The sequence below is a fragment of the Nonomuraea sp. NPDC049655 genome (assembly GCF_044465465.1).
Classification (GTDB): Bacteria; Actinomycetota; Actinomycetes; order Streptosporangiales; family Streptosporangiaceae; genus Nonomuraea.
Window position 1 is genome coordinate 340653 of sequence record NZ_JBITLS010000008.1, and the last position, 54908, is coordinate 395560.

The window sequence follows — 54908 nt, forward strand, 5'->3', positions numbered from 1 at the left end:
CACGGCGGCGGTGGACGCGGCGGCCCGGCGGCCGTACGCCGAGCTGCGGGCCGAGCACGAGGCCGACCACCGGGCGCTGTTCGGCCGGGTCCGCCTCGACCTCGGCCAGCGCATGCCCGACCTGCCGACCGACCGCGTGCTGGCCGCCTACGAAGGCGCCGGCACCCCGTCCGACAAAGCCCTGGAGACGCTGTACTTCCAGTACGGCCGGTACCTGCTGATCGCCTGCTCCCGCCCCGGCTCGCTGCCGGCCAACCTCCAGGGGGTGTGGAACGCGTCCAACTCGCCGCCGTGGGAGTCCGACTACCACACCAACATCAACCTGCAGATGAACTACTGGCCGGCCGAGCCGGCGAACCTGGCCGAGACGGCGGTGCCGTACCAGGAGTTCGTGGCGGGGCTGCGCGCGCCCGGACGCGAGACCGCGCGGTCGATGTTCGGCTCGGCGGGGTGGGTGGTGCACTCCAACACCAACCCGTTCGGGTTCACGGGGGTGCACGACTGGCCCACGTCGTTCTGGATGCCGGACGCCGCCGGCTGGCTGGTGCGCCAACTCTACGAGCGTTACCTGTTCGACGGCGACGAGCGCCACCTGCGCGGGCACGCCTATCCGGCGATGCGCGAGGCCGCCGAGTTCTGGCTGGCCAACCTGTGTCCCGACGCGCGTGACGGCAGCCTCGTCGTCTCGCCCGCGTACTCGCCCGAGCACGGCGACTTCACCGCGGGCGCGGCCATGCCGCAGCAGATCGTCCGGGACCTGTTCGCCTGCACGGCCGCGGCCGCGCGCACGCTCGGCGTGGACGCCGAGTTCGCCGGACGGCTGCGCGAGGCGGCCGACCGGCTCGATCCCGGGCTACGGGTCGGTTCCTGGGGGCAGCTCCAGGAGTGGAAGGCCGACCTCGACGACCCGTCCGACCGGCACCGGCACGTCTCCCAGCTCTACGCCCTGCACCCCGGGACGCAGCTCACCGCTCCCGAGCACCTGGCCGCGGCGCGCACCACGCTCGAAGCGCGCGGCGACGGCGGCACGGGCTGGAGCATGGCCTGGAAGGTCAACTTCTGGGCCCGGCTCAAGGACGGCGACCGCGCCCTGGCCATGCTGAGCGGGCAACTGCGCGCCAGCACGCTGCCCAACCTGTGGGACACGCATCCGCCGTTCCAGATCGACGGGAACCTCGGCGCGACCGCCGGGGTGGCCGAGATGCTGCTCCAGAGCCACGCCGGCGTCATCGAGCTGCTGCCCGCGCTGCCGGCCGCCTGGCGCGCGGGCTCGTTCGACGGGCTGCGCGCCCGCGGCGGCTTCACCGTCGGGGTGACCTGGGCGGACGGCGTGCCGGTCGAGGTCAGGCTGTCGTCGGCGCGCGGCGGGACCGCCCGGCTGCGCGGCCCCGGGTTCGCGCTCGACCTGGAGACTAGGGCTGGGGAGAGCTGCGCGCTGTCGCCAGCACGCTGAACCACGTGCGGTGGGTGACGTTCGTCTCGTGCCAGGCGACCGCGAACCCGGCCGCGTCCAGCACCGCGAGCAGGTCGCCCGCGTCGCGGTGGACGAACCAGCGCTCGTACTCCGTCCGGTACGGCACCGGCTCCCAGCCCTCGCCGTCGCCCAGGGCGGTGGTCAGCGCGAGCACCCCGCCGGGGCGCAGCGCCGCGTGCCAGGCGCGCAACGTCGCCTCGGTCTGCTCGGACGGCACGTGCACGAGGGCCGCGGCCGACCAGAGGCCGTCCAGGGAGGCCGGCGACAGCGGCGGGCGTCGCAGATCGCCCAGGACGGTGGGCACGCCGTGCCCGGCGGCGAGCCTGGCCATCTCGATCGACAGGTCCACACCCACGGTGGTCAGGCCGCGTCCGGCGAACCAGGCCGACTCGCGCCCCGGGCCGCATCCCAGGTCGGCGACCGTGGCTCCGGCGGGCAGGGCCGAGGCGAACCGGTCGCGGAAGGCCGCGAACGAGGGTGGCGGTTCGGTGAACTGCTCGTCGAACTGGCGCGCGATGCGGTCGTAGGTGGCGGTCGTGTGCGCAATGGGATCAGACATCCCCTTGATCCTGCCACGCGCGGGGTTATGATCGCGATGACCAACGCGGGAGCCCGGTGCGGACCGGGCTGAGAGGACGGCTGTCAGCCGCCGACCGCCAGAACCTGCTCCGGATAATGCCGGCGAAGGGAGTTTGCGCGATGAGCGACGCGCGCTTTTCCAAGATCTACATCGGTGACCTTCAGGTGCCGATGCGCGAGGTCAGGCTGTCGAACGGCACGTCGGTGCGGCTCTACGACACCTCGGGGCCGTCGCGTGCCGACCGCTCGGCGTGGGGCTCGCCGGTCACCCAGCTCGGCGCGGCGCGGCGCGGCGTGGTGACCAAGGAGATGGAGTTCGTGGCCGTCCGGGAGGGGATGACGCCCGAGTTCGTCCGGCAGGAGGTCGCGGCCGGGCGGGCGGTCATCCCCGCCAACGTCAACCATCCGGAGTCCGAGCCGATGGCGATCGGCCGGAACTTCCTGGTCAAGATCAACGCCAACATCGGCAACTCCGCCGTCACCTCCTCGATCGAGGAGGAGGTCGAGAAGATGACCTGGGCCACCCGGTGGGGCGCCGACACCGTCATGGACCTGTCCACCGGGCCGAACATCCACGAGACCCGCGAGCAGGTCATCCGCAGCTCGCCCGTCCCGGTCGGGACCGTGCCCATCTACCAGGCGCTGGAGAAGGTGGGCGGGCGGCCCGAGGCGCTGTCGTGGGAGGTCTACCGCGACACCCTGATCGAGCAGTGCGAGCAGGGCGTCGACTACGTGACGGTGCACGCGGGCGTGCGGCTGGCGCACGTCCCGCTGACCGCCCGCCGCAAGACCGGGATCGTCTCGCGCGGGGGCTCGATCATGGCCGCCTGGTGCCTGGCCCACCACCGCGAGAGCTTCCTGTACGAGCACTTCGACGAGATGTGCGCCCTGCTGGCCCGCTACGACGTGACGTTCTCGCTGGGCGACGGGCTGCGCCCCGGCTCGATCGCGGACGCCAACGACGAGGCCCAGTTCGCCGAGCTGCGCACCCTGGGCGAGCTGACCAAGATCGCGCACGCGCACGACGTGCAGGTGATGATCGAGGGCCCCGGCCACGTGCCCATGCACAAGATCAAGGAGAACGTCGACCTGCAGCGCGAGCTCTGCGACGACGTGCCCTTCTACACCCTCGGCCCGCTCGTCACCGACATCGCCCCCGGCTACGACCACATCACCTCGGGCATCGGCGCCGCCATGATCGCCTGGTACGGCACCGCCATGCTCTGCTACGTCACCCCCAAGGAGCACCTCGGCCTGCCCAACCGCGACGACGTCAAGACCGGCGTGATCACCTACAAGATCGCGGCGCACGCGGCTGACCTGGCCAAGGGGCACCCGCAGGCCCAGGCGTGGGACGACGCCCTGTCGGACGCCCGGTTCGAGTTCCGCTGGGAGGACCAGTTCGACCTGTCGCTCGACCCGGACACCGCCCGCGCCTTCCACGACGAGACCCTGCCGGCCGCGCCCGCCAAGACCGCGCACTTCTGCTCGATGTGCGGCCCGAAGTTCTGCTCGATGAAGCTCAGCCACGAGGTGCGGGCGGGCATGGCCGACAAGGCGGCCGAGTTCCTCGGGAAGGGCGGCTCGATCTACCTCTGACCCGCGCGGTCAGCCCGGGAGCGTCTCGCCGCCGATCGGGGCCAGCACCTCGCCCGTGTAGTACGAGGACAGCCGGTCGGCGGCGAAGAACACGTACGAAGGGGCGATCTCGTCGGGGTCGGCGGCCCGCTTCATCGGCACCTGCGCGCCGAACTTCGCCACCTTCTCCTCCGGCATCGTGGCCGGGATCAGCGGCGTCCAGACCGGGCCGGGGGCGACGGCGTTGATCCTGATGCCGCGCTCGACCAGGTTCTGGGCCATCGAGTAGGTGAAGGCGTTGATCGCGCCCTTCGTCGCGGCGTAGTCGATGAGGGTCTTGTTGCCGCGCAGGCCGTTGATCGAGGAGGTGTTCACGATCGCGCTGCCCTCCCGCAGGTGCGGCAGCGCGGCCTTGGTGACGCGGTAGTAGCTGTGGATGTTGACCGCGAACGTGTGCTCCCACTGCTCGTCCGTCAGCTCCTCCAGGGAGTCGACCGGCGCCTGGTAGGCCACGTTGTTGACCAGGACGTCCAGGCCGCCCAGCTCGGAGACCGCCTGCTCCACGACCGTCGCGCAGTGGTCGCGGTCGCCCAGGTCGCCGGGCAGCAGCACGCACCGCCGTCCCTCCTGCTCGACCAGGCCGCGGGTGTGGTTGGCGTCGTCGTGCTCGTCGAGGTAGGCGATGGCGACGTCCGCGCCCTCCTTGGCGAACGCCACCGCCACCGCCCGGCCGATGCCCGAGTCGCCACCGGTGATCAGCGCCTTCTTGCCCGTCAGCAGGTCCCTGCCCTCGTAGCCGCGCATCTCGTCGCGCGGCTCGGGGGACATCTCGTCCGTACGGCCCGGGTACTGCTGGGTCTGGGGTGGTGGTGTCTCCGACATGTCCGGCGATCTTCCCGTGACGGGGTATCGGTAACGTCATGCTTCGCCCAGATCCGTGGTCTCCTCGTCCAGCCTCCAGGTGACGGCCGTCGGGGAGGAAGCCGGTCGCAGGTGATCAGCTCAGTTTGAGGAGGCCGGCGTCCACCACTCGGCGGCCGAAGGGGCGGGCCAGGGCGGCGAGGCGTTCGCAGTCGGGTTCGCCCAGGGCGCCGTAGGCGGGCATGGCCAGGGTGTCGGTGCGGGTTTCGAGGTGGTGGCGCAGGGACTTGCCTTCGGGGGTCAGGTCGTTGTCGGCGGTCAGGAGGCCGCGGGTGCGGAGGGTGGTCTCGGCGTGGGCCCACTGGTCGGGGGGCCAGGCGCGGCTCATGGTGAGGAACGGCTTGGCGACCTCGCCGCTGGCCGCGTGCAGGACGAGGGCTTCGAGGCCGGTGATGCCCTCGGCCAGCAGTGTCGCCACGTGGCCGTCCCCGCGGAACTCGCGCAGGAGGGTCTGGGCGTGCCAGAGCTGGAGGAGGGGGTCGTCGGGCCAGGGGAGGGCGGCGTGGGCGGCGAACAGGGGGCGGCCCTGGGGGTGGTCGCAGGCGGCCTCGGCGGCGCGCCTGGCCAGGGTGAGTACGGGGACGAGGTCGGGAAGCTCGTGCACGGCGGCCCGGCGGAGCGCTTCGGCGGCGGCTTCGAGGCGGGCTTGCAGGACCTGGGCGGGGGTGACCTTGTCCCAGGGGAGGGAGCGGCGTACGAGGTCGGGGTTGAAGTTGTAGAACGTGGCGATGACGAGGTCGGCGGGGGCGGGGCCCAAGGGGGCGGAGCGTGAGGTGAAATATCCGGACATGCCGGTGAGGCCGAGGGCGGCGTAGCGGGTGGTGGCCTCGGGGACGAAGTAGATCATCCCGTGGACGGGTTCCAGGCGGCGCCAGGCTTGGCGGGCGGTCCGGGTGAGCTGCTGGTCCATGGTCAGGTCGGGCCTTTCGCGAAGGGCGACGGCGAGGGGGAGCCCCTTGTGGGGTGTGGAGGAGGCGGCTCGTGGTCAGTCGGTCGGGGGGGATTGGAGGGTGGTGATGAAGGTGGACATTCCGGCTAGCCATCTGTCCGGGGCTTCGGCCTTGCGGCGGTAGAAGTCGGCCACCTCGGGGTGGGGCAGGATGTGGAACCGTTCGGCGGCCAGGCCGTCGATCACGGCGGTCGCCACGTCGGCGGGATCGAGGATCGCGCCCGCCGCCCCCACCGCGCGCGCCGTCAGGTGGTCCTCCTCGACGCCGCGTTCCAGCATCCCGGTACGCACGCCCTGCGGGCACAGCACGCTGACCTTGATGCCCTGCGCGGCGTAGTGGATGGCCACCCACTCGGCGAAGGCGATGGCCGCGGCCTTGGTGACGGCGTACGGCGCGTCGCCGGGGCAGCTCACCAGCCCGGCCGCCGAGCAGGTGTTCAGCAGGTATCCGCCGCCGCGGGCGACCATGCCGGGGATGACGGCGCGGGCGGCGTGCACGTGGGCCAGGACGTTGACCGCGTACAGGGAGGTCCATTCCTGGACAGGGGCGTCGAGGCCGGAGCCGCCGATGATGCCGGCGTTGGAGCAGAACACGTCCACGGGGCCGAAGGGGGTGGGCTCGGCCAGCGCGGCCACGTCGGACTCGACGGAGACGTCCGCGCGGACGGCCACCGCCCGGTCGCCGATCTCGTCGGCCACGGCCCTCGCGCCGGGCTCGTCCAGGTCGGCCAGCACGATCCCGGCGGCTCCTTCGGCGGCGAAGCGCAGGGCCATCGCCCGTCCGATGCCACCGGCCGCGCCGGTCACGACGATCACCTTGTCCCGCACCCTCATGAAGACCTCCTGACCGACCAGCCGGTATCAGAACATGATTCTAATGATGACGGGCTGGATGGGAAGGGATGAGAGGTTCCTCATCCTGGCCTCAGGATGGTCTCCTCCGCGCGGCAGACGCTCTACCTCATGAAACGCGTGATGCTCATTCTCGTGGCGCTGACGGCGGCGGGGTTCCTCTCGGCCGGGTGGGTACGGGCGGCCGGCGACGGGCCCGATCTGGGGGAGTCCGTCACGGTCTCGACCTCGCCGGGGACGTCGGCCGGCGACGTACGGCCGTTCACGTCGCCGGGAACCGAGGCGGAACCCGTCAAGCCGCCCGCGCCGAAGCCCGGAGGCGGCGATGATGATGGCGACGACGACCACCATCGCGCCTGGAGCGGCGGAGACGACGACGATGACGACCGCGACGACGACGAAGAAGACGACGTCGATGACGACGACGAAGACGACGATGACGATGGCGACGACTGAGCGGGGAGCCGGATGCGGGTGAGTGCCCGCGCCCGGATCGTGGGCTGGATGCTCGCCGTCGTCGGCCTGGCCCTGGCGGTCTCGATCTTCGCGACCTGGACCGTCCTGCTCGCCCGCCTCGACGACCGGATGAACCTGGAGTTCACCAACGAGGCCGAGAAACTGCGCAGGTACGCCGCCACCGCCCACGACCCCCGTACCGGCCGGCCGGTCTCCGACGTGCGGGAACTGCTCACCGGCTACCTGGCGATCAACGCGCCCGACCGCTGGGAGACCTTCTTCACCATGGTGGGCGGCAGGGCCGACCGGATCACCGCCGTCACGCCCCCGGCCCGGCTCGACACCGACGAGAAGCTGGTCAAAGTGCTGGCCGCGGCCACCAGGCCCGCCTACGGCGACACCGAAAGCGTCGAGGGCACGGTCAGGTACGCCGTCATCCCGGTCAGGGTGGCGGCCGACCCCCGTCCCGGCCATTTCGTCGCCGCCGTCTTCTACGACCGCCATCGGGGCGAGATCGTGGACGCGGTCGGCGTGCTCGGGCTGTCGGCGCTGGCCGCGCTGGCTCTGGCGGGGGCGGCGGGCTGGTTCGTGGCGGGGCGGGTGCTGGCTCCGGTGCGGCTGGTGAGCCAGACGGCCGAGCAGATCAGCGACTCGGCGGACCTCACCCGCAGGCTCAAGGTGACCGGTGACGACGACGTGGCCGCGCTGGCCGCCACGTTCAACCACATGCTCGACCGTTTGGAACGTTCCTTCGCCGTCCAGCGCACGTTCGTGGACGACGCGGGGCACGAGCTGCGTACCCCCATCACGGTCATCCGCGGGCATCTGGAGCTGATGGGGGACGACCCGGCCGAACGGGCCGAGACCCTCGCCCTGGTCACCGACGAGCTGGACCGCATGAACCGGATCGTGGACGACCTGCTCACCCTCGCCAAGGCCGAGCAGCCCGGCTTCCTCGCGGTCGAGGAGGTCGAGCTGGCCGACCTGACGGTGAGCGTGGTGGCCAAGGCCCGGCCGCTGGGCGACCGGCGTTGGCGGGTCGACCAGGTGGCCGAGGCGCGGATCCCGGCCGACCGGCAACGGCTCACGCAGGCGCTCATGCAACTGGTGGTGAACGCCGTCCGCCATACCATGGACGACGATCTCATCGCGGTCGGATCGGCCGTGCGGGACGGGCGGGCCGAGCTGTGGGTGCGCGACAGCGGGCCGGGCGTCGCGCCCGCCGACCGGGAGCGCATCTTCCGCCGGTTCGTCAGGGGCGCGGGACGTACGGGCGGGCACGACGGGGCAGGACTGGGGCTGGCGATCGTCAGGTCGATCGCCGAGGCGCACGGAGGCGGTGTGAGAGTGGCGGACGTCCCGGCGGGGGGCGCTTGTTTCGTGATGACGTTGCCGCTGGCCAGGGCATGAACCGGATCCTGATCGCCGAGGACGAGAGCAGGATCGCGGCCTTCCTGGAGAAGGGCCTGCGCGGCAACGGCTTCGTGACGGCCGTGGTCACGGACGGCGTCGCGGCCTACGACCTGGCCGGTTCGGGCGGGTTCGACCTGTTACTGCTCGACATCGGGCTGCCGCTCAGCGACGGGTTCACCGTGCTGCGGCGGCTGCGGGAGGCGAAGGTGGCCATCCCGGTGATCATCCTGACCGCCCGGGGCGGCGTGACCGACACGGTCGCCGGGCTCGAAGGCGGCGCCGACGACTACATCGCCAAGCCCTTCGCCTTCGAGGAGCTGCTGGCCCGGGTCAGGCTGCGGCTGCGGGCCGACCGCACGCCCGAGCCGACCGTGCTGCGCGTCGGCGACCTGGCCCTCGACCTGCGGACCCGGCGGGCGCACGTCGGCGACCGCGTGGTGGACCTGTCCACCAGGGAGTTCGCGCTGGCGGAGATCTTCTGCCGGCATCCCGACCAGGTGCTGACCCGCGAGCAGCTGCTCAGCCACGTCTGGGGCTTCGACTTCGACCCGGGCTCGAACGTCGTGGACGTCTACGTCCGCTACCTGCGCAGGAAGATCGGGCCCGACCGCATCGAAACCGTGCGCGGCACCGGTTACCGGATGAGAGCCGCCTAATGGGCGCCTCACGGCTCCCTCACCGGCGAGCCGCAGGCTGGTGGACATGAGAACGAGGGGCAAGACACCGTGACGGCCGGACTGGCGATGGACCTGGCGGCGATCACCGTCCTCGCCTACGGCCTGTACTACCGGCGACACCACCGGCGCGACCTGCTGTTCGCCTACGTGGCGCTGAACGTGGGCATCTTCGCGGTGGTCTCCCTGCTGCTGGTCCAGCGGGTGGACCTGGCGGTCGGGTTCGGGCTGTTCGGGGTGCTGTCGATCATCCGGCTGCGGTCCAGCGAGATCACCCAGCAAGAGATCGCCTACTACTTCGTGGCGATCGTCCTCGGGCTGGTGAACGGCATCGCCTCCCAGCTCCCGCTGACCGCGCTGCTCCTGGACGGCGTGCTGCTGGCCGTCGTGCACGTCGCCGACCACCCCCGCCTGCTGGGCCGCACCAGGCAGCAGGTCGTGACGCTGGACGTCGTGCACGCCGACCCCGAGCTGCTCAGGGCCGACCTGGAGAGCCGGTTGCGGGGCCGCGTCCTGCACTGCGTCGTCACCCAGGTGGACTATGTGCGCGACGTGACCGTGGTGGACGTGCGCTTCCAGGTCGCCGAGGTGGCCCGATGAGGGACGCGGGCGCGCTGATGGCGGGCGTCGCGGCCGGGTTGCCGCCGGTCGGGCTGGACGACGTGCCGGAGCTGATGAGCCGGGTGGACCGCAAGTACGTGGTCAGCGTCCCGGCCATGGCCGAGCTGGTGGCCGAGCTGGGCGACAGGCTCTCGGTGCTGCGGATCGGGGCGTTGCGCCAGTTCCGCTACACCTCGACCTATTTCGACACGCCCGATCTGCTGACCTTCCGCCAGCACCGGCAGGACCGGCGGCGCCGCTTCAAGCTGCGCACCCGCACGTACCTGGACGGGGGCGGGCGATGGCTGGAGCTGAAACTGAACGGCACCCGCGGCAACACCGACAAACACCGCATCCCGTACGACGCCGCGGCGGCCGGTGAGCTGACCAGCGAGGCCATGGAGTTCGTCGGCGATACGCTGAGCAGCGAGCTGAGCGTCGTCGTGCCCGACGCGCTCGGGCCCGTGCTGTCCACCGACTACCGGCGGGTCACGCTCGTCGACCGAACCGGGCAGGCCCGGCTGACCTGCGACACCGGCCTGCTCTGCCACGACGGCGGCCGCCGGGTGCCCGCCCGCCGCGACCGGGTGCTGCTGGAGTCGAAGTCGGCCGACGGGCGGGCGCTGGTGGACCGGGTGCTGCGCGGGCTGGGGGTGCGGCCGGTCAGCGTCAGCAAGTACTGCCTGGCGGTGGCCGCGCTCCGGGGCGTCCCGGCCAACCGCTGGCAGCCCGTCATGCGGGGCTATCTTGCGCTATAGCGGCAGGCCGCCGGTCGCCGCGCTCGTCGAACCGGTCGCCTGGTAGGCCGCGATCGTGCGCTCGGCGATGCGCATCTGGTGGATCTCGTCGGCGCCGTCGGCGAAGCGGGCCCAGCGGGCGTGCTGGAACATGCTCGCCAGCGGCGTGTCGGTGGAGTAGCCAAGTGCGCCGTGCACCTGGATCGCCCGGTCGACGATGCGGTTGAGGCTGTTCGCCACGAAATGCTTGGCCATCGACACCTCCGTACGGAAGTCCTCGCCCCGGTCGATCTTCGAAGCGGCGTGCAGCACCATGAGCTTGCACTGGTAGAGCTCCATGGCCGAGTCGGCGATCAGCCACTGCACGCCCTGCTTCTCGGCCAGCAGCGAGCCGTGGCTGTAGCGGTTGAGCGCCCGGTCCACCATCATGTCCAGCGCCGTCTCGGCCTGCGAGATCCACCGCATGCAGTGGGCGAGCCGCGCCGGGCCCAGCCGGTACTGGCCCAGCCGGTGGCCGTTGCCCCGGCCGCCGAGGATCGCGCTGTCGGGCACCCGCAGGTCCTCGATCACGATCTCGCTGTGGCCGGTCGAGCCGTGCATCGTCTCGACCTCGCGCACGTCCTTCCAGCCGGGGTTGGGCAGGTCCACCAGGAAGGCCGTGTTCGCGCCGCGCGAGCCCTCGGGCACGTCCTGCTCGGTGCGCGCGATGAGGATGGCGAAGCTCGCCCGGCGGGCGTTGGAGATGAACCACTTGTGGCCGTTGATCACCCACTCGTCGCCGTCCTTGACCGCCTCGGTGCGGATCAGGGTCGGGTCGGACCCGGCGACCTCGGGCTCGGTCATCGCGAAGCACGACATCTGGACGCCGTCCAGCAGCGGCCGCAGGTACTTCTCCTTCTGCTCGTCGTCCGCCCAGTGGAGCAGCGTGTGCATGTTGCCCTCGTCGGGGGCCTGGCAGTTGAGCACCCACGGGCCGATGCGGGTCTTGGCCGCCTCCGACTGCACCATGGCCAGCTCGACGTGGCCGAGGCCCATGCCGCCCCACTCCTTCGGCATGTGCGGCAGCCACAGGCCCTCGGCCCTGGCCCGGCGGCGGAGCTCGAAGATCGTGCGGAGGTAGGCATCCCGGTCGCCCTCCTCCACGCCGGACATCGCGGGGATCACGGTCTCCTGGACGAAGGACCTGACCCGCTTGCGGATCTCCTCGTGCTCGGGGGCGAGAGTGAAATCGATGGCCATGACTCTCCTTCGGCAATTTCACCGATAGTACTATCGGTGAAATCAGACACAAGTCCCGTGAGGCGATCGTGACCAGCACACCGCTCAGCAGGAGCGAGGCGAAGGACCTGACCCGGCGCAGGCTGATCGGGGCAGCCCTGACCATCCTCGACGAGGAGGGCGAGACCGGCCTGACGACCGGCAAGGTCGCCAAGGCCGCCGGCATCGCGCAGTCCAGCTTCTACGTGCACTTCAAGGACATGCAGGAGCTGCTGCTGGTGCTCGCGGAGGAAGGCGGCGACCGGCTGCGCGGCGCGATGCGGGAGGCCCGGCGCAGGGCCCGCGAGGCGCCCGGCGACCTCGAACGCCATCGCGACACCTTCCGCATCCCGCTGGAGGCGATCTGCCGCCACCCCGAGCTGCTGCGCATCCAGCTGCGCGCGCGGCACGACCCGTCCTCCTCGCTGCGCGACTTCGCCGCCCGTACGGCCGCGGCCTACCGCGAGCACCACGCGGCCGACCTGGCCGCGCTCGGCTACACGGCCGGCGACGAACGGGACCGGCGCCGCCTGGAGATGATCGCCGAGGGCGTCAACGCGGCCACGAACGCTCTGGCCATGGGCCACCTGGAAGGCCGCTACCCCGACCTGGACGAGTGCGCCGACATCCTGGTCGCGCTGTCCAGGGGCGCGCTGCGGCTGCTCAGGCACGAGTCAGGCGGGGCGGCGGAGCGGGGTGAAGGCCCAGGTCATGCGGGGCTCGACGGCCCAGCGGAACAGCCCGCGCACCCAGGGCGTGCACAGCAGGGTGGCGGTCAGGAAGCCCAGCAGGAGTGACAGCGGCAGCCCCAGCCCGAGCCGCTCGGCGCCCTTCACCACGAACCCGTGCAGCAGGTACGCGTACATGGTGGCCGAGCCCAGCCCGCTGAACCAGGTGCGCCGGGCCGGGGTGACCGCCAGGAACGCGGCCACCAGCACCGCCCCCGCGGCCAGCAGCCCGAGCCTGATCGCGGTGCCGGTGAGGTCGTCCACGCCGATGGCCGCGTTGGAGTGCCGCCACCTGATCCACTCGGTCGGCACCCGCTCGTGCACCAGCAGCGCGACCGCGAGCCCCAGCCCCAGCACGCAGAACCCGGCCAGCCGCATGGAGGGCCGCCGCAGCAGGGCGAAGTGCTCGGGCCGCACCATCAGGCCCAGCACGTAGAAGGGCAGCAGCGCGAACGTGCGGTTCATGGCCAGCTCGCCGGGCAACCGGTCGAGCCCGGTCAGCAGGGACAGCGCGACCGCCACCGCGAGCGGCCACTTGAGCTGCTGCCACACCGGCGTGGACAGCCGCCACAGGAACAGCGAGAGCAGGAACCAGGTGAGGTAGTACGGGTCGAGCAGGCTCAGCTCGAACTCGCCGTACAGGATCGGGCGGGGGAGCGAGTAGGCCAGCTCGAAGATCAGGTAAGGGACGGCGAGGGTGGAGAGGAGTTTGCGCGCCTTGCCCCCCGAAAACGTGAAATTTCGGGACAAGTAGCCGCTAAGCACGATGAACAGCGGCATGTGGAAGACGTACACGTAGAAGTACAGGGCGTGGGCGAGCGGCGCGTCGCGCTGGTCCTCGATCAGGTGCCCGCACACGACCAGCACGATGGCCAGGTACTTCGCGTTGTCGAAGAACGGGTCCCTGGCGGTGGCGGGCCGGGCGATGACGGGTGCGTTCACAGACTCCGCACCCTAGCCGCGGCCCGCCGAACCGCCGGGAAACCGGGAATGAGGGCTTACCGAAGAGCGGGTGTCACGCGCGCTCCCCGATCGCCGTGCCCCCGATCGCGGTGTCCCCGATCGTCGTCTCCACGGTGGCGGCCAACGCCGAGACCGACGGCCCGTCGAGCCGCCCGTCGGCCACGACCGTCACGACCCGCCTGCTCAGCGTGTCCTCGACGACGAGCGGACGGTCCCACGCGAGCGCCTGCCCGACCCCGGGATACTCCGCCACCCGCACGAACCAGGGGTCGTCGCCGGCCTGCACGAACACCAGCGTCCAGGCCCGCCCGTCCGGGCCGGTCCCGGCCATGGCCACCCAGCGGCCCCGGCTGCCGTGCACGGCCTCCTCGTCCCCGGGAAAGGCCACCCGGCCGGTCGAGGCGCCGGGGGCGCGCCAGAAGAACCCGCCGTAGCCCGCGCCGGGCCGGCCCTTGGTGGCCGAGCTGTTGACCTCCAGCGGCGAGCCGGTGAGGTTGGTCAGCGTGAACGCGAGATCGAGCGCCCACGCGTCGCCGACCGGACGGGCGGTGACCGTGCGCCGCTCGCGGGCGATCAGCCGGTCGTCGGGGCCGATCCACTCCAGCTCCTCGGTGAAGCCGTCGTCGGCCAGCCGGGTGAACGCGACGTGCCGTTGCCTGCCGTGGTCGTCCAGCCAGGCCGGTCCCCGGCCCCTGACGTAGGTGCGGCCGCCCCAGAAGTTCGCGCCGCCCAGGTCGGCGATCGCCACGCCGGCGCCGAGGTGGTGCACGTGGTCGTCGGGCCGCACCTCGGTGACGGTGACGCCGCCCAGCGTGCGCACCGGATGCAGGTACGGCCGCGGCGAGTCGGCGGCGGGCAGGTCGGGCCGCCACTCGTAGGCCGCGACCGGCGCGCCCGCCACCCGCAGCTCGACCTCCGTCCAGGGCGCGCCGAGCTCGGAGTAGAGCGCCAGCTCCGCGGCGCTGCGCGCGGTCAGCTCGGCGATGCCGGGCAGGTACCGGTGGGTGACCGCGCCGCCGCCGTCGCGCTCCACGACCTGGTGCCGTTCGGCGATGGGCAGCGGCTCGGGGGCGAGTCGCACCGCGTCCAGGACCTGGGTGAACGTCTCGGTGCGGGAGAGCGGGACGAGCAGCTCGGCCCCCGTGCGGATGTGCGCGACGAGGTTCTCCAGCAGCCCGTCGCGCTCGTGCACGGTGGTCTCCACCGAGCCGTCGGCCCGCTCGACCCGCAGCTCGTCCAGCGTGTACGTGAGCGTCGCCCGCCCCGCCTCCCCGTGCACCACCAGGTACGGCTCGCTGCGGCCGGTCGCGCACAGCGACACCGCGATCGTGATCACCGGCCCGCCGGCGATCCGGACGCGCAGGCAGGAGGTGTCGTCGGCCTCGATCGGATGGGCGTGGTACAGCTCGGTCTCGACCGCCTCGACCGGGCCGTCCACCAGGGCCAGCGCGGTCGCGACGGCGTGCGCGAAGGGGTTGGTGAGCGCGCCGTCCACCACGTCCGCGCCGTGCAGCCTGCGCCGTCCGGCCCAGGACGAGCGGGTGAAGTACGACGAGGGCCGCTCCCACGCGCCCGCGCCGCCGATGCCGCGGATACGGCCGAGCGCGCCGCTCGCCATCAAGTCGCGCAGCGCGGGGACCGCCCGCGAGCCGAGGCTCTGGAAGCCGACCTGGCAGGCCAGCCCGGTCTCGGCCACCGCCGCCGCGATCCGCGCGTGCGCCTCGGGACTGGCCGCGGGCGGCTTCTCCAGCAGCACGTGCGACCCGGCGCGCAACGCCGTGACCGCGAGGTCGGCGTGCGTGTGGATCGGCGTGCAAATGATCGTGATCTCCGCGCCGGTGGCGGCGACGAGCTCGCCCAGGTCCGGCGACTGCGGCAGGGGGCCGCCGCCGAGCTCCACGTCGAGCTCCACGTCGAGCTCCACCGGCCGCACGTCGCAGATCCCGGCCGGCTCGACCAGCCCGGCGGCCGCGAGCCTGCGCAGGTTGTCCAGGTGATGCCGCCCGTGCCCGGTCGCCCCGGCCAGGACGACCTTCACGGGGTCCGTCCTCACGCCCATCGCAACCCCAGTCCCGCGTGGCCGCCGACGCGCAGCACGCCGTCCTCGATCCGCACCGGGTACGGCTCGGCCAGCAGCCCCAGGCGGGCGAACGAGGCGTCCTCGACGTCCTCGGCCAGCGGCGGCAGCGGCAGCGCCAGGGCGAGCTGCCCGGACACCTCGCCCAGCAGGTGCGGATGGACCGGCACGTCGAACGCCCTGGCCAGCTCGGCGATCCGCAGGAACGGCGTGACGCCGCCGACGCGCACCACGTTCGGCTGGACGACGTCGCAGGCCCCCGCGGTGAGCAGGTCGCGGAAGCCGTAGACGGTGTAGACGTTCTCGCCCACCGCGACCGGCACGTCGGACGAGCGGCGCAGCTCGACGTGCGCGGCCACGTCGTCGGCGGGCAGCGGCTCCTCGATCCAGTGGAGGTCGAACTCGCGCAGCGCGGACAGGGCGCGCCGGGCCCGGTGGAGGTCCCACCGCTGGTTCGCGTCGATCATCAGCAGCCGGTCGGGCCCGATCACCTCGCGTACGGCCGCCACCCGGGCCACGTCGTCGGCCAGGTCGGGACGGCCGACCTTGATCTTGACGCCGCGGTACCCGGCGGCCACCCAGCGCCGTGCCTGATCGGTCAGCTCCTCCAGGGAGTAGTGCAGGTTGACGCCGCTGCCGTAGGCCGGGACCTGCTCCCGGCGCCGGCCCAGCACGTCGGCCAGGCCGGTCGCGCCGCAGCGCAGGTCCCACAGCGCCAGGTCGATCCCGGCCAGCGCGACCGTGGTGATCCCGCCGGGGCCGGCCTCGCGCAGGTGCCGCCACAACCGGTCCCACACCAGCTCGGGATGGGCGGGCAGGCCGATCAGCGCCTCGCGCAGGTCGTGCTCCAGCAGGGCGTGGACGGCGTGCGCGCCGATCTGCGGCGTCCAGGAGAACCCGGTGCCGGTGCGGCCGTCCGCCAGCGTCACGTGGCAGACGATCACGTGGTTGGCGGGCACGTCCAGGCCCCACGGGCGGGGCAGGGGGACCGTCCGCAGCTCGGTGCGCAGGCCGGTGATCACGAGGCCGCCAGGGCGAGCCCGGACCTGATCAGCGCGTCGAGCTCGGCCAGGTGGTCCTCGGCCACGTCGACCAGCGGCGGGCGCACCGGGCCGACGTCGAGGCCGCGCAGCCGTACGCCGGCCTTGACCAGGGCCACCGGGTAGCCGGGCGCCTTGTCGCGCAGGCGGACCAGCGGCGCGTAGAACTCGGTCAGCAGCCGCTCGTCGCCGTTCAGGTACGCCACGGCGATCTCGGGGGCGAAGGCGAAGACCGCGCTGGAGTACAGGTCGACGCCGATGCCGCGGTAGGCGGGCATGGTCAGTTCGGCGGTCGGCAGGCCGTTGAAGAACAGGAAGTCCGGGTGCTTCTCGCGGACCGCGAGGACGGTCCGCTGCATCCGGTCGATGTCGCCGAGCCCGTCCTTGAGCCCGATCACGCCGGGCACGCCGGCCAGCTCGACCACGGCGTCCGGGTCGAGCACGACCGGGCCGCGCTGGTAGACGATCACCGGCAGCTCGGCGGCGACGGCGGCCACGTACGCGGCGAAGCCGCTCGCCGGCCCCTGCGTCAGGTAGGGAGGCATGAGCAGCAGGCCGTCGGCGCCCGCCGCGCGGGCCGCCCGCGCCTGGTTCAGCGCCGCGCCGATCGGGCCGCCCGCCCCGGCGAACACCGGCGCCCGCCCGTCCACCACCTCGGCCGCCACCCGGACGGCCCGCGCGTGCTCCGCCTCCGACAGCGCGGAGAACTCGCCGGTGCCGCAGGCCACGAACACGCCGCCGGGGCCGTGCGCCATGCCGCGCCGGATGTGCTCGGCCAGCACCTGCTCGGCGAGCGCGCCGCCGGCGTCGAAGGGGGTGACGGGGAAGAACAGCACACCGCTGAGATTCATTCGGATTCCTTGAGTTCGGTTCGCCAGCTTCGCTTGGGCTCCCAGCCGAGCAGGCGGCGGGCCTTGTCCGTGGAGAAGGCGGGAGCGGTGCCGGTGAGGGCCGCCGCCAGCTCCTCGGTGCCCGGCACGGCCTGCGGGAGCAGGTCGGCCAGCGGCTCCCTGGCCAGGGCGTCGGCCGCGCCGGCGAAGAAGACCTCGCCGCCCGGCAGCTCGGGCAGCGCCGCGACCAGCACGGCGAACAGCTCGCCCGCGTCGCGCGCGTCGAGGTAGTTGAACAGCGAGACGCCGCCGATCTCCGGCTGGTCGAGCCGCTCCCTGACGGTGTGCCCCGACTGCGTGGGCGCGCCCGCCCACTCCTCGGGCGGGATGACGAAGCACGGCCGGACGGCCGCCATCCTCGTCCGGCCCGCCCGCGCGAACGTCCGCATGGTCTGCTCGGCCACCAGTTTGGACAGGTTGTAGGCGTTCCAGGGCAGCGCCGGGTGCTCCTCGTCGATCGGCAGGTACGACGGCCGCCAGCCCCCGGGCGCGCCGTACCCGATCACCGTGGGGCTGCTGGCCACCACCACGCCGGACACGCCCAGCTCCACCGAGGCCGCGCAGACGTTGAACGCGAGCCGGGTGTTCACCTGGAAGATCACTGACTCCGGCCGGCTGAACGGCGTCGCGATGGCCGCCAGATGGATCACCGACTCCGGCCGGAACCGGGCGACGACCTCGTACGCCTGGCCGGTGTCGGTGAGGTCGGCCGGTGACGTCGCGGCGGCCTCGACGGGCGTGCCGGGGGCCTGGTCCACGCCGATCACCTCGTGCCCGGCGGCGGCGAGCGTGGTGACGACGCTGCGGCCGAGGCGTCCGGCGCTGCCGGTGACGAGCACTCTGCTCACCGTGGGGGACTCCTTCAGGACTGCAAACAGTTGCACCAAACCTATGGGCCAGGCAGGGCGAGGCGTCAAGAGCTGATTTTCGACCATGGCGTCTAGCTGGGAAAATATGTGAGCGGACAGTGGCCGGTCGGGCGGCAAGCGCTTTCACCGTGGCCATGATGCCTGCAAGCGGTTGCGTTAGGGTGGGTGGCTGTGACAGTGACGATTCGTGATGTGGCCCGCGCTTCCGGTGTGCACGTATCGACCGTGTCGCGGACGTTCTCCGCGCCGCACATGGTGAACGCCGCGACCCGGACCAGAGTGCTGACGGTGGCCGAGGAGCTGGGGTACCGGCCCAACAGGGCGGCCAGGGCGCTCACGACCGGGCGCACCCACAACCTGGGCCTGATCGTGGCCGACATCGCCAACCCGTTCTTCCCGCCGTTGATCAAGGCCGCGCACGCCGCGGCCCGGCAGCGCGACTACCACCTGTTCGTGGCCGACACCGACGAGGAGCCGGCCGCCGAGGAGGAGCTGATCCAGGCGTTCTCCAAGCAGGTGGACGGCGTGGTCCTGTGCAGCCCGCGCTCGTCGAACAAGGTGCTGGAGCGGCTGGCCGAGCGGGTGCCGCTCGTGGTGGTCAACCGGCGGCTGCGCGGCGCGGCCACGGTGCTGATGGACGTCGGGCACGGCGCGCGGCTGGCGGTCGAGCACCTGGCCGGGCTCGGGCACCGCCGCGTGGCGCTGCTGTCCGGCCCGCCGGGCTCCTGGACGAGCGGCGAGATCCGGACGGCCGCCGAGCGGGTGCCGGGCGTCGAGCTGGTCGTCCTCGGGCCGAACGCGCCCACCGAGCAGGGCGGCCTGGCCGCCGCGTCCGCGGTGCGCGAGGCCGGGGTGACCGGGGTGCTCGCCTACAACGACCTCATGGCGATCGGCCTGGTCGAGGGGCTGGGCGAGCTCGGGCTGAGCGTGCCGGAGGACGTCAGCGTGGTGGGCATCGACGACATCGTGCCGGGGCGGCTCAACCGTCCCAAGCTCACCACGGTCGCCATGCCCACCGCGGCGGCCGGGCGGCTGGCGGTCGACCTGCTGATCCAGGAGGTGAGCGCCACGACCTCGCTGGAGACCCGGCTGGTGGTGCGGGAGTCGACGGCGCCGCCCAGATGACCTGCAAACGGTTGTACTAAATCGCAGCAATATTCGTCCTACCTCTCTGTGGTAAGCGCTTGTCACCAGGGAAAATGCGGTGTCGATATATCGATAACAGCGATGTAACGCCTGCAAAGGGTTGACGGAACTTTCCCGGCAGCTATAGGAAAGCGCTATCCATTCACATCTCGCCGGAAGGTCCGTGATGACGAATGAGTTCCGTCATGGCTGACTCGGTGGCGGTGAGACTCCCGGACGCCGCGACCCCGCCCGAGCGGGGGGACCGTCGCGCGTCCAGACGTTCCCGCCGCGAGGCGCGGGCCGCCTACCTGTTCCTGGCGCCCTGGTTCGCCGGTCTGCTCGTCATCACGGTCGGTCCCATCGTCGCCTCGCTCTACCTGTCGTTCACCGACTACAACCTCCTGGAGGAGGCCAAGTGGGTCGGGTTCGACAACTACGTCAAGATGTTCACCGAGGATGCCCGTTACCTGAACTCGCTGAAGGTGACGACGATCTACGTGGTCGTCTCGGTGCCGCTGCAACTGGCCTTCGCGCTCGCCCTGGCCCTGGTGCTCGACCGCGGGCTGCGCGGCCTGTCGCTCTACCGGTCGATCTTCTACCTGCCCTCGCTGCTGGGCGGCAGCGTGGCGATCGCGATCCTGTGGCGCAAGGTCTTCGGGGCCGAGGGCCTGGTCAACGCCGTGCTGGCGGTCTTCGGGATCCAGGGGCCCGGCTGGGTCAGCGACCCCGACACCGCCCTCGGCACGCTGATCATCCTGCACGTCTGGACGTTCGGCGCCCCGATGATCATCTTCCTGGCCGGGCTGCGGCAGATCCCGGCCAGCTACTACGAGGCCGCCGCGGTGGACGGCGCCGGCGTGTTCCGCCAGTTCCGGTCGATCACGCTGCCGCTGCTGACGCCGATCATCTTCTTCAACCTGGTGCTGGAGATCATCAAGTCGTTCCAGTCGTTCACGCAGTCGTTCATCGTGAGCGGCGGCTCGGGCGGGCCGGCCGACTCCACGATGTTCAACACGCTCTACCTCTACCTCAAGGGCTTCAAGAGCTTCGACATGGGCTACGCGGCCGCCATGGCGTGGGTCCTGCTGCTCATCATCGCCGGCCTCACCGGGGTGAACTTCCTCGCGTCCAAGTATTGGGTCTTCTATGGCGACACCAAGTAGGCCGCTGCCCGTCCTGTTCCGCCCGTTCAGGGGCGGCCGGGTGGTCAAGCACGTGCTGCTGATCGGGTTCGGCCTGGTCATGCTCTATCCACTGCTGTGGATGATCTCCAGCTCGCTCAAGCCCGAGGAGCTGATCTTCCGGCAGCCCGGCCTGTGGCCGAGCGAGGTCACGCTGGAGAACTACACCGAGGGCTGGACCGCGCTGAAGCACCCCTTCGGCTACTACCTGTGGAACTCCGCGGTGATCACCGTGCTGTCGGTGGTGGCGAACCTGGTGGCCTGCTCGCTGGCCGCCTACGCCTTCGCCCGGCTGAACTTCCCGCTCAAGAAGCTGTGGTTCACCCTCATGCTGGGCACGATCATGCTGCCGCACCACGTGCTGATCGTGCCGCAGTACGTCATGTTCTCCAAGCTCGGACTGATCAACACGATCTGGCCGCTGGTCATGCCGAAGGTGCTGGCCACGGACGCGTTCTTCGTGTTCCTGATGGTGCAGTTCATCCGCTCGCTCCCCAGGGAGCTGGACGAGGCCGCCGAGATCGACGGCGCCGGCTACTGGCGCACGTTCATCAGGGTGATCATCCCGCTCTGCACCCCGGCGCTGGCCACGACGGCGATCTTCACCTTCATCTGGACGTGGAACGACTTCCTCAGCCAGCTCCTCTACCTCAACAACCCGGACAACTTCACCGCTCCGGTGGCGCTGCGCACCTTCCTCGACGCCAGCAGCGACTCGTCGTGGGGCCCGATGTTCGCCATGTCGATCGTCGCGCTCGGGCCCATCTTCGGCTTCTTCCTGGCCGGCCAGAAGTACCTGATCCGTGGTGTGGCCACCACGGGACTGAAGTAGTTCCCCCACCCCCCGACACAGACGAATCCCACAGGAGGTAGAGCCGTGAGCTCTGGCAAGAAGACGTGGTCGGCGGCCCTGCTCGCCACCGCCGTGCTGGCGGTCACCGCGGCCTGCGGCAGCGGCGGCGACGACGGCGGGAAGGTCAAGCTGCGCTTCTCCTACTGGGGCAGCGACGCGCGGCAGAAGATGACCGAGGAGGCCATCAAGAAGTTCGAGGCCAAGAACCCGGGCATCGACGTCGAGGGCGAGTTCTCCGACTTCGCCAACTACTACGAGACGCTGTCCACGAAGGTCGCCGCGAGCGACGCCCCGGACGTCATCACCCTGGAGATCCGCGGCCTTCGCGAGTACGCCGACCGCGGCACGCTGGCCGACCTTACCGGCAAGGTCCAGACCGCCGACATCGACCCCAAGCTGCTCGGCACCGGCGGCATCGACGGCAAGCAGTTCGCCGTCCCCACCGGCGCGAACGTCTTCTCGGTGGTGCTCAACCCGGCCCTGGTGGAGTCGGCCGGGCAGAAGGTGCCCGACGACACGAAGTGGACGTGGAAGGACTACGTCGACCTCAGCTCGAAGATCACCGCCAAGGGCGGCGGCACGGTCTACGGCACCCAGCTCAACTGGAACCCCGCCTTCCTGCAGATCTTCGCCGCACAGCGCGGCGAGCCCTTCTACCAGGGCAACAAGATCGCCGTCACGCCGGAGACGATCGTGGCCTGGTGGCAGGTCATGCTGGACACGATCAAGGCCAAGGGCAGCCCCGACGCCGCCAAGACCGCCGAGGTCGGCGCGACCAGCGTGGACCAGTCGCTGCTGGCCACCAACACCGGCGCGTCCGGCATGTGGTGGAGCAACCAGCTCGGCGCGGTCGCCAAGGCGTCGGGCAAGGAGATGAGCCTGCTGCGCCTGCCCAAGGCGGAGGGCGCCACCACCGGCGGCATGTTCCTCCAGCCGGCGATGTTCTACACCGCCTCCGCCAAGAGCGAGCACGCCGCCGAGGCCGCCAAGTTCATCGACTTCATGATCAACGACGCCGAGGTCGGCGGGATCATCCTCAGCGACCGCGGCCTGCCCGCCAGCTCGAAGGTCCTGGCCGCGGTCAAGGACAAGCTGCCGCCCGCGGACCAGAAGACGCTGCAGTTCGTCGACTCCATCAAGGGCGAGCTGGCCGACCCGCCCGCCGCGCCGCCGAAGGGCGCCAGCGCCCTGGAGGACATGCTCAAGCGGTACACCGAGGAGGTCATCTTCGGCCGGATGGCCCCCGACGCCGCCGCCCAGAAGTTCCTGACCGAGGCCAACGCCGCCCTCGGCGGCTGAGAGGACGACCATGAGGTACGCGTTCGTCGGGCTCGGGCACCGCGCGCAGCTGTACGTCGACGCGCTGCTCGGCGAGTGGCGCGACACCGGCACCGTCGTCGCCCTGTGCGACACCAACCGGACCCGCATGGACTACCACGCCGAGCGGATCGGCCACGAGGTGCCGTGCTTCGCCCCCGCCGAGTTCGGCAAGGTGCTCGAACTCGCCGACGCGGTCGTGGTCGCGACCGTGGACGCCGCGCACGCCCGCTACGTGTGCGCGGCCCTGGACGCGGGCCGCGACGTCATCGTGGAGAAACCGCTCACCGTGGACGCCGGGAGCTGCGCGGCCATCGCCGAGTCGGCCCGGCGCAGCACCGGCAGCCTGATCGTCACCTTCAACTACCGGTACTCGCCGCGCAACTCGGCCGTGCGCCGCCTGCTCATGGACGGCGCGATCGGCGAGGTGACGTCCGCGCACTTCGAGTGGACGCTCGACACCATCCACGGCGCGGACTACTTCCGCCGCTGGCACCGCGACCGGGCCAGCTCCGGCGGCCTGCTCGTGCACAAGTCCACCCACCACTTCGACCTGGTCAACTGGTGGCTCGGGGCGGCGCCGGAGACTGTCTTCGCGCAGACGTCGCTGCGGTTCTACGGCTCGGCCAACGCGCGGTCGCGGGGGCTGGCCGACCGTCCCGAACGCGGCCGGGGCGCGCCCGGCCTCGGCAGCGACCCGTTCATCCTGGACATCGCCGCCGATCCCCGGCTCAAGCGCCTCTACCTGGACGCCGAGCACGAGGACGGCTACGTCCGGGACCAGGACGTCTTCGGCGACGGCGTGACCATCGACGACAACATGGCGGTGCTGGTCCGGTACGACAGCGGGGCGCTGCTGACGTACTCGCTGAACGCCCACGCGCCCTTCGAGGGCTACCGGGTGGCCTTCAACGGGACGGCGGGACGGCTGGAGCTGGAGGTGGTCGAGCGGGCCTGGACGCCGCCGCACGCGGCGATCGACCCGAGCGCCGCGTCCAAGGAGCACGCCGCCGGGGCATGGGAGCGGCTCATCCTGCGCCCCCACTGGGCCGAGCCGCGCGAGGTGCCGATCGAGGCGGGCGCGGGCGGCCACGGCGGCGGCGACCGGCTGCTGCTGGACGACGTGTTCCGCGGCCCGACCGGCGACCCGCTGGCCCGGCAGGCGGGCTACCTGGACGGCATCCGCAGCGTCCTGACCGGCGTCGCGGCCAACCTGTCGGCCGCCTCGGGCGCCCCCGTGCGGCTGGCGGACACCGGCACCCGCCTTGCCTGACGGATCCGCCCCGGCGGTGTTCGGGGAGCTGGCCGAGGTCGTCGGCGGGCAGTGGGAGCTGTTCCCGTCCCTGCCGGGGCCGCAGTTGCGGGCGGCGGCCCGGCAGGCGATCGGGGTGCCCGCCCTGACCGCCGCGGACGTGCGGGTCGAGCGCACGTGGACCGACGGCGACCTGCACGGCGAGGAGCTGTCGTGGACGGTCGGGTTCGGGCCGCGGACCCGGGCGTACCTGCTGAGACCGCGCGACCACGGCGGTCGCCCACGACGTGCTGACCTGGGGCAGCCGCCGCTTCGCGCTCGACGTCCCGGAGGGGGAGGGCGGCCTCCCTGACCGGTACGATCGCGCGGCGGCCCGGCACGAGCACGTCGTGGCCAAGCACTGCGCCCTGCTCGGCACCTCGTTCGCCGGGGTGGTGGCGGGCGGCCACGTCGAGCGGCACACCTGGATGTTCTACCCGCCGGGCCTGTCGCGGCTGGGCGACTGGCCCGACCTGGTGGCCGCCCGCGCCCCCGCCCCCCTCATGGTCCAGTACGCCCTGCGCGACGACCTGTTCCCGCAGGCCGGGATGCGCCGCGCGCACGCCCGCATCGGCGAGCGCCACCGCGACGCCCCCGGCCGCTACGAGGCCGTGTTCGCGCCGTCCCCGCACTGCTTCGACGTGCCCATGCAGGAGCGCGCCTTCGACTGGCTGGCGCGGGAGCTGGTCAGCCGCCCGCCTTCCACCGGGCGATGAGCTTGTCGTAGTCGAGCGTGGCCGGCTCGCCGCGCTCGTCGGCCAGCTTCGGCGCGGGCGCGCCCGGCTGGTCGAACCAGTACTGGGCCGGACGCTCGGGGTTCAGCTTGGGCGCGCACTGGCCGCCGTAGCCCTGGCGTTCGCGCGACAGGCGTTCCAGCCGGGCCAGGATCTCGTCCTGCTGCCTGGCCAGGTTGTCCATCGACTGCTGCGGGGTGGTCTCGCCGGTGACGGCGGTGGCCACGTTCTGCCACCAGAGCTGGGCCAGCTTGGGGTAGTCGGGCACGTTCGTGCCGGTCGGGGTCCACTGCTTGCGGGCGGGGGAGTTGTAGAACTCGATCAGGCCGCCGTACTTGGCGGCGTTGTCCTTGAAGTAGTCGCTCTTGATGTCGGAGTCGCGGATGAAGGTCAGCCCGGTGATCGACTTCTTCAGCGACACCGTCTTGGACGTGACGAACTGGGCGTAGAGCCAGGCCGCGGCCCTGCGGTCCTTCGGGGTGTTGTTGAGCAGCGTCCACGAGCCGGCGTCCTGGTAGCCGAGCTTGTTGCCGTCCTTCCAGTAGACGCCGTGCGGGCTGGGCGCGATGCGCCACTTGGGGGTGCCGTCGTCGTTGACGACCGGCAGGCCCTTCTTGGTCATGTCGGCCGTGAACGTGGTGTACCAGAAGATCTGCTGGGCGATGTTCCCCTGCGCCGGGACCGGGCCCGCCTCGCTGAAGTTCATGCCGGCGGCCTCGCGGGGCGCGTACTTCTTCAGCCAGTCCACGTACTTGGTGAGCGCGTACACCGAGGCCGGGCCGTTGGTGTCGCCGCCGCGGGTGACCGACGAGCCCACCGGACGGCAGTTCTCCACCCGGATGCCCCAGTCGTCCACCGGCAGGCCGTTGGGGATGCCGGGGTCGCCGTTGCCGGCCATGGACAGCCAGGCGTCGGTGAAGCGCCAGCCCAGCGAGGGGTCCTTGCGGCCGTAGTCCATGTGGCCGTAGACCTTCCGGCCGTCGACGGTCCCGTTGCCGTTGACCTTGTTGCTGAAGAAGTCGGCGATGTCCTCGTAGGCCGCCCAGTTGACCGGCACGCCCAGGTCGTAGCCGTAGGCGTCCTTGAACTGCTTCTTGATCGCCGGGTCGGTGAACCAGTCGTAGCGGAACCAGTAGAGGTTCGCGAACTGCTGGTCGGGGAGCTGGTAGATCTTCTTGTCGGGGCCGGTGGTGAAGCTGATGCCGATGAAGTCGTTCAGGTCGAGGGTGGGGGAGGTGACGTTCCTGCCCTCTCCGGCCATGTAGTCCGACAGCGGGAACACGTACGTGCCGCGCGAGTGGGTGCCGATGAGGTCGGAGTCGTTGACGTAGGCGTCGTAGATGTTCTGGTCGCCCTGGATCTGCGTCTGGAGCTTCTCGATGACGTCGCCCTCCTGGATCAGGTCGTGCTTGACCCTGATCCCGGTGATCTCGGTGAACGCCCTGGCCAGCTTCTGCGACTCGTACTCGTGCGTGGTGATCGTCTCGGACACCACGTTGATCTGCATGCCCCGGTACGGCGCCGCCGCCTTGATGAACCAGTCCATCTCCGCCAGTTGCCGGTCCTTGGACAGAGTGCTCGGCGTGAACTCCGCCGACACCCACCGCTGCGCCGCGGCCCTGCCGTCGGCCTCCTTGAAGTCGCTCTTCGGCTTCTCCTCGCCGCCGCCCGTGCAACCGGCCGCCACCAGGGCCAGCGCCGCCACGACCGCCGCCGCGACACCCACCGCATGCCTCATCGCCTGGCTCCCCTTCCTCTCAGCCCCATATCCCGATCACGACCATGACCAGCAGCGCGACGCCGAGCGCCACCCACATGGACAGGTCGGTGACTGCAATCCACAAGGCCAGCACGACGGCCGCGCTGATCAGGCCGATGTACAGCCGGTCGCCCCGGTCGGTCTCGATCCGCAGGAACCCGCGCCTGGCCACGGGCGGCGAGATCCGCGCCCAGACGGCCATCACGCACAGGAGCAGCGCCAGCCCGGCGAACACCAGGGCCGTGGGGGCGGTCCACACCATCCACTGCACGGTCAGACCCTCCCCAGGGCGAACCCCTTGGCTATGTAGTTGCGCACGAACCAGATGACGACGGCCCCGGGGACGATGGTCAGCACGCCGGCCGCGGCCAGCAGCCCCCAGTCCACGCCCGCCGCGCTCACCGTCCGCGTCATGGTGGCCGCGATGGGCTTGGCGTCCACCGACGTGATCGTCCTGGCGATCAGCAGCTCCACCCAGCTGAACATGAAGCAGAAGAACGCGGTGACGCCGAGCGCGGACCGGATCATCGGCAGGAAGATGCGGACGAAGAAGCGCGGCAGCGAGTATCCGTCGATCGCCGCGGTCTCGTCGATCTCCCGGGGGATCCCCGACATGAAGCCTTCCAGGATCCAGACCGCCAGCGGCACGTTGAACAGCATGTGCGCGATCGCCACGCCCAGATGCGTGTCGAACAGCCCGACCGCCTGGTAGATCTGGAAGAACGGCAGCAGGAACACCGCCGGCGGCGCCATCCGGTTCGTCAGCAGCCAGAAGAACAGGTGCTTGTCCCCGGCGAAGCGGAACCGCGAGAACGCGTACGCCGCCGGCAGCGCCACGACGAGCGACATGACCGCGTTCATCGAGGTGTAGACGATGGAGTTGAGGTAGCTCGAATACCACGACGGGTCGGTGAAGAACGTGACGTAGTTGTCGAAGGTCACCCGCTGCGGGATCAGCGAGAAGCTGCCCAGGATGTCCTCGTTCGGGCGGATGGACATGCCGAACATCCACAGCAGCGGCAACATCAGTGTGGCGGCGTACAGCCAGAAGACCGTGCGCGCCCACGGCAGCCGGTGGCGCGTGGGACTCACCTCCCCGACCTGGTCAGCACGGTGAAGAAGACGTAACAGGCGATCTGTACGAGCAGGAAGTACAGCAGCGAGAACGCGCCCGCCGGGCCCAGGTCGAACTGGCCGACGGCGATCTTCGACAGCAGGATGCTCAGGAACGAGGTCGCGTTCCCCGGCCCGCCGCCGGTCACCACGAACGGCTCGGTGTAGATCATGAAGCTGTCCATGAACCGCAGCAGGATCGCGATCGTCAGCACCCCGCGCAGCCTCGGCAGCTGGATGTGCCGGAACGTCGCCCACGCCGACGCGCCGTCGATCTGCGCCGCCTGGAAGTACGGCTCGGGGATCGACCGCAGCCCCGCGTAGGCCAGCAGCGCCACCAGCGGCGTCCAGTGCCACACGTCCATGACCAGGACGGTGATCCAGGCGTCGGCCGAGTCGAGCGTGTAGTTGAAGTTGACGCGCAGCAGGTTGTTGACCGCCCAGCCGCCGAGCCCGATGTCGCCGCGGGCGAAGATCTGCCAGATCGTGCCCACGACGTTCCACGGGATGAGCAGCGGCAGCGCCACCAGCACCAGCGCCACCGACACCCAGAACCCGCGGCGCGGCATGCAGACCGCGATGGCCACCCCGAGCGGGACCTCCACCAGCAGCACCTGCGCGGAGAACAGCAGCGTGCGCACGAGCGCCGCGCGCACCTCGGGGTCGCGGGCGATCTGCCGGAACCAGTCCAGGCCGACGAACACCCGGTCCACCGGGCTGAAGACGTCCTGGACGGAGAAGTTCACGACGGTCATCAGCGGGATCACCGCGGTGAAGGCCACCGACACCACGACCGGCAGCACCAGCAGCCAGGCCCGGTTGTTCCGCGGGCGGGGATCGGCGCGCGGCCCGGCGGCCCCGGCGGCCTCCGCGGCGGCGGGATCGGCGGCGGCCGGTACGACCTCGCCACCCGCCTGGCTGCCCGCGACGGCGGTCCGGTCGCTCACGCCTGCCCCCTTCCGTCCAGGGGTGCGAGCGAGCCGCACCTGACCTCGTCGCGGAACAGGAACGTCCGGTCCGCGGGGAAATGCAGGAACTCGACCGCGCCCGGCGTCCAGGACGAGCCCGCCTCGGTCCTGGCGATCACCGGATGGCCGCCGACCTCGGCGCGCACCAGGTCGTGCGAGCCCATGCGGTCGATCCGGGTCACCCTGGCCGCCACGCCGGGCCCGGCGGGCGGCCCGCCGACCCGGACGAACTCGGGCCGCACGCCGATCCGCACCGGCCCCGGCGGCAGCGCGCCGGCCACCGTGCCGACCACCGCGCCGGCCACCGCGCCTACCTTCGAGTCCCCGATCCTGACCACGTCGCCGTCGATCTCGGCGGGCAGCACGTTCATGCCGGGGGAGCCGATGAAGTGCCCGACGAACTCGTGCGCGGGCGACAGGAACAGCTCGGCCGGCTCCCCGGCCTGCACGATCTCGCCGTCGTTGAGCACGACCACCTCGTCGGCGAAGGTCAGCGCCTCGGTCTGGTCGTGGGTGACGTAGACCAGGGTGTGGCCGGTGTCGCGGTGGATCTCCTTGAGCTTGCTGCGCAACGTCCACTTCAGCGCCGGGTCCACCACGGTCAGCGGCTCGTCGAGCAGCACGGCCGCCACCTGCTCGCGCACCAGGCCGCGGCCCAGGCTGACGATCTGCTTGCGGCCCGGGTCGAGCCGGCGCGCCCGGCGGCGCAGCACGTCGTCCAGGCCCAGCATGGCGGAGACGCGCAGCACGCGCCGGCGGACCTCCTCGGCCGGGACCTTCCTGTTGCGCAGCGGGAAGGCCAGGTTGTCGTAGACGGACATCTCCTCGTACAGGACGGGGAACTGGAAGACCTGCGCGATGTCGCGGCCGGCCGTGGGGACCCCGGTGACCTCGCGGTCGTCGAACCAGATCCGGCCTGCCGTGGGCGTGAGCAGCCCCGAGACGATGTTCAGCAGCGTCGTCTTGCCGCAGCCGCTCGGGCCGAGCAGGGCGTAGGCCCGGCCGCCGCGCCAGGTCCAGGTCGTCGGCCTGAGCGCCCACGTGCGGCCGCCGTCGTAGCTGTGGCCCACGTCCTCCAGGCGGATGTCAGCCATGCCGTCCCGCCCTCGCCGCCGGGGCGACCGGTAATCGGCCGCCGGCCTCGTCGAACACGAAGACGTGCCGCGGGTCCACGTACGCGGTGGCCGCCTGGCCCGGCGTGAACGGGCGGGTGCCCGGCAGGTGGGCCACCAGGTGCCGGCGTCCCGCCAGCAGCAGGTGCAGGAACGTCGCGCCGCCGGTCACCTCGGCCAGCCTGATCTCGGCGGGCAGCTCCAGCAGGCCGGGGCCGGTCCTGGTGATCGTCACCTGGTGGGGGCGGATGCCCAGCACGACCCCCTGACCGGAGGCGGCGGCGCCCGGCGCGGGGAAGGAGGTGCCCATGACCTCGATCCGGCCGTCCCTGACCGTGCCGGGCAGCAGGTTCAGCGGCGGATCGCTGAGCGTGGCCGCGACGGCGAGCGTGGGCGGCTCGGCGTACATGGTGGCCGGGTCGCCGACGTGCCGCACCCGGCCCTCGCCGAGCACCACGGCGGGCGCGGCGAAGGTCAGCGCCTCGTTCGGGTCGGCGGTGGAGTAGAGGACGACGCCCGGCGAGCCGGTGAACATGCGCCTGAGGTCCTCGCGCAACTGCTCGCGGAGCTTGAAGTCGAGGTTGGCCAGGGGCTCGTCGAGCAGCAGCACGTCCACGGGCCGGGCCAGCGCGCGGGCGATCGCCGTGCGCTGCTGCTGGCCGCCCGACAGCTCCGCGGGCCTGCGGCCCAGCAGGTCGCCGAGGCCCATGACCGCGGCCACCTCCCGCACCCGCCGGTCGATGCCGTCCTTCCGGTACGACCGGTCCAGCCGCAACGGCGAGGCGATGTTCTCGTAAACGGTGAGGGACGGGTAATTGATGAATTGCTGATAGACGAAGGCGATCGAGCGCTTTCGCACGGAAATCGAGGTGACGTCATTTCCGTTGACCAGCACCCGCCCCGAATCGGGCGGCTGCAACCCGGCGGCGACCCGCATGAGCGTGGTCTTTCCCGAGTTCATCGGGCCGACGAGGGTGGTCAGTCCGTGAGGTAGTTCCAGGTGGATGTCGTCGAGCCAGGTCTCCCCGCGCTGCCGTACGCGGACGCCATCGAGGATCAGCGTCACAATGCCCGGTCCTCTCTCCCGGAGCTTGCCCTCCATCTAACATGATCTGATTCTTTGTGCAAAGAGGGCAGTTGTTGTGACAGTTGTTCGTCAGTTGACGTGAGTTATGGCATTTGTCAGGGTGAGAAGAGTTTCATCACCAGGCTGTGGAGGTCGCGGCGCTCGGCGTCGGTCAGCGGGGCGAGCGTCTCGCGTTCGACGTCCGCGACCACCGCGCGGGCCCGTTCCAGGACGTCCCGGCCGGCGGCGGTCGGCGAGATCCGGTAGCGGCGGCGGTCGGCGGGGTCGCGCTCCCGGGCGGCCAGCCCTTCGGCCATGAGGCCGTCCATCAGGCGGACCATGTCGCTCGGGTCGAGGCCCAGCCGGTCGCCAACCTCCCGCTGGGCGGCCGGGCCGAAGTCGTCGAGCGTGGCCAGCGCCGCGAACTCCCACAGGCTCAGCCCCGTGTCGGCGGTGAGCCGCGCGGCCAGGGCGCGCCGGTTGGCGACGCCGACCTTGTGCAGCACGAAGGTGGTCGTCCCGAGCAGGGTGGGTGGCAGTTCCATCTCGTCGAGAAGTGTAGGTTGTTCCCAATAGTTGGTGACTACCCACTAATTTCGGAGGATCAGGATGGACGCTCTCTACCCTCGGCTGCTGGTGCGCGACTTCCCGGCGAGCGTCGCCTTCTACCGGGCCGTCCTCGGGCTGGAGCCGGTGAAGGTGCTGACGGAGGCTATGTACGCCAACTGGGACATCGACGGCCAGGCCGGTCTCGTGCTCTTCGGCCGCGACCGCGTCGCCGAGGTCGTCGGCACGTCCGGGCTGCCGGCGGCGGGCGCCCAGGACACGGTGATGCTGGTGATGCGGGTCGACGACGTCGACGGCGAGGCCGACCGGCTCGTCGGGCTGGGCGCCGCCGTCGCCGCGCCGCCGCAGGACCGGCCCGCCTGGGGGCCCGGCCTGCGTACCGCCCACCTGCGCGACCCGGAGGGCAACCTGATCGAGCTCCAGTCGTACTGAGTACGGGCGGGCGGTCAGGGCAGGATGGCGTCCACGTAGCCGCCGTCCACGCGCAGGGCGCCGCCGGTGGTCGCCGAGGCGAGCGGCGAGCTGAGGTAGACGACCATGTTGGCGATCTCCTCGGGCTCGATCAGCCGCTGGAGCAGCGACTGCGGACGGTGCTCGCGCATGAACGCCCGCTGCGCCTCCTCCCACGGCAGCTCCCGGTCCACGAGCTGGTAGACGAACTCCTCCACGCCGCCGGTGTGCGTGGGCCCGGCGATCACCGAGTTGACCGTCACCCCGCTGCCGGCGGCCTCCTTGGCGAACCCGCGCGAGACGGCCAGCAGCGCCGTCTTGCTCATGCCGTAGTGGATCATCTCGGTGGGCGTGACGATGGCCGAGTCGCTGGCGATGTACTGGATCCGGCCCCAGCCGCGCTCGATCATGCCGGGCAGGTAGGCGCGCGTGAGGCGCACCGCCGACAGGACGTTGACCTCGAAGAAGCGCCGCCACTCCGCGTCGTCGATCTCCAGCGCCGGCCTGGCCTCGAAGATGCCCAGGTTGTTGACGAGGATGTCTGCCTGCGGCAGCGAGCCGAGCACCCGCTGGAGCCCTTCGTCGGTGGTGACGTCGCCGGGCGCGGCGACCAGGCCGCGGTGGTCCATGCGCTCGATGGCCGCGGCCACCGAGCGTTCGCTGCGGCCGTTGACGCCGACGCGCGCGCCCGCCCGTGCCAGACCGGTCGCGATGGCCGCCCCGATGCCCTGGGTCGAGCCCGTGACCAGCGCGGTCCTGCCGCTGAGGTCGATGCTCACCATGACTCCATTGTCCGTGCCGCCCCGCGGCCGGCCGGCACCGGGGCACTACCGGCCGCGGATCGGGTAGATGCCTACTCTGGTCGGTACGTCGAGGGGAGCATGGGTGCGGCGGTTACGGTGGCTGGTCGTGATGGCGGTCCTCGCCGTCCTCGTCGTGGTCCCGGCCGGGCCCGGCGCCGGCGACGACGGGTGCCCGCCCAGGGACACGCGGGTGACCTCGCCGTACGCGATCACCGGCTACTGGGTCATGCCGCGGGCCGACGTGTGCGTCACGCGGCGGACGGTGGAGGCGATCCACTCGCTCGGCGGCGACACGCTCGTCACGTTCGGGCCGCGGTTCGACGCCGGGCCGATGGAGCCGGAGTTCGCCGCCTGCCGGGTGGACGGACGGCCCTGCGCGCGGGTGCCCGGCAAACGGATCCGGCACGTCTACACGTACGTGACCAGCGAGGAGTTCGGGCGTTCCGCGCTGCGCTGCCCGGGGCTCGACCGGCGGATCGACAGCGGCGGGCGGGTCTTCTACCGCGTGTCGCTGGCCGCGTCGTGCGCCGCGCGCGTCCAGGACCTGGTGCTGGTCTCCACCGACGGCGACGGGCTGGGCAACCTGGTCGAGGAGGCGGCGGCGTACGGGATGCGGGTGTTCCCCGGGCTGCCCGCCGCGCCGCAACGGCGGGGCAAGCCGTGGGAGCCCGACCTCGCGCACCTCGCCGCGCTGAACGCCTTCACCGCGCGGGTGCTGGCCGGCTACCGCGAGCGGTTCGGCGGGTCGGCCGCCTTCGGCGGGGTCTACCAGTCGTTCGAGCTGGCCATGCGCGAACGGGGGCCGCGCGACCCCGTCCTCGCCCTGTACGCGGCCCAGCACGCGGCGGTCGCAGCCGCGCTGCCCGGCCGGAAGATCCTGGTCAGCCCCTACATCGACGCCCGCAGGGGCCGCGGTTTCCCACCCGGCCAGGTGCCCGGCGGGCTGGCCGACATCGCCGCCACCCGCGCCGGCGCGCCCATGGCCGTCGCCGTGCAGGACGGGCGGGGGACGGGCAAGGTCCCCGTGCACGGGATCGAGGAGGGCGGGTCCATGGTCGCCCCCCGGCTCGTCCCGGTGGTCGGCCGGGTGCGCAACGCCGACGGCTACTACGGGCCCACCAGGGACTACATCGAGGCGGCGGCCGGCAGCGTGCCCGCCGGGGTCGAGCTGTGGGTGAACGTCGAGGGCTTCGAGCCCGCGCCCGCGGACGGCGAGTGCGGGCGGGTCGAGCCGCTGCCGTTGCGGGGACGTACCAGCAAGGCCCGGCTCGACCAGCAGATCATGGCGACGGGCGGGCGCGCCGCGAAGATCATCTCCTATGGCTGGGAGCCCTTCTTCACCTGCCAGGCGAGCCCGGCCACCCCCTCGCTGGCCGACGACATCGCGAACGGCGGCCGGGAGCCGATCATCGTGAACGCCTACCGCGAGGAACGGGACGGCCGGCCCGGGATCACCGTCGAGGGCTACAACCTGCGCGGCGGCACCCTGCGCTTCACCTCGCCCGGCGGCCGTGAGGTCGGCGTGGCCCAGCGGTGGCACGGGCCGGGCCGCCCCGAGTCGGCGTGGGCCCCCTACGTCCCGCCCGGCCCGTGGACCTCGGTCACCGCCACGAACGCCGCCGGCCGCACCAGCACGAGCGGGTACGTCTTCCGCTAGCGCTCGCCGCGCCCGTCAGGGTTCGCCGTTTTCGCAGGGTTCGCCGAAGCCGCGCAGCATGGCTTCGAGCGCGAAGACGAAACGGCGGTCGGTTCCCGAGGACGGCTGGGCGCGCCGCGCCCGGGTGGCCTCGGCCAGCAGCGGGGTCTCCACCAGATCCGGCTCGGGGATGTCGCGCATCGCGGAGCCCGACGCGGCCCGCTCGGCCCCACCGGCGGCACCCCCGGCGGCCAGGACGGCGACGTGGCCGACGACGAAACCGGTCACGGCGTAGAGCATGTCCAGCGCGCGGTCCGGCGGCAGCCCCGCCGCGCGCAGCACGCGCAGCCCCTCCTCCATCAGGCGCAGGTTCCCGGGCGTGATCGCGGGACGGCTGACCACCAGGGGGACGACGTTCGGATGCGCGAGCAGCGCCCGCAGCAGCGCGTGGGCGTACTCGCGCAGGGCCTCCTGCCATGAGGCGGCCTCGGTCAGCAGCGGCGCGGCCTGCGTGACGACCTGCTCGACCAGGCCGTCCAGCAGCGCGTCCTTGCTGTCGACGTGCTGGTAGAGGGACATGGCCTCGACCCCGAGCTCCTGGCCGATGCGGCGCATGGACAGCGCCTTCAGCCCTTCGCGGTCGGCCAGCGCCAGAGCCGCCCGCAGGATGGCCTGCCGGGTCAGGCCGGCGTTCTGGCCGCGGGTGCGTTTCGGGGACATGGTGCCCTTTCTCGATTCTTACGTGGTAAGTATAGTCAAAACATACTTTGTAAGAATGTTGTCCAGAAGGGACTCATGTCATGACAGGGAAGCCGCGCGGAGCCTCCGCCCTGCTGTACGGCGGCGCCGCGCTCACGGTGCTCGTCACCCTCTTCGCCTTCGCCTACCGGTCCGGGCTGGCCGAGTACCTCAGGGCGGGCTATCCGGAGCTGGGGTCGGGGAAGATCGACGAGGGGGTCACCACGTACACGGTGATCCTCTCGGTCGTGGGGGCGCTCGGGCTGGCCGGCTGGCTCGTCACCGTCCGGGCGGCCGGGGCGGGCAGGGGGTGGGCCCGGTGGCTGGGGGCCGGGCTGTTCGTGGTGGCGTCGTGCTTCGCGCTCGCGGGCCTGACCGTCCGGGACACCAACGGCGAGGTCGGCCTGGCGCCGCTGCTCGGCTGGCTGCAGGTCCTTCCGCTGGTCCCGGGGCTGGTGGCGGTCGTGCTGCTGTGGAGGAGGACGCGGTGATCCACGTCGCCCGGTGGCCGGGGGCGCTCAAGCGCCTGATGTACCGGGGCGGGCGGCCCAACGCGCTCATGCGGGCGATGAACCGGCTCGACGCGCTGACCTACGCCTCCCGGTGGCTGCCGCTGCCTCAGGGGGCGGTGCTCCAGGTGGTGGGACGCCGCAGCGGCGCGCTCACGTCGGTGCCCGTCGCGGTCGCCAGGCACGACGGCGGTGAGTACCTGGTCTCCATGCTCGGGCCGCAGGCGAACTGGGTGCGCAACGTCCGGGCCGCCGGCGGCCGGGCCGTGCTGCGGCGTCGCGGGCGGACGGCTCCGCCCCGGACGGCCACGGGTCAGGTCAGGGCTGAGACGAGGATGTCGGTCAGGGCGGCCGCCTGGCTGCCGTCCTCGTCGAGGTCGGGGTCGAAGATGGCGAACTGGATCCCGGCCGCCCCGGGCAGCGCGAGCAGCCCGCGGAGCAGGCCGGCGAGCTGGTCGCCGGTCAGGCCGCCGGGGGTGGGTGAGTCGACGGCCGACAGCACGGACGGGTCGAGCACGTCGGCGTCCACGTGGATCCAGAAGCCGTCCAGGTCGTCGCGCACGAGCACGCGCTCGGCGGCCTCCAGGGGGATGTCGTCCCCGGCGACGAAGGCGATGCCCTCGGCGGCGAGCTCCTGGACGTCGTCGTCGTCCCGGACGCCGAGCACGATGACGTCCTCGTCCCGGACGTACGGGCGCAGGCCGTCGATGTCGGTCAGGTAGTCGTCGCCGCGGCCGGTCACCAGGGCCAGGTCCTCGCCGGCCGCCGCGCCGACGTGGGGCGAGTTGCCGAGGTGGCGGAAGTCGGTGTGGGCGTCGAGGTAGGCCACCCCGTAGCGGCCCGTCCTGCGCAGGGCGAGCGCGGGGCCGAGCAGGATCGAGCAGTCGCCGCCGAGCAGGACGGGGAAGCCGCCGCCTGCCCTGATCCCGGCCACGCGGTCGGCCAGCCGCCGGGTGTAGGCGGCGATGGCCGCGCCGTTGCGCACGCCGTCGCCGGGCTTCCACGTGGCCACGTAGCGGGGCGGGACCAGCGCGCCCGCGTCGGCCGCGCCGATCCGGGCGACCAGCCCGTTGTCCCGCAACGCCCAGGGGGCCTTGTAGCAGCCGGGGATGACATCCTCGGCGAGTGGACGCAGGCCGAGGTTGGACGGCGCGTCGAGGACGGTCAGTTTTCTGTCAGGGGTTATAGTGCTCATAGTCGTGACGGTAGCAGGAGGGTGAGGGATGCGCCAGTTCACCGAGACGGGTCTCGTGGCCGTCGATCTGGCCAACACGTGGGACGAGTACCTGGACGATCCCGAGCGGCTGCCCGACGTGGCGGAGCTGCGCCGCTTCTATCGCGAACTGGGCGAACCGCTTGAGAACGACCATGGGCTCGGCGAGGAGGACCTGCGGGAGGTCAGGGAGGTGCGCGAGCGGCTGCGGGCGGTGCTGGCCGCCGAGCTCGACGGCCGGGCGGGGGCGCTGGCGGAGTGGGTGGCCCGGCTGCCGGCGCGGGCGGCGGTGGAGCCCGCGGGCGGCGTGCCCCGGCTGCGGCTGGTCGCGCCGGACGGGGCGACGGTGGCGGGCCGGCTCGCCGTGCGGGCCGTCACCGAGTTGCTGGAGCTGGCCGCGGCCGGCGACTGGGAACGGCTGCGCCAGTGCGCGGCCACGCCGTGCACCGACGCCTTCGTCGACCGCAGCCGGCCGGGCAAGCGGCAGTTCTGCTCGACCCGCTGCGCCAACCGCGCCCACGCCCAGGCCTCGCGCGCCCGCCACCGCTGACGGCGGGCGCTGAGCAGGGTCAGGCGAACAGGGTGCGGCCCCAGTAGTCGCCCGCGTCCTGGACGCCGGGCGGGCAGGCGAACAGGCCGCTGGAGACGTGCTTGATGTACTCGTTGAGCGCGTCGTGCCGGGCCAGGTTCATCTGCACGGGCACGAACTGCTTGCGCGGGTCGCGCTGGTAGGCGATGAAGAACAGCCCGGCGTCCAGGCGGCCGAGGCCGTCGGAGCCGTCGACGAAGTTGTAGCCGCGGCGCAGCAGGTGGGCGTTGCCGTTGTTGCTCGGGTGCGCCAGCTTGACGTGCGAGTCGTCCTTGATCAGCGGCTGCCCGTCGGGGCCCTTGGCGGCGAAGTCCACGGGGTCGAACTCGGCCTTCCTGCCCAGCGGCGCGCCCTCGCCCTTGTCCCGGCCGAAGATCTGCTCCTGCTCGGCGAGCGAGGCGCGGTCCCAGGTCTCGATCGTCATGCGGATCTTCCTGGTGACCATGTACGTGCCGCCCGCCATCCAGGCGGGGCCGTCCGAGCCGCTCGCCCACAGGTGGTCGCGCAGCAGGTCGGCGTCCTCCAGCTTCATGTTGTTGGTGCCGTCCTTGAAGCCCAGGAGGTTGCGCGGCGTGGCCTGGGCCCGCGACGTGGACGACGTACGGCCGAAACCGAGCTGCGACCAGCGCACCGAGACCTTGCCGAAGCCGATCCTGGCCAGGTTGCGGATGGCGTGCACGGCCACCTGGGGGTCGTGCGCGCACGCCTGGACGCAGATGTCCCCGCCCGAGATCTCCGGGATGAGCTGTTCGCCGGGGAACTTCGGCAGGTCGGCCAGCGCGGCCGGTCGTTTGCCCGCCAGTCCGAACCGGTCGTCGAACAGCGACGGGCCGAACCCGATCGTCAGCGTCAGCCCCGAGGCGGGCAGCCCCAGCGCCTCGCCGGTGTCGTCGGGCGCCGCCTCGGCCGCCCCGCCCACCGCGCCGAACGCCCCGGCCTCCTTGCCCTGCGTCAGCCGGGCCGCCGCGGCCGTCCACTCCTGGAGCAGGTCGACCAGCTCGGCCTTCTTGTCGGTGATGACGTCGAAGGCGACGAAGTGCAGCCGGTCCTGGGCGGGCGTGACGACGCCCGCCTGGTGCTGCCCGTAGAACGGGAACGGATCGGACGTCGATGCGGCGTGCGCGACCGGCGGCTCCTCCAGCAGCGACCTGGTCGTCACCGCCCCCGCCCCGAGCACGGCCGCGCCCGCGGCGCCCAGCCCGAACAGCTTGCGGCGGCTCATCCGCCCGCCGGCCTGCGACAACGCCCCCACCTCCCGTTACTTGGCGATGACCGGTGCGATCTTACTGATCGGCTCGGCCAGCGCGTTGATCGCGTCGGACAGCGCCTTCAGCTCGGCCTTGGACAGCTCGTCGTGCAGCTTCCAGCCGTCGCCCTTCTGGTGCGCGCCCAGCGCGGCCTCCGCGGCGGTGAACTTCTCGTCCAGCGTCTTGACCAGGTCGGGGGAGCGCTGCTCCAGCACCGGGCGCAGCGACTGCACGGCGGCCTTGGAGCCCTGGAGGTTGGCGTCGAAGTCCCACAGGTCGGTGTGCGACCAGATGTCCTCCTCGCCGGTGATCTTCCCGGAGGCCACCTCGTCGAGCAGCTCCTTGGCGCCGTTGGCCAGGTTGAGCGGGGTCAGCTCGGCGGCGTTGGACTTCTGGACGATGGTCTTGACGTCGGCGATCAGCTTGTCGGCGACCGGGCCGTCCTTGCTGATGTCCTTCTTGATCCACAGATCCTTCTCGATCCGGTGGAATCCGGTCCACTCCTCGCCGTCGGCCAGGTCGGCCTCGCGGGCGTCGATGGCCGGGTCGAGGTCGCCGAAGATCTCCGCGACCGGCTCGATGCGCTCCCAGTACGTCCGCGAGACCGGGTACAGCTCCTTGGCCTTGTCGATCTCGCCGGCCTTGACGGCGTCCACGAACTCCTGCGTCTTGACCAGCAGCGTGTCGCTCTGCGACTTGATGTAGCGCTTGTAGCTGGCGACGGCGTCGGCGAGCTGGGCGTCGGAGGTGAGCGCCTTGTGCTCGCCGGTCACCTTCAGCGCGTTGCGGATGCCCTTGCCCACCATGCCGGGCTTGCAGACGGTCTCGTACGCGCCGGCCGGCAGCTCGGCGACCAGCTCCCTGGTCAGGCCGGGCACGATGTTCTCGACCTCGGCCATCACCCGGTCGCCGGGGGCGTACACGTAGAACTCGGTCACCTTGGAGCCGCCGTTGGTGATCGTGAACGTGCTCGTGCCCGCCGCGATCTCGGCGGCCGCGACCTTGCACTCGGTGTCCGACGCGGCCACGGTGATCTTGCCGGGCGCGGCGGCCGGCCCCTTGGCGGCCTGCGTGGCGGTGGTGCCCGAGCCGCACGCGGTCAGGCCCGCGAGGGCGAGCGCGCCGAAGGACAGGCTGATGGCGGTACGCATGATGCTCCTGTTCAGGCCGCGGGTGCGGTGGAGGCGGGAGTGGTCTTCACCCGCTGTGGCAGCAGGAAGAGGAAGAGAGTGGGCGCGAGGTAGACGATCCAGGCCACGGCCTCGGCGATGCTCGGCTGCGGCGTGATGTTGAGCATGCCGGAAAGCAGCGCGCCGTACCAGGAATCGGCGGGCAGGACGGCGCTGATGTCGAAGGCGTAGGAGCTCAGGCCGGGCAGGATGTTGGCTTCCTGGAGGTCGTGCACGCCGTACTTGAAGATGCCGGCGGCGACCAGGATGAGCAGCAGGCCCGTCCAGGTGAAGAACTTGGTGAGGTTGATCTTCAGCGCGCTCCTGTACAGACCCCAGCCGATGACCACCGACGTGAGCAGGCCGAGCGCGATGCCGAGCAGGGGGTCCATGGTGGCGGTCGCGCCCTGGACGGCGGCGAAGAACAGCAACGCCGTCTCAAGCCCCTCGCGGGCCACGGCCAGGAAGGCCATCACGACCACCGCGAGCGAGCCCATCTGCAGCGCGTCGGAGAGCTTGCCTCGCAGCTCGCCGGAGAGCGCGCGGGCGGTGCGCCGCATCCAGAAGATCATCCAGGTGACGAACGCGACGGCCAGCAGCGAGGTGATCGCGTCGAACAGCTCCTGCCCCATGTGCCCGAGGTTGGCGGCGGTGAAGGTCAGCAGCGCGCCGAAGCCGACGGACAGCGCGACCGCCGCGGCGACACCCGTCCAGACCTGGGGAAGCTTGTCCTTCCTGTCGCTCTTGACGAGGAAGGCGATGAGGACGGAGACGACGAGCGTCGCCTCCAGTCCCTCGCGCAGTCCGATGAGGTAGCTGGCGAACACCGTCACTCCTGCTGGCTGAGGAAAGGCTTACCTAAATTAGGGCAGCCGAAGCATACCTAGCGCAAGCAGTGATGGCGATAGTTTGCCCGGTGGTGTGACGCACCCGACTGTATGGGCGGTTTGTCAGCCGGTGAGATTGGCGGCCAGCAGGTCGAGCAGCGGCTCCCGCCGTACGCACCGCTCCAGCGTGAACGAGTCGGCCAGGGCCAGCAGCTCGTCGTCGCCGAGCCCCCTGAACAGCCCGGCGTACTCGGGCAGCAGGGCCTGGGCGATGAGGATGTGCCTGATCAGGTCGTCGGTCTGGTAGCGGGCGCCCCACGGGTAGGGCGCCCAGTCCGGGAACTCGGTCTCGACCAGCCGGTGCAGCGGGGCGAGCACGTCGGCGCACTCCTCCATGGTCGAGCCCCACCGGTCCGCGCCGAGCCGCCGCTTCTTGCCGATGAACGCGCCGAACCTGTCCAGGTACGCCCCCGACGCGTGCACCAGGCCCTGGAGGCCCACGTCCTTGTACGTCCAGAGCGACCAGCCCGCGTCGTGGGCGTCGTAGATGTCGAGCTGGTCGCGCAGGACCTGGTAGCGCTGCGCGTCCCGGTCCGGGTCGCCGGTGTAGACCGGGCCGAACTCGCCCACCCACAACGGCGTGCCGGTCTCGCGCTGGAACCGGGACCGCCGGGCGAAGGTCTCCTCCAACTGGCCGCGGTCGCACCACTCGCCCCTGGTGAGCCCCGGGTACGGGCCGCCGTGGGCGAACCCGGCCAGGGCGTAGTCGTGCATGACGAACACCGTGTTCTCGTACATCTCCCGGAACATCGAGAAGTCGGTGGCGTAGGTGTTGCCGTCCAGGAACAGGACGTGGTCCGGGTCGGCGGCCCGTACGGCCTTGACCAGCCGGTCGTAGAACGGGCCGACCACCTTGCCCGAGACGTCGCCCGGCTCGTTCACCACGTTGTACCCGGCCACCCACGGATGCCCGCGGTAGTGGTCGGCCAGCGCCTCCCACAGGTGCACGGCCCGGTCCTGGAAGTGCCGGTGCTGCCAGAACGCCGCCACGTGCGTCGGGTTGTCGCTGTGCCAGTGCTGGTTCTGGGAGCCGGGCAGGGCGTGCAGGTCGATCACGCTGTAGAGGCCGCGCTCGCCCAGCAGGCCGATCACCCGGTCGAGGTGCCGGAAGCCCCTCGGGTCGATCTCCATGGGCCGGTCGTCGGACTCCCAGTGGTGGTAGTTGACCGGGATGCGCACGCAGTTCATGCCGAGCCCGGCCAGCAGCCCGGCGTCGGTCCCGGTGAAGAACGAGGTGAGCAGCCGGTCGAAGAAGAGCTCGGCCCGCTCCTCGCCCAGCACGCCGGTCACCGCCGCGCGCATCGAGGTCTCGTTGGCGGGATAGCCGGTGATGAAGTTCTCCATGTTCATCCAGCCCCCGAGGCCCACCCCCCTGAGCCGGACGGGCGTGCCGTCGGGGGTGAGGAGCCGGCTTCCTGAGACGTGGAGCATGTTCACCCTTTCGTCGCACCCGCGGTGAGCCCACCGACCAGGTGACGTTCAGCGATGGCGTAGAACCCGAGCGCCGGCACCATGGCCAGGATCAGGTAGGCGAGGACGCGGGCGGTGTCGGTGGCGTACTGGCCCTGGAACTGCTGGATACCGAGCGGCAGCGTCCAGCTCGACTCGTCGCTGAAGACCACCAGCGGCAGCATGAAGTTGTTCCAGCTGCCCACGACGGCCAGCACGGAGACCGTCGCCATGGCCGGGCGGGCCATCGGCAGCAGGATCCGCCAGAAGAACCCGAACGGCGAGCAGCCGTCGATGATCGCGGCCTCCTCGATCTCGCCCGGGATGCTCCGGAAGAACCCCCGCAGGATGATGATCGTCAACGGCAGCCCGAAGGCGGCCTGCGTCAGGATGACGCCGAGCGGGTCGTCCAGCAGCCCGAACGCGCGCAGCAGCACGAAGATCGGCAGGATGGCCACCGCGAACGGGAACATCAGCCCCGCGGTGAACAGCGTGAACAGCGCCTCCCTGCCGCGGAAGGCGAACCTGGCGAAGACGAACGCGGCCAGCGCCGCCAGCGCGACCATCACCACGGTCGTGGCGACCGCGATGAACGTGCTGTTCCACACCTGCCGCCAGAACGACCCCGAGCCGAGCACGTCGGTGTAGTTCGCGGTGACCCACGGATCGGGCAGGCCGAAGGGGTTGCCGGAGAGCTGGCTGTTGCTCTTGAACCCGCCGAGCAGCGCGTACACGATCGGCGCCAGGATGAACGCGCCGACGATCCAGGCGATCGCGTGCAGGGGCAGGGTGGGACGGCGCCGCCGCGCGGGCGGCCTTCCGTGGTTCATCGGCGGCCTCCCATGGACGTCGTCGCGCCCGCCAGGTCCCGGCGCATCACCACCCGCTGGTAGACGAGGGCGAAGACGAGGCTGAGCGCGAACATCACGACGCTGATCGCGTTGGCGTAACCCACCTGGGAGCGCTTGAAGCCGAACTCCATCATGGTGACGGCCATCGTCTCCGAGGAGTGCGACGGGCCGCCGCCGGTGAGGATCCAGACCAGGTCGAACAGCTGGATGGTGTAGATGACCGACAGGAACACGCTGATCCTGATCGTCGGCCCGAGCAGCGGCAGCGTGATGTGCCGGAACGTCTTCCAGGCCGTCGCGCCGTCGATCTGCGCGGCCTCGATCAGCTCGTTCGGGATGCCCTGCCGTCCGGCCAGGTAGATCATCATGTGGAAGCCGAAGTACTTCCACGTCATGACCAGGAAGAGCGCGGGCATCACGGTGTCCGGATCGGCCAGGAACTCCGACTCCAGCCCGAACACCGACAGCAGCTGGTTCGCCATGCCGCCGTCCGGCGCGAGGATCAGCGAGAACAGCACGCCGGTGATCACCTCGGACAGCACGTACGGGGCGAAGAACACCAGCCGGTAGACCGCCCGCCCCCGGATGCGCTGGTTCAGCAGCATCGCCACGGCCAGCGAGAACGGCAGCTGGACCAGCACCGACAGCAGCACCAGGACCGCCAGGTGCCACAGGTCGGTGGCGAAGATGCCGGACGACAGCAGCCTGGTGAAGTTGGCCGGCCCGACGAACTCGGTGGGCAGCCCGCCGAACCCGTTCCACTTGAACGCGCTGGCGTAGACCGCCACCAGGATCGGCGCCACCACCAGCAGCAGGAAGAGCACCAGCGCGGGCAGCAGGAACAGCGCGATCGTCACCGCGCGCCCGCGCCGCCGGCCCGGCGGGGCGGGGGCCGGCGGCGCGACCGCCGCCGGTCCTCGGGTCAGCGTCGTCATTCGCTCTCGGCCACTTCGCTGATGTCCTGGCCGATCTGCTCCGGCGTCTTGGTCCCGGCGATCAGCTCGGCCACGCTGTCGTTGACCTGCTGGCCGACGGCCGGCGGGTAGGCCTGGTCCAGGTAGAGCTGGTAGCCGGAGGCCCCGGCCAGCAGGGTCGCGACCTGCTTGAGGTTGGCGTCCTTGACCGCGCTCTCCTCGCCCTTGAGCACCGGCAGCACGCCGCCCGCCGCCACGGCCTTGGTGTGCTGGTCCATCCGCGTCATGAACTTGACGAACTCCACGGCCTGCGGGGGCGCGTCCGCGCCCACCGACAGGCCGTTGCCGCCGCCGAAGGCGTCGCCGATCGAGCCCTTGCCGCCCTCGACCGCGGGGAAGGGGAAGAAGCCCAGGTCGTCGCCGAGGCCCTTGCCGGAGTCCTTCTGCACGGCGGGCGCCCACTGGCCCATCAGCTCCATGGCGGCCTTGCCGTTGGAGACCGTGGCCGCCTGCCCGTCGGGGGTGCCGTACCCGGCGCCGAGGAAGCCCTTCTGGAACGGCTGGAGCTCGGCCAGCGCCTTGACCTGCTGTCCGGCGGCCACGAAGTCGGGCTTGGTGAAGTCGTGGTCCACGCCCGCCTGCGTGAGCGCGGGCAGGCCGGCGATGCGCATCGCCAGATAGGCCCAGTAGTAGTGGCCCGGCCACTTCTCCTTGCCGGCCAGCGCGATCGGGGTGGTGCCGGACGCCTTCAGCTTCTTGACGTCGTCGAGGAACTCCGCCCAGGTGGCGGGCGGGGCCGTGATGCCGGCCTTGGCGAAGAGTTTCTTGTTGTACCAGAAGCCGACCAGCCCGATGTCCGTCGGCAGCCCGTACGTCTTGCCGTCGAACTGGTACGCGCTCAGCGCCGCGGGGGTGAACGTGCCCAGCACGGGGGCGACGTCGGCGGAGACGTCCTTGACCAGGCCGGCGTCGATCTGCTGCTTGAGCACGCCGCCGCCCCACGTGACGAAGACGTCGGGGGCCTTGCCCGACTGGGTGATCGTGGTCAGCTTGGCCTTGTAGGCGTCGTTCTCCAGCACCGTCGCCTTGATGGTGACGTCGGGGTGCGCGGCCTCGAAGTCCTTGGCCCGCTGCGCCCACAGGGACTTCAGCGGTTCGGCGGTGGACAGGTGCCACCATTCCAGCGTCACCTTGGCGGGCTTCTGGCCGGGCTGCGAGCCGCCGGGCTGCCCGCCGCTCTCGCCACTCCCGCCGCTGCCGCATCCGGCGACGAGCACGGCGGTGGCCATGAGGATCAGACCGCGTTTCATCCAGGGGTCCCTTCATCGGGCACAGCGGTATGAAAGTTTCGTATAGCCCCCGATAATTTCGTTGATCGGAGCATAGGTATGTGCTGCGGAGGGCGTCAATAGCTGTCTTGGGAGCGATCCCAGCCCGAAACTTTCGGATACACTCCCGAACGTGTCAGCTAAGAGGCGCGTGACGATCGCGCTGATCGCAGAAGAGGCCGGGGTCTCCATCCCCACGGTCTCCAAAGTCATCAACGGCCGGCCCGAGGTGGCGCCGGCGACCCGGCACAAGGTCGAACGGCTGCTCCAGGAACACGGCTACCAGCGGCGCGTCAGCCAGGACGACACCCCCGCCGGCCTGGTCGACCTGGTGTTCGCCGAGATCGAGTCGCCGTGGGCCATGGAGATCGTGCGCGGCGCGGAGAGCGCGGCCCACGAGGCCGGGGCCAGCGTCGTCATCTCGGTGCTGCACACCCACGCCGGCCCCGGCCGCGACTGGCTCGAACGGCTGGCCGCCCGCCGCACCGACGGCGTGGTGATCGTCGCCTCGCGCCTGTCCACCGGCGTGCAGGCCCAGCTCAGCGCGCGGTCGCTGCCGTTCGTGGTGGTCGACCCCGAGGGCGAGCCGGCCCCCGGCATCGTCTCGGTCGGCGCCACCAACTGGAACGGCGGCCTGGCCGCCACCCGCCACCTGCTCGAACTCGGCCACCGCCGGATCGGCATGATCAGCGGGCCGGCCGACATGCTGTGCAGCCAGGCCCGCGTCGACGGCTACCGGGCCGCACTGGAGACGGCCGGCGTGCCGCTCGCCCCCGAACTCGTCCGGCGCGGCACCTTCCTCGTCGACTCCGGCCACGACCAGGGCCACGAACTCCTGTCACTGGACGAGCCGCCCACGGCCATCTTCGCCGGGTGCGACCTGATGGCGTTCGGCGTGTTCGAAGCCGCCCGGCAGCGGGGGCTGCGCGTTCCGGAGGACCTGAGCGTCGTGGGGTTCGACGACCTGCCGCTGTCGAAGTCGGCCTGGCCGCCGCTGACGACCGTGCGCCAGCCGTTGCAGGAGATGGCGGCGCTGGCCACCCGTACGGTGCTGGGGATGGGGAAGGGCGAGGTGCCGGACACGAAACGGGTGGAACTGGCTACGGAACTGATAGTCCGGGAAAGCACGGCCGCCGTGGAGTGAGGTGCGCTCCAAAGGCCTTCGCCCTCCGGCCTCAGGCGCCTTCCCGGGGCGCCTCCGGCGCACCCCCAGTTCGTTGCTCGGTCGCCGAGCCAGTTCCCACCGGCCGCCTCAGAGGAATGGCGGGATGCCGAGGCTTTCCAGAAGGCGCCACATGCCGCTGGACGGGTCCTGGTCCAGGAGGCCGCAACGCGGTTCGGAGCCTCGCGGATGGGAGCACCTGCCGGAGGCGCAGCGCCTGTCCAAGCTCCGCGCGTTGTCGAACGCGGTCTTGAGACGAGGCATGAGGTGGTCGGCGCGGGCTTTGGTGATCCTCTTGTCCCTCGCCCCGAAGCCCGCGAAGCCAGGCCGCTGCGACAACAGCTGGTGGACCTGGTGGTTACGGCCGTCCTGCGGTTGGTCGTAGAGGCCGTAGTGCAGGTAGAGCCAGAAATCGAAGGACGGATGGGACAGGGCCACCCTGATCTTGGAGTGCTCCTTGAGTGCGCTCAGGGCGTCGTCCAGGTCACCGTGCTGGTCGCGGTCGAAAAGTGCCCAGATTTCCGCGTACTGCTCGTTGTCCGGTCGAAGAGCGTCTTCCTCGGCCACGGTCAGGGCGCGCTGGGCGACTTTCCACGGTTTCATGTCGTCGGACCGGTATTTCGGCATGTCGATGCGGTACGAGCACTGCCGGGAGAACGCGTTCTGCAGCATCGTGAGGTAGTCGTACTCGGTCACCGCGCCCTCGGCGACGGCGTAGAAGATGCGATTGGCGGCGCGAGGCGGCGGCTAGGCCGTCAGGCTGGAGCCGCGTTGGCGCTTCTTTCTGACCTTGTCGGGGCTCATGTGAGGGCCTCTCCCGCCTCGCGTGCCAGCTCGCCGGGGACGACCCGTGGCACGCCGCCGAAGCGGCCGAGCAGCCAGCCGCGTTCGAGGTTCTCGTGCGGACGGGGCGGTGGACGCAGGCTCGACAGCGGATACAGCTCCGTCGAGCCCCTGGGGTCCTTCTCCGCCATCCAGACCACGTCACGGTCCAGGATCCGCTCCCCGCCCGCGAGCGGACGCAGCAACGACGCGTCGTGCGTCGTGAACACCATCTGCGCCCCTCGGGCGTTGACCGCGGGGTTCTCGAACATCCTGATCACCTCGGCCGCGAGCGCGGGGTGCAAGCTGGCGTCCAGTTCGTCCACGAGCACCGTGGTGCCGTGCTGGAACGCCTCCAGCAGGGGCCCCAGCATCGCGAACCAGGCGCGTGTGCCCATGGACTCGTGCGCGAAGTCCAGAGAGGCCGTGTGATCGCCGGCGCGGTGGAGCAGCCGGACGTCGCCGCGCGCCAGGGCGTCCTGGTCGAAACCGACGATGCCGAGGTCGGCCCGGGTCAGGAGGCGGCCGACCTGATCCCTGAACCGTTCGTCCGCAAGGGCCCTGGCCTTGGTGAACTCCTGGCGCTGGGGCAGGTCGTGTTCGGGGCTGATCAGCCACAGATTGTCGCGGAACCACTCGAACACGGGCAGCAGTTGCTCGTTGTTCCACTCGGCGGCCACCGTGAGAAAGAGGGAGTCCGGGCGGGTCTTCCGCGCCAGGTCCTGCTTCTCGCCGCGCAGCCCTTCCCCGGCGAAGCGGATGTCGTCGCCGTCGCGGTCGAACCAGACCTGACGCCGGCCCTTGGGGTAGGCGTGCAGCCATTCGGCGCGGACGCGTTCGTCGTCCAGCTCGAATCCGTAGGTGTAGCGGACACCCGCCAGTTCGAGGTCGATCTCGACGAAGGAGGCTTCGTCCGCGCAGCCCGGGTCGAGCGCGAAGGGGATCCGGCGAGTCGGCTTCTCCTCGCTGATCCACGCCACCGAGTGCAGCACGGCCTGCCGCATCAGCCGCAGGCCGGCGAGCGTGTTGCTCTTTCCCGAGGCGTTGGCTCCGTAGATCCCCAGGACCGGGAGCACGGACAGGGGCCGCCCTCCCCCCCGGACCGGGATGGGGCGGGCGGTGCCGTCGTTCAGCTCCGTCGCGATCAGTGAGAGACGCTGATCGTCACGGAACGACAGGACGTTGGCCAACCTGAAGTTGAGAAGCACGGTGTCTCCCTTGTCGGGATCACCATACCCATTTGGAGCCGTCTGGCGCGCCTTTTGTTCGCCAGGCGCGGTGAAACGGGTATCACGGGCCTGGCGGTGCCCGTCAGAGGAACAGGTTGTGGGGGTCGTGGGTGGTTTTGAGGGAGGTGAGTCTGGTCCAGGTGGACGGGGTGTACGCCTCGGCGGCCAGGGCCGGGGCCTGCGGGCCGGCCAGGAAGTTGCGGAAGCGGAGGCCCGTGCTGGACGGGTCGGCGGGGTCCAGGGGCGGTTTCGGGTTCGTGCCCGCGAAGGCGATCGTGGTCAGGCTGTAGGCGGCCGTGCGGTGGTCGATCGCGTTCGGGACGTCCGGGGCGGCGGCCAACGCGCCGCCGAGGCGGCGGATCTCGACCATCGCGAAGTCCGGGTCGGCGCGGTCGAACAGATCGGCGTCGAGGGTGTGCAGCATCAGGGAGAGCTCACGGTAGGCGGCGGGTTCCGTGGGGTCCTCGTGGACGGCGGCGATCTCGGTGTAGGGGCGGTCCCTGACGGTGTCCTCGGCCGGGTTCAGGGCGCGGAGAGGGGCGATCAGCTCCTGGGGCGTGAGGTCCGAGGGGGTGGGGGCGGGTGAAGGGGAGGAGTTGGCGTGGGCGAGGCGGACGGCGGTGAGGTGGGCGTTCGGGAGGCGGAGGAGGGCGATGGAGGTGTTCATCGTGTCCGGCAGGTCGCGGCTCCAGCGCAGCCAGGCGGCCAGCAGCTCGGACGCCCGTTCGGCCGGGAAGCTCAGCATGCCACCGTGGAAGCGCGGGGCGGCGGCCAGCTCCAGCTCCATCGCGGTCACCACGCCGACGCCCGGACGGCCGCCGCGCAGGGCCCAGAAGAGGTCCTGGTTCTGGTGCGGGCTCACCGTGCGCAGGGTTCCGTCGGCCGTGACCAGTTCCAGGGACCTGACCCGATCGGCGGCCCAGCCGAACGTGCGGCCGAGCACGGGCAGGCCGCCGCCCAGCGTGTAGCCGACCGCGCCGACCAGGGGGGAGGAGCCGTTCGGCGGGGCGAGGCCGTGTCCGGCGGCGGCGTCGATGACCTGGCCCCAGCGCACCCCGGCCCCGACGCGGGCCGTGCGGGTGGCGGGGTCGACGGACAGGCCGGTCATCCGGCGGGTGTTGATCAGCAGGGTCCCGTCCACCGGGGCCGACAGGCCGTGGCCGGTCGCCTGGACCGCCACCCGCAGCCCCGCCGACCGGGCGTGGTCGATCGCCTTCCGGACGTCGCCCGCGTCCCGGGCGCCGACGACCACGGCGGGGCGGACGGGGCCGGCGACGGTGTTGAAGCGGGCCGTCTCGTCGTCGTACCCGGGGTCGCCGGGGACGAGGACAGGGCCGTTGAAGTGGGAGAACACGGAAGCCAGTCGATCGCGGAAGCGGCCGGGGAACCAGACGGGGTTCGCCCGGACTGTCATCACCGGTCGTGATGAATCGGCCGGCGGGCCAGTAGGGTCGGGTGGCGTGAGCGAGGAGCTGGAAGGGCTGGCCGTACGGCTGCGGGAGTTCGCGCGGGCCCGCGACTGGGAGAGGTTCCATACGCCGAAGAACCTGGCGATGGCGCTGGCGGGGGAGGCGGGCGAGCTGGTCGCGGAGTTCCAGTGGCTGACCGCCGAGGAGTCCGCGAGCCCCGACCCCGACACGCTCGCCCGCATCCGTGCCGAGCTCGGCGACGTGACCCTGTACCTGGTCCGGCTGGCCGACGTCCTGGGCGTCGATCTGGTGGCGGCGGCGACCGCCAAGCTGGCCGACAACGAACGCCGCTACGACGCGGCCGGCTACCGCGGCTCGGCCAGAAAGGCGCCGCCGTCCACCTGACCGGGCGAGCGGGCTGGAGGGGGTCAGGGCGTCGGGCGGTGGTGGCGGAGGGCGAGGAGGGCGAAGACGGCCAGCCCCGCGAAGACCGCCGCGCTCACGGCCCCCACCGTGTTCAGCCCCGCCGTGAACGCCGCCCGCGCCACCTCCAGCAGGCCGGGAAGGTCCTTGGCGGCGGTCACCGCCGCGCTGATGCTCTCCCGCACCGCCTCCACCGGCAGGTGCTCGGGAAGCCGCCCGCGGTAGACGGCCGTGCCGAGGCTGCCGAGCACGGCCACCCCGACCGCCACCCCGAACTCGCCGCTCGTCTCGGTCAGCGACGCCGCCGACCCGGCCTTCTCGGCGGGCGCGGCCGTCATGATCACGCTGTTGCCCGCGCCCATCGGCAGCGCGATGCCCGCCGAGGCCAGCACCAGCCCGGTGACGACCAGCCCGGTCCCGCCCACGCTGGGGACCTGGGTGTGCAGGAACAGCCCGACGGCGCCCAGCGCGAGCCCGGCGGCCATCACGTACGCGGTGCCGATCCGGGCGGCGAGCCGCGGCGCGACCGACAGGGCCACGATCATCGCCACGTTCTGCGGCACCAGCCACAACCCGGCGCCCAGCGGCGACAACGACTCCACGGTCTGCAGGTACTGGGTGGTCATGAGCGTGGTCCCGGCCATGACGATCCCGCCGAGCGACATGATCCCCAGCGTCGCCGCGAACGCGCGGTTGCCGAACAGCCGCAGGTCCAGCAGCGGGTTGGCGAGGTCGCGCTGCCGCCTGACGAACACCACGCCGAAGGCCGTCCCGGCGGCGACCGCGATCAGGGGGAGGGGCTGCCAGCCGCCGCGCGCGACCTCCTTGAGCCCGTAGACGACCGGCAGGATGGTCGCCAGGGACAGGGCCACGCTGGCCGGGTCGAGGCGGCCGGCGTGCGGGTCGCGGTACTCGGGCAGCAGCAGCCGTCCGGCGACCAGCACGGCCGCCATGAACGGCACGCCCATCAGGAACGCCGACCCCCACCAGAAGTGCTCCAGCAGCAGCCCGCCGACCAGCGGGCCGACCGCCATGCCGAGCATGAAGCAGCCGTACCAGAGGCCGATCGCGGTGCCCATCTGCCGGCCGTCGGTGAACATCGTCCGGATCAGCGCCAGCGACGACGGCAGCAGCGTCGCCCCCGAGACGCCGAGCAGCGCCCGGGACACGATGAGCATCTCCGCGTTCACCGAGTACGCGGCGGCCACCGAGGCCGCGGCGAAGGCCACCGAGCCGATCAGCAGCAGCCTGCGCCGCCCGATCCTGTCGCCCAGCGTCCCCATCGTCACCAGGAACCCGGCCAGCATGAACGAGTAGATGTCCAGGATCCACAGCTGCTGCGGCGCGGAGGCGCCGAGTCCGGCGCTCAGGTGCGGCAGCGCCAGGTAGAGCACGCTCAGGTCGATGGAGAGCAGCAGGGCCACCGAGGCGAGGACCGCGAGGCCCGTCCATTCACGCCGTCCAGCGAGGGTGCCGGTCTTCATGTCGTTTCCCCTTTCGTCGCCCTCACCGTGCCGGAGGGCGCTTCCGGTGCGCTTCTCGTGGACTTACGGCGGCGCATAAGGTGACGGACATGCGTTTTGGGGTGCTGGGCTCGCTGGCCGTGTGGACCGACGCGGGGGAGCCCGTGACGATCCCCGGGCTCAAGGTCCGGGCGCTGCTCGCCGACCTGCTCGTCCACGAGGGCCATCCGGTCTCGGCCGACCGGCTGGTGGAGGACCTGTGGGGCGAGGAGCCGCCGGGCAACCCGGCGGGCGCGCTCCAGGTGCGGGTCTCCCAGTTGCGCAAGGCGCTGGAGGACGCCGAGCCGGGCGGCAAGAACCTGGTGGTCTCGCGGGCGCCCGGCTACCTGCTGCGCACCGATCCCGGCGCGCTCGACGCGGACCGCTTCGCCGGCCTGCTGGCCCGCGCCGAGGCCGCCGACAGCCCGCGGACCAGGGCGGGGCTGCTGGCCGACGCCCTGGCGCTGTGGCGGGGGGCGGCGTACGCCGACTTCGCCGACGAGGAGTACACCAGGTCGGCGATCGTCCGGCTGGAGGAGCAGCGGCTCACAGCGCTGGAGCAGCGCGCCGAGGCCCGGCTCGAACTGGGCGAGCACGGGCTGCTCGTGGGCGAGCTGGGCGACCTGCTGGCCCGGCATCCGCTGCGGGAGCGGCTGCGCGCCGTGCACATGCGCGCCCTGTACCGGGCCGGACGGCAGAGCGACGCCCTGGCGAGCTTCGCCGAGCTGCGCGAGCGCCTGGCCGACGAGCTGGGCCTCGACCCCGGCCCCGAGCTGGTCGCGCTGCACCAGGCGATCCTGGCCCAGGACCCGGCGCTGAGCCTGCCCGCCGAGCGGCCCACCACGAACCTGCCCGCGTCCGTCAGCAAGCTCGTCGGCAGGGACGAGGCGCTGACCGAGGTCTGCTCGCTGGTCACCGCCGAGCGGCTGGTGACGCTCACCGGCACCGGCGGCGTCGGCAAGACGAGGCTGGCGCTGGAGGCGGCGCACCGGCTGCTGGACGGCTTCGCCGACGGCGCCTGGCTGGTCGCGCTCGACGGCGCCACCCACTCGCCCGCCGAGGCGATCATGGCCGCTCTGGACATCCGGGAGGACCCGTCGGGCGGCGACGTGCCCGAGCGGCTGGCCGCGGCGTTGCGGCCGAGGCGCCTGCTGCTCGTGCTGGACAACTGCGAGCACGTGGTCGAGCAGGTCGCCGAGGTGGTCGACGCACTGCTGGCCGCGGCACCGGGCCTGACCGTCCTGGCCACCAGCAGGGAGCCGCTCGGCGTGGACGGCGAGGTCCTGTGGAGCGTCCCGCCGCTCGACCTGCCGGCGGGCACCGACCTGACGGAGATGGCCCGTTCGGACGCCGTCCGGCTGTTCGTCGCCAGGGCCGCCGCCTCGGCCCGCGGGTTCGCCCTGGAGGCGGGCAACGCGCAGGCGGTGGCCCAGCTCTGCCGGCGGCTCGACGGCATCCCGCTGGCCCTGGAGCTGGCCGCGACGCGGGTGCGGGCGCTGGGCGTCCAGGGGGTGGTGGACCGGCTGGACGACCGGTTCAGGCTGCTGGCGTCCGGGCGAAGGGGCGCGCCCGCCCGGCAGCAGACGCTCACCGCCGTGATCGACTGGAGCTGGGACCTGCTGTCGGACGAGGAACGGGTGGTGCTGCGCCGCCTGGCCGTGCACGCCGACGGCTGCACCCTGGAGTCGGCCGAGGCGGTGTGCGCCGAGCCGGGGCTCGACGTGCTCGACCTGCTGGCCCGGCTGGTCGACCGCTCGCTCGTGGTGGTCGCCGAGAGCACGACGGGGGTCAGGTACCGGCTGCTGGAGTCGGTGTCGGAGTACTGCGTGGGCCGCCTGGCCGACGCCGGCGAGCTGGCCGACGTGCGCCGCGCCCACCTGCGCCACTACCTGGAGCTGGCCGTGGCGGCCGAACCCGGCCTGTACGGCGGCGAGCAGCGGGACCGCCTGCTGCGCCTGGACGCCGAGTCGGCCAACATGCGGGCCGCGCTGGACACCGCGATCGCCGAGGGCGCCGCCGACACCGCCGCGCGCCTGGTCAACGCGCTGGCCTGGTACTGGTTCCTGCGCGGCCGGCTGGCCGAGGGCAGGCGCTCGCTGGGCGCGGCGCTGGCCGTCGCGGGGCCGGACGGCCCGGCCAGGCGCCGGGCGGCGGCCTGGCACGCCGGGTTCGCGCTCCTGCTGGGCGAGCAGGTCGCGTGGGAGCCGCTGCTGGAGCGGGTCGCCGACCCGGGCGAGCGGGCCAGGGCCGAGCTGTTCGCGGGTATGAGCGTGCCCGACATGGTCACCGGCCAGGAGCTGACCGGACGGGCGCTGGCCTCCTGCCGCGCCCTCGGCGACACGTGGGGCGTCGCCGTCGCGCTGGCCAGGCGGGCGCGCGACGCGTTCACCATGCGCGACACCGAGGCGCTGGAGCGGGACGCGGGGGAGAGCGCGCGGCTGTTCGGCGAGCTGGGCGACCGCTGGGGCATGTTGCAGGCCACCGAATGGCTGGCGGGCGCGGCCGAGATGGCCGGCGACCACGAGCGGGCGCGCCGGCTGTTCGCCGAGGGGCTGCGCATGGCCGAGGAGCTCGGCCTGTGGCCCGAGGTGGCCGGGCGCATCGCCTGGCTGGGCTGGACGGCCCTGCACGACGGCGCCTACGACCAGGCCATGGAGCTGTGCGGACGGGCGCTGAAGCTGGCGCTCGGCCAGGGCTACAAGATGGGCGAGACCATGGCCGAGATGGGCCTGGCCTTCGCCGCGCGCCGCGCCGGGCTGCTCGACCTGGCCGAGTCGCACCTGCACCACCTGCTGGCGGGCCTGCCGCGCGACCCCGCCGTCGAGCCGCCGCTGCACCTGCCGGACCTGCTGGTCGAGCTGGGCCACGTCACCGAGCTGCGCGGCGACCCGGCCGCGGCCCTGGAGCTGCACCGGGAGGCGCTGGCCGCGGCGGTCAGGGTCGGCGACCCGCGCACGGCGGCGGCGTGCGTCGCGGGCGCGGCGTCGGCGGCCGGGCCGACCGAGCGGGCGGCGGTGCTGCTGGGGCTGGCCGCCGCGGTCCGCGAGCAGATCCGGACCCCGGCCAACGCCGCCGAACGCGAGGAGGAGGAGCGGGTCACGGCCCGGGTCCGGGACGCCCTCGGTGAGCACGCCTTCGCCGCGGCGTACGAGCGGGGCGGCACGTACAAGCTGGACGACGCCCTCGGCCTGTTCTGAGAGTCGGCGTGGCGGGGGTCAGCGGGCGACATGCTCGGCCAGGCGATCGAAGAACTCGTCCCAGCCTGCCCTGGCCTGCTCGGCGTGCTCCTGGTCGGTGTTGACGCCGAACTGGTGGAAGCGCATCTCGGTGCCGCCGTCCCGGTCGAGCAGGTCGAGCGTCACGACCGAGGCCGGGCCGTCGCCGGGGTTGTCGGGGTCGCCGGTGGTGAACACCAGCCGGGCCGGCTCCCGC

General features: G+C 71.7%; 53 protein-coding genes, 2 pseudogenes and 1 riboswitch (2 of these 56 cut by a window edge). Of the genes and pseudogenes, 23 read left to right on the forward strand and 32 right to left on the reverse strand.

Annotation, left to right across the window (positions count from 1 at the left end; translation table 11 throughout):
* Positions 1 to 1453: the 3' portion of a glycosyl hydrolase family 95 catalytic domain-containing protein gene (locus tag ACIBQ6_RS26785; protein ID WP_397215163.1), read on the forward strand. Its footprint begins 791 nt before the window's first position; the window shows 1453 of its 2244 coding nt (coding positions 792–2244); its start codon lies beyond the left edge, outside the window; the stop codon is at positions 1451 to 1453.
* Here ACIBQ6_RS26785 and ACIBQ6_RS26790 read toward each other — a convergent pair.
* Entirely contained in the window at positions 1413 to 2033 is a 621-nt protein-coding gene (locus ACIBQ6_RS26790) for a class I SAM-dependent methyltransferase (RefSeq protein ID WP_358283177.1), read from the reverse strand. The two genes, ACIBQ6_RS26785 and ACIBQ6_RS26790, sit on opposite strands and share 41 nt — an antisense overlap.
* Positions 2034 to 2068: 35 nt before the next feature.
* Positions 2069 to 2181, forward strand: a riboswitch (TPP riboswitch).
* Here ACIBQ6_RS26790 and thiC point away from each other — a divergent pair.
* Complete coding sequence (gene thiC / locus ACIBQ6_RS26795; protein ID WP_397215166.1) at positions 2174 to 3652, forward strand: phosphomethylpyrimidine synthase ThiC; 1479 nt, start codon at positions 2174 to 2176, stop codon at positions 3650 to 3652. It overlaps the preceding riboswitch by 8 nt.
* Before the next feature lie 9 nt (positions 3653 to 3661).
* On the opposite strand, the gene ACIBQ6_RS26800 is transcribed toward thiC, so the two are convergent.
* From ACIBQ6_RS26800 to ACIBQ6_RS26810, 3 genes are all read right to left on the reverse strand, one after another.
* On the reverse strand, positions 3662 to 4513 hold the full coding sequence (locus ACIBQ6_RS26800) for an SDR family oxidoreductase (protein ID WP_397215168.1): 852 nt from the start codon (positions 4511 to 4513) through the stop codon (positions 3662 to 3664).
* 115 nt (positions 4514 to 4628) lie between these two features.
* Complete coding sequence (locus ACIBQ6_RS26805; RefSeq protein ID WP_397215170.1) at positions 4629 to 5462, reverse strand: hypothetical protein; 834 nt, start codon at positions 5460 to 5462, stop codon at positions 4629 to 4631.
* A 75-nt stretch (positions 5463 to 5537) separates the two neighbouring features.
* The gene (locus ACIBQ6_RS26810) at positions 5538 to 6335 is read right to left on the reverse strand and encodes an SDR family oxidoreductase (RefSeq protein ID WP_397215172.1); all 798 of its coding nucleotides are present in this window, start codon (positions 6333 to 6335) and stop codon (positions 5538 to 5540) included.
* 129 nt (positions 6336 to 6464) lie between these two features.
* Between ACIBQ6_RS26810 and ACIBQ6_RS26815 the strand changes: the two genes are divergently transcribed.
* From ACIBQ6_RS26815 to ACIBQ6_RS26835, 5 genes are all read left to right on the forward strand, one after another.
* Positions 6465 to 6809 carry a hypothetical protein gene (locus tag ACIBQ6_RS26815; RefSeq protein WP_397215174.1) on the forward strand — a complete coding sequence of 115 codons (345 nt, stop codon included), beginning with the start codon at positions 6465 to 6467 and terminating at the stop codon, positions 6807 to 6809.
* A 12-nt stretch (positions 6810 to 6821) separates the two neighbouring features.
* Complete coding sequence (locus tag ACIBQ6_RS26820) at positions 6822 to 8219, forward strand: ATP-binding protein (RefSeq protein WP_397215176.1); 1398 nt, start codon at positions 6822 to 6824, stop codon at positions 8217 to 8219.
* Positions 8216 to 8878 carry a response regulator transcription factor gene (locus tag ACIBQ6_RS26825; RefSeq protein WP_352319662.1) on the forward strand — a complete coding sequence of 221 codons (663 nt, stop codon included), beginning with the start codon at positions 8216 to 8218 and terminating at the stop codon, positions 8876 to 8878. Before ACIBQ6_RS26820 ends, ACIBQ6_RS26825 begins: the two co-directional genes overlap by 4 nt.
* An 87-nt stretch (positions 8879 to 8965) precedes the next feature.
* A complete protein-coding gene (locus tag ACIBQ6_RS26830; protein ID WP_397215367.1) occupies positions 8966 to 9496 on the forward strand; it encodes a DUF4956 domain-containing protein in 531 nt (176 codons plus the stop codon).
* Positions 9493 to 10254, forward strand: coding sequence for a polyphosphate polymerase domain-containing protein (locus ACIBQ6_RS26835; protein WP_358283193.1), 762 nt, complete (start codon positions 9493 to 9495; stop codon positions 10252 to 10254). The genes ACIBQ6_RS26830 and ACIBQ6_RS26835 overlap by 4 nt, the downstream gene beginning before the upstream one ends.
* Here the strand turns inward: ACIBQ6_RS26835 and ACIBQ6_RS26840 are convergent.
* Positions 10249 to 11472 (reverse strand): acyl-CoA dehydrogenase family protein, encoded by a 1224-nt coding sequence (locus ACIBQ6_RS26840; RefSeq protein WP_352319665.1) that lies wholly within the window; start codon positions 11470 to 11472, stop codon positions 10249 to 10251. The two genes, ACIBQ6_RS26835 and ACIBQ6_RS26840, sit on opposite strands and share 6 nt — an antisense overlap.
* A 68-nt stretch (positions 11473 to 11540) precedes the next feature.
* Between ACIBQ6_RS26840 and ACIBQ6_RS26845 the strand changes: the two are divergent.
* Positions 11541 to 11717: pseudogene (locus ACIBQ6_RS26845) on the forward strand (TetR family transcriptional regulator); the annotation flags it as partial.
* Between the two features lie 447 nt (positions 11718 to 12164).
* Here the strand turns inward: ACIBQ6_RS26845 and ACIBQ6_RS26850 are convergent.
* The 5 genes from ACIBQ6_RS26850 to ACIBQ6_RS26870 form a co-directional block, all read right to left on the reverse strand.
* Positions 12165 to 13160, reverse strand: coding sequence for an acyltransferase family protein (locus tag ACIBQ6_RS26850; protein WP_358283195.1), 996 nt, complete (start codon positions 13158 to 13160; stop codon positions 12165 to 12167).
* Positions 13161 to 13233: 73 nt separating this feature from the next.
* Positions 13234 to 15219: a DUF6807 family protein gene (locus ACIBQ6_RS26855; RefSeq protein WP_397215180.1), complete on the reverse strand. Its 1986-nt coding sequence runs from the start codon at positions 15217 to 15219 to the stop codon at positions 13234 to 13236.
* Between the two features lie 11 nt (positions 15220 to 15230).
* Positions 15231 to 16280 carry a mandelate racemase/muconate lactonizing enzyme family protein gene (locus tag ACIBQ6_RS26860; RefSeq protein ID WP_397215182.1) on the reverse strand — a complete coding sequence of 350 codons (1050 nt, stop codon included), beginning with the start codon at positions 16278 to 16280 and terminating at the stop codon, positions 15231 to 15233.
* On the reverse strand, positions 16277 to 17149 hold the full coding sequence (locus tag ACIBQ6_RS26865) for a 5-dehydro-4-deoxyglucarate dehydratase (protein ID WP_397215184.1): 873 nt from the start codon (positions 17147 to 17149) through the stop codon (positions 16277 to 16279). The genes ACIBQ6_RS26860 and ACIBQ6_RS26865 overlap by 4 nt, the downstream gene beginning before the upstream one ends.
* The gene (locus tag ACIBQ6_RS26870) at positions 17146 to 18036 is read right to left on the reverse strand and encodes an NAD(P)-dependent oxidoreductase (RefSeq protein WP_358283203.1); all 891 of its coding nucleotides are present in this window, start codon (positions 18034 to 18036) and stop codon (positions 17146 to 17148) included. The genes ACIBQ6_RS26865 and ACIBQ6_RS26870 overlap by 4 nt, the downstream gene beginning before the upstream one ends.
* Before the next feature lie 192 nt (positions 18037 to 18228).
* Here ACIBQ6_RS26870 and ACIBQ6_RS26875 point away from each other — a divergent pair, with 192 nt between their 5' ends.
* From ACIBQ6_RS26875 to ACIBQ6_RS26905, 7 genes are all read left to right on the forward strand, one after another.
* Positions 18229 to 19182, forward strand: coding sequence for a LacI family DNA-binding transcriptional regulator (locus tag ACIBQ6_RS26875; protein WP_358283205.1), 954 nt, complete (start codon positions 18229 to 18231; stop codon positions 19180 to 19182).
* Positions 19183 to 19388: 206 nt separating this feature from the next.
* Positions 19389 to 20348, forward strand: a complete 960-nt coding sequence (locus tag ACIBQ6_RS26880) for a carbohydrate ABC transporter permease (RefSeq protein ID WP_397215186.1) — start codon at positions 19389 to 19391, stop codon at positions 20346 to 20348.
* Positions 20332 to 21198, forward strand: coding sequence for a carbohydrate ABC transporter permease (locus ACIBQ6_RS26885; RefSeq protein WP_358283209.1), 867 nt, complete (start codon positions 20332 to 20334; stop codon positions 21196 to 21198). The genes ACIBQ6_RS26880 and ACIBQ6_RS26885 overlap by 17 nt, the downstream gene beginning before the upstream one ends.
* A gap of 45 nt (positions 21199 to 21243) precedes the next feature.
* Complete coding sequence (locus ACIBQ6_RS26890) at positions 21244 to 22518, forward strand: ABC transporter substrate-binding protein (protein WP_397215189.1); 1275 nt, start codon at positions 21244 to 21246, stop codon at positions 22516 to 22518.
* A gap of 10 nt (positions 22519 to 22528) precedes the next feature.
* The gene (locus tag ACIBQ6_RS26895; RefSeq protein WP_397215191.1) at positions 22529 to 23809 is read left to right on the forward strand and encodes a Gfo/Idh/MocA family protein; all 1281 of its coding nucleotides are present in this window, start codon (positions 22529 to 22531) and stop codon (positions 23807 to 23809) included.
* Complete coding sequence (locus ACIBQ6_RS26900) at positions 23802 to 24140, forward strand: hypothetical protein (RefSeq protein ID WP_397215193.1); 339 nt, start codon at positions 23802 to 23804, stop codon at positions 24138 to 24140. Before ACIBQ6_RS26895 ends, ACIBQ6_RS26900 begins: the two co-directional genes overlap by 8 nt.
* Positions 24076 to 24543 carry a hypothetical protein gene (locus ACIBQ6_RS26905; protein WP_397215195.1) on the forward strand — a complete coding sequence of 156 codons (468 nt, stop codon included), beginning with the start codon at positions 24076 to 24078 and terminating at the stop codon, positions 24541 to 24543. The genes ACIBQ6_RS26900 and ACIBQ6_RS26905 overlap by 65 nt, the downstream gene beginning before the upstream one ends.
* On the opposite strand, the gene ACIBQ6_RS26910 is transcribed toward ACIBQ6_RS26905, so the two are convergent.
* From ACIBQ6_RS26910 to ACIBQ6_RS26940, 7 genes are all read right to left on the reverse strand, one after another.
* Positions 24515 to 26299, reverse strand: coding sequence for an ABC transporter substrate-binding protein (locus tag ACIBQ6_RS26910; protein WP_397215197.1), 1785 nt, complete (start codon positions 26297 to 26299; stop codon positions 24515 to 24517). The two genes, ACIBQ6_RS26905 and ACIBQ6_RS26910, sit on opposite strands and share 29 nt — an antisense overlap.
* A 19-nt stretch (positions 26300 to 26318) precedes the next feature.
* Complete coding sequence (locus ACIBQ6_RS26915) at positions 26319 to 26582, reverse strand: DUF2160 family membrane protein (protein WP_397215369.1); 264 nt, start codon at positions 26580 to 26582, stop codon at positions 26319 to 26321.
* Between the two features lie 11 nt (positions 26583 to 26593).
* A complete protein-coding gene (locus ACIBQ6_RS26920) occupies positions 26594 to 27346 on the reverse strand; it encodes a carbohydrate ABC transporter permease (RefSeq protein WP_364326154.1) in 753 nt (250 codons plus the stop codon).
* 62 nt (positions 27347 to 27408) lie between these two features.
* Positions 27409 to 28380, reverse strand: coding sequence for a carbohydrate ABC transporter permease (locus ACIBQ6_RS26925; protein WP_397215199.1), 972 nt, complete (start codon positions 28378 to 28380; stop codon positions 27409 to 27411).
* Positions 28377 to 29495, reverse strand: a complete 1119-nt coding sequence (locus ACIBQ6_RS26930; protein ID WP_397215201.1) for an ABC transporter ATP-binding protein — start codon at positions 29493 to 29495, stop codon at positions 28377 to 28379. Before ACIBQ6_RS26930 ends, ACIBQ6_RS26925 begins: the two co-directional genes overlap by 4 nt.
* Positions 29488 to 30579, reverse strand: a complete 1092-nt coding sequence (locus tag ACIBQ6_RS26935; protein ID WP_397215202.1) for an ABC transporter ATP-binding protein — start codon at positions 30577 to 30579, stop codon at positions 29488 to 29490. The genes ACIBQ6_RS26930 and ACIBQ6_RS26935 overlap by 8 nt, the downstream gene beginning before the upstream one ends.
* A gap of 116 nt (positions 30580 to 30695) precedes the next feature.
* Positions 30696 to 31124 carry a MarR family winged helix-turn-helix transcriptional regulator gene (locus ACIBQ6_RS26940; protein WP_397215204.1) on the reverse strand — a complete coding sequence of 143 codons (429 nt, stop codon included), beginning with the start codon at positions 31122 to 31124 and terminating at the stop codon, positions 30696 to 30698.
* 64 nt (positions 31125 to 31188) lie between these two features.
* Between ACIBQ6_RS26940 and ACIBQ6_RS26945 the strand changes: the two genes are divergently transcribed.
* Positions 31189 to 31578: a VOC family protein gene (locus tag ACIBQ6_RS26945; RefSeq protein WP_397215206.1), complete on the forward strand. Its 390-nt coding sequence runs from the start codon at positions 31189 to 31191 to the stop codon at positions 31576 to 31578.
* A gap of 14 nt (positions 31579 to 31592) precedes the next feature.
* Here ACIBQ6_RS26945 and ACIBQ6_RS26950 read toward each other — a convergent pair whose 3' ends face one another.
* Entirely contained in the window at positions 31593 to 32375 is a 783-nt protein-coding gene (locus tag ACIBQ6_RS26950; protein WP_397215371.1) for an SDR family NAD(P)-dependent oxidoreductase, read from the reverse strand.
* Between the two features lie 106 nt (positions 32376 to 32481).
* Here ACIBQ6_RS26950 and ACIBQ6_RS26955 point away from each other — a divergent pair, with 106 nt between their 5' ends.
* On the forward strand, positions 32482 to 34056 hold the full coding sequence (locus ACIBQ6_RS26955; protein ID WP_397215208.1) for a hypothetical protein: 1575 nt from the start codon (positions 32482 to 32484) through the stop codon (positions 34054 to 34056).
* A gap of 15 nt (positions 34057 to 34071) precedes the next feature.
* On the opposite strand, the gene ACIBQ6_RS26960 is transcribed toward ACIBQ6_RS26955, so the two are convergent.
* On the reverse strand, positions 34072 to 34755 hold the full coding sequence (locus tag ACIBQ6_RS26960) for a TetR/AcrR family transcriptional regulator (RefSeq protein WP_397215210.1): 684 nt from the start codon (positions 34753 to 34755) through the stop codon (positions 34072 to 34074).
* 80 nt (positions 34756 to 34835) lie between these two features.
* Between ACIBQ6_RS26960 and ACIBQ6_RS26965 the strand changes: the two genes are divergently transcribed.
* The gene (locus ACIBQ6_RS26965; RefSeq protein ID WP_397215212.1) at positions 34836 to 35264 is read left to right on the forward strand and encodes a hypothetical protein; all 429 of its coding nucleotides are present in this window, start codon (positions 34836 to 34838) and stop codon (positions 35262 to 35264) included.
* 77 nt (positions 35265 to 35341) lie between these two features.
* Positions 35342 to 35551 (forward strand): annotated as a pseudogene (locus ACIBQ6_RS26970) (nitroreductase/quinone reductase family protein); the annotation flags it as partial.
* 44 nt (positions 35552 to 35595) lie between these two features.
* Here ACIBQ6_RS26970 and ACIBQ6_RS26975 read toward each other — a convergent pair.
* Positions 35596 to 36477: an arginase family protein gene (locus ACIBQ6_RS26975; RefSeq protein ID WP_397215214.1), complete on the reverse strand. Its 882-nt coding sequence runs from the start codon at positions 36475 to 36477 to the stop codon at positions 35596 to 35598.
* 28 nt (positions 36478 to 36505) lie between these two features.
* On the opposite strand from ACIBQ6_RS26975, the gene ACIBQ6_RS26980 reads away from it, so the two are divergent.
* Positions 36506 to 37045, forward strand: a complete 540-nt coding sequence (locus tag ACIBQ6_RS26980; protein ID WP_397215216.1) for a CGNR zinc finger domain-containing protein — start codon at positions 36506 to 36508, stop codon at positions 37043 to 37045.
* A 19-nt stretch (positions 37046 to 37064) separates the two neighbouring features.
* On the opposite strand, the gene efeB is transcribed toward ACIBQ6_RS26980, so the two are convergent.
* From efeB to ACIBQ6_RS27015, 7 genes are all read right to left on the reverse strand, one after another.
* Entirely contained in the window at positions 37065 to 38327 is a 1263-nt protein-coding gene (gene efeB, locus ACIBQ6_RS26985; protein ID WP_397215218.1) for an iron uptake transporter deferrochelatase/peroxidase subunit, read from the reverse strand.
* Between the two features lie 15 nt (positions 38328 to 38342).
* The gene (gene efeO / locus ACIBQ6_RS26990) at positions 38343 to 39482 is read right to left on the reverse strand and encodes an iron uptake system protein EfeO (protein WP_397215220.1); all 1140 of its coding nucleotides are present in this window, start codon (positions 39480 to 39482) and stop codon (positions 38343 to 38345) included.
* 11 nt (positions 39483 to 39493) lie between these two features.
* Complete coding sequence (gene efeU, locus ACIBQ6_RS26995) at positions 39494 to 40327, reverse strand: iron uptake transporter permease EfeU (protein ID WP_358283236.1); 834 nt, start codon at positions 40325 to 40327, stop codon at positions 39494 to 39496.
* Between the two features lie 123 nt (positions 40328 to 40450).
* Positions 40451 to 41818 (reverse strand): glycoside hydrolase family 5 protein, encoded by a 1368-nt coding sequence (locus ACIBQ6_RS27000; protein ID WP_397215222.1) that lies wholly within the window; start codon positions 41816 to 41818, stop codon positions 40451 to 40453.
* A 2-nt stretch (positions 41819 to 41820) separates the two neighbouring features.
* The gene (locus tag ACIBQ6_RS27005; protein ID WP_358283240.1) at positions 41821 to 42666 is read right to left on the reverse strand and encodes a carbohydrate ABC transporter permease; all 846 of its coding nucleotides are present in this window, start codon (positions 42664 to 42666) and stop codon (positions 41821 to 41823) included.
* Complete coding sequence (locus tag ACIBQ6_RS27010; RefSeq protein WP_397215225.1) at positions 42663 to 43622, reverse strand: carbohydrate ABC transporter permease; 960 nt, start codon at positions 43620 to 43622, stop codon at positions 42663 to 42665. Before ACIBQ6_RS27010 ends, ACIBQ6_RS27005 begins: the two co-directional genes overlap by 4 nt.
* Positions 43619 to 44911, reverse strand: coding sequence for an extracellular solute-binding protein (locus ACIBQ6_RS27015; RefSeq protein ID WP_397215227.1), 1293 nt, complete (start codon positions 44909 to 44911; stop codon positions 43619 to 43621). Before ACIBQ6_RS27015 ends, ACIBQ6_RS27010 begins: the two co-directional genes overlap by 4 nt.
* A gap of 151 nt (positions 44912 to 45062) precedes the next feature.
* On the opposite strand from ACIBQ6_RS27015, the gene ACIBQ6_RS27020 reads away from it, so the two are divergent.
* Entirely contained in the window at positions 45063 to 46073 is a 1011-nt protein-coding gene (locus tag ACIBQ6_RS27020) for a LacI family DNA-binding transcriptional regulator (RefSeq protein ID WP_358283246.1), read from the forward strand.
* A 108-nt stretch (positions 46074 to 46181) separates the two neighbouring features.
* Here ACIBQ6_RS27020 and ACIBQ6_RS27025 read toward each other — a convergent pair whose 3' ends face one another.
* The 3 genes from ACIBQ6_RS27025 to ACIBQ6_RS27035 all read right to left on the reverse strand — a co-directional run bounded on the left by ACIBQ6_RS27025 (position 46182) and on the right by ACIBQ6_RS27035 (position 49496).
* On the reverse strand, positions 46182 to 46814 hold the full coding sequence (locus ACIBQ6_RS27025) for an RloB family protein (protein WP_397215373.1): 633 nt from the start codon (positions 46812 to 46814) through the stop codon (positions 46182 to 46184).
* A gap of 77 nt (positions 46815 to 46891) precedes the next feature.
* Positions 46892 to 48121, reverse strand: a complete 1230-nt coding sequence (locus ACIBQ6_RS27030; protein ID WP_397215229.1) for an ATP/GTP-binding protein — start codon at positions 48119 to 48121, stop codon at positions 46892 to 46894.
* Between the two features lie 103 nt (positions 48122 to 48224).
* A complete protein-coding gene (locus tag ACIBQ6_RS27035; RefSeq protein WP_397215231.1) occupies positions 48225 to 49496 on the reverse strand; it encodes an FAD-binding oxidoreductase in 1272 nt (423 codons plus the stop codon).
* A 106-nt stretch (positions 49497 to 49602) separates the two neighbouring features.
* Here ACIBQ6_RS27035 and ACIBQ6_RS27040 point away from each other — a divergent pair, with 106 nt between their 5' ends.
* Positions 49603 to 49956, forward strand: coding sequence for a nucleotide pyrophosphohydrolase (locus ACIBQ6_RS27040; RefSeq protein ID WP_397162393.1), 354 nt, complete (start codon positions 49603 to 49605; stop codon positions 49954 to 49956).
* A 23-nt stretch (positions 49957 to 49979) separates the two neighbouring features.
* Here ACIBQ6_RS27040 and ACIBQ6_RS27045 read toward each other — a convergent pair whose 3' ends face one another.
* A complete protein-coding gene (locus ACIBQ6_RS27045; protein WP_397215233.1) occupies positions 49980 to 51458 on the reverse strand; it encodes an MFS transporter in 1479 nt (492 codons plus the stop codon).
* Positions 51459 to 51547: 89 nt separating this feature from the next.
* Between ACIBQ6_RS27045 and ACIBQ6_RS27050 the strand changes: the two genes are divergently transcribed.
* Positions 51548 to 54673: a BTAD domain-containing putative transcriptional regulator gene (locus ACIBQ6_RS27050; protein WP_397215235.1), complete on the forward strand. Its 3126-nt coding sequence runs from the start codon at positions 51548 to 51550 to the stop codon at positions 54671 to 54673.
* An 18-nt stretch (positions 54674 to 54691) separates the two neighbouring features.
* On the opposite strand, the gene ACIBQ6_RS27055 is transcribed toward ACIBQ6_RS27050, so the two are convergent.
* Positions 54692 to 54908, reverse strand: partial view of an SRPBCC domain-containing protein gene (locus ACIBQ6_RS27055; protein ID WP_358283260.1) — the 3' portion only. Its footprint extends 236 nt past the window's final position; only the last 217 of its 453 coding nucleotides appear in the window; its start codon lies beyond the right edge, outside the window — the gene reads right to left on this strand; its stop codon occupies positions 54692 to 54694.

What these genes read in the sequence shown, in the direction of transcription:
- ACIBQ6_RS27000 (WP_397215222.1), bottom strand. Translation starts at nt 41,818, where the DNA reads ATGCTCCACGTCTCAGGAAGCCGGCTCCTCACCCCCGACGGCACGCCC.
- ACIBQ6_RS26945 (WP_397215206.1), top strand. Translation starts at nt 31,189, where the DNA reads ATGGACGCTCTCTACCCTCGGCTGCTGGTGCGCGACTTCCCGGCGAGC.
- ACIBQ6_RS26920 (WP_364326154.1), bottom strand. Translation starts at nt 27,346, where the DNA reads ATGTTGCCGCTGCTGTGGATGTTCGGCATGTCCATCCGCCCGAACGAG.
- ACIBQ6_RS26840 (WP_352319665.1), bottom strand. Translation starts at nt 11,472, where the DNA reads ATGGCCATCGATTTCACTCTCGCCCCCGAGCACGAGGAGATCCGCAAG.
- ACIBQ6_RS27005 (WP_358283240.1), bottom strand. Translation starts at nt 42,666, where the DNA reads ATGAACCACGGAAGGCCGCCCGCGCGGCGGCGCCGTCCCACCCTGCCC.
- ACIBQ6_RS26915 (WP_397215369.1), bottom strand. Translation starts at nt 26,582, where the DNA reads ATGGTGTGGACCGCCCCCACGGCCCTGGTGTTCGCCGGGCTGGCGCTG.
- efeO (WP_397215220.1), bottom strand. Translation starts at nt 39,482, where the DNA reads ATGCGTACCGCCATCAGCCTGTCCTTCGGCGCGCTCGCCCTCGCGGGC.
- thiC (WP_397215166.1), top strand. Translation starts at nt 2,174, where the DNA reads ATGAGCGACGCGCGCTTTTCCAAGATCTACATCGGTGACCTTCAGGTG.
- ACIBQ6_RS26910 (WP_397215197.1), bottom strand. Translation starts at nt 26,299, where the DNA reads ATGAGGCATGCGGTGGGTGTCGCGGCGGCGGTCGTGGCGGCGCTGGCC.
- ACIBQ6_RS26820 (WP_397215176.1), top strand. Translation starts at nt 6,822, where the DNA reads ATGCGGGTGAGTGCCCGCGCCCGGATCGTGGGCTGGATGCTCGCCGTC.
- ACIBQ6_RS26980 (WP_397215216.1), top strand. Translation starts at nt 36,506, where the DNA reads ATGCGCCAGTTCACCGAGACGGGTCTCGTGGCCGTCGATCTGGCCAAC.
- ACIBQ6_RS26825 (WP_352319662.1), top strand. Translation starts at nt 8,216, where the DNA reads ATGAACCGGATCCTGATCGCCGAGGACGAGAGCAGGATCGCGGCCTTC.
- ACIBQ6_RS26885 (WP_358283209.1), top strand. Translation starts at nt 20,332, where the DNA reads ATGGCGACACCAAGTAGGCCGCTGCCCGTCCTGTTCCGCCCGTTCAGG.
- ACIBQ6_RS26975 (WP_397215214.1), bottom strand. Translation starts at nt 36,477, where the DNA reads ATGAGCACTATAACCCCTGACAGAAAACTGACCGTCCTCGACGCGCCG.
- ACIBQ6_RS26940 (WP_397215204.1), bottom strand. Translation starts at nt 31,124, where the DNA reads ATGGAACTGCCACCCACCCTGCTCGGGACGACCACCTTCGTGCTGCAC.
- ACIBQ6_RS26805 (WP_397215170.1), bottom strand. Translation starts at nt 5,462, where the DNA reads ATGGACCAGCAGCTCACCCGGACCGCCCGCCAAGCCTGGCGCCGCCTG.
- ACIBQ6_RS27010 (WP_397215225.1), bottom strand. Translation starts at nt 43,622, where the DNA reads ATGACGACGCTGACCCGAGGACCGGCGGCGGTCGCGCCGCCGGCCCCC.
- ACIBQ6_RS26835 (WP_358283193.1), top strand. Translation starts at nt 9,493, where the DNA reads ATGAGGGACGCGGGCGCGCTGATGGCGGGCGTCGCGGCCGGGTTGCCG.
- ACIBQ6_RS26800 (WP_397215168.1), bottom strand. Translation starts at nt 4,513, where the DNA reads ATGTCGGAGACACCACCACCCCAGACCCAGCAGTACCCGGGCCGTACG.
- ACIBQ6_RS26830 (WP_397215367.1), top strand. Translation starts at nt 8,966, where the DNA reads ATGGACCTGGCGGCGATCACCGTCCTCGCCTACGGCCTGTACTACCGG.
- ACIBQ6_RS26815 (WP_397215174.1), top strand. Translation starts at nt 6,465, where the DNA reads ATGAAACGCGTGATGCTCATTCTCGTGGCGCTGACGGCGGCGGGGTTC.
- ACIBQ6_RS27050 (WP_397215235.1), top strand. Translation starts at nt 51,548, where the DNA reads ATGCGTTTTGGGGTGCTGGGCTCGCTGGCCGTGTGGACCGACGCGGGG.
- ACIBQ6_RS26790 (WP_358283177.1), bottom strand. Translation starts at nt 2,033, where the DNA reads ATGTCTGATCCCATTGCGCACACGACCGCCACCTACGACCGCATCGCG.
- ACIBQ6_RS26960 (WP_397215210.1), bottom strand. Translation starts at nt 34,755, where the DNA reads ATGTCCCCGAAACGCACCCGCGGCCAGAACGCCGGCCTGACCCGGCAG.
- ACIBQ6_RS26895 (WP_397215191.1), top strand. Translation starts at nt 22,529, where the DNA reads ATGAGGTACGCGTTCGTCGGGCTCGGGCACCGCGCGCAGCTGTACGTC.
- ACIBQ6_RS27045 (WP_397215233.1), bottom strand. Translation starts at nt 51,458, where the DNA reads ATGAAGACCGGCACCCTCGCTGGACGGCGTGAATGGACGGGCCTCGCG.
- ACIBQ6_RS26865 (WP_397215184.1), bottom strand. Translation starts at nt 17,149, where the DNA reads ATGAATCTCAGCGGTGTGCTGTTCTTCCCCGTCACCCCCTTCGACGCC.
- ACIBQ6_RS27015 (WP_397215227.1), bottom strand. Translation starts at nt 44,911, where the DNA reads ATGAAACGCGGTCTGATCCTCATGGCCACCGCCGTGCTCGTCGCCGGA.
- ACIBQ6_RS26880 (WP_397215186.1), top strand. Translation starts at nt 19,389, where the DNA reads ATGGCTGACTCGGTGGCGGTGAGACTCCCGGACGCCGCGACCCCGCCC.
- ACIBQ6_RS26965 (WP_397215212.1), top strand. Translation starts at nt 34,836, where the DNA reads ATGACAGGGAAGCCGCGCGGAGCCTCCGCCCTGCTGTACGGCGGCGCC.
- ACIBQ6_RS26810 (WP_397215172.1), bottom strand. Translation starts at nt 6,335, where the DNA reads ATGAGGGTGCGGGACAAGGTGATCGTCGTGACCGGCGCGGCCGGTGGC.
- ACIBQ6_RS26930 (WP_397215201.1), bottom strand. Translation starts at nt 29,495, where the DNA reads ATGGCTGACATCCGCCTGGAGGACGTGGGCCACAGCTACGACGGCGGC.